This is a genomic window from Brucella sp. NBRC 113783, assembly GCF_040372265.1.
GTDB classification, from domain to species: Bacteria; Pseudomonadota; Alphaproteobacteria; order Rhizobiales; family Rhizobiaceae; genus Brucella; species Brucella teleogrylli.
The window spans coordinates 280,263-337,933 of the sequence record NZ_BAABRX010000004.1; the positions used below are offsets into that span (position 1 = coordinate 280,263).

Below are 57,671 nucleotides of genomic sequence, written 5' to 3' on the forward strand. Positions count from 1 at the left end.
AATTTGCTGCGTGAAATGTTGAGTGTTGTCGCGGAGTGACCGTTGGGTTAATCATGCCGCGAACCAAAATTGTTCAGGGATTATTGTCATGAGTGTCGAAGGCGACAAAAAGCAGCTTCTTCATCTGGTATTCGGCGGCGAGCTGTCCAAGCTTGGAACCGTACAATTCCGCGATCTCGAAAACCTCGATATCGTCGGCATCTATCCCAACTACGAATCCGCAAAAGCCGCCTGGAAGGCCAAGGCTCAAGCGACTGTCGACAACGCTCATATGCGTTATTTCATCGTGCACCTGCATCGGTTGCTCGATCCCGAAGGTGTGACCCTGCAGGCGGACTGAGCAGTTTGCCCGGTCCAGACCAACATATGACGGAAGGCGAAGAGCGGTCCGTTCAGCCCGCGGCCCAGCCCGACAGGCGCAAGAAAAAAGACGGCCTTGCCAAGCGTCTTTGGAAGCGCGTGCGCGGGCCGCTGGCGCAGTCAGCTGTCGTCAAGTCGATATTGGTCTGGCTCATCACGAGCTATTTCAAGCTTGTCTATTATACCAACACGCGGCTGAAGGGCTCGGCTGATCCGCAAGCGCTGGTCGGCAAGGACGATCCTTTCATCGTGACCTTCTGGCATGGCCAGCATCTGATGGGGCCGTTCATCTGCCCCAAGGGGATCGAACTGGTCGCCATGTTTTCGCGCAGCGCCGATGCGGAGCTGAACGCCCGCGTCGCGGAAAAGCTCGGTCTCATGACCGTGCGCGGGTCCGGCGGGCGCAGCTCGCGGGCACAGCCAGAAAAAGGCGGTGCGCGTGCGCTTCTCACCTTGAAGAATGCGCTAAAAAAAGGACAGTCGGCATCGATCATCGCCGACATTCCCCACGGCACGCCGCGTGAGGCCGGCGAGGGGATCATTTTGTTGGCGAAATTGTCCGGGCGACCGATCATTCCGGTTGCTTATGCCTTCTCGAGAAATCATGTTTTGGAGAAGTCATGGGACAAGACGACGATTCCACTGCCTTTTGGACGGTCCGTTGTTGTGCGCGCCGACAATGTCTGGGTAGATGCCGACGCCGATGAAACGCAACTGGAAGAAAAACGCATGGAACTGACGCGCCTGCTGAATGACGCCACGGTGCGCGCCTATGCGGCATTGGAGAAAGCGAAATGAGCGAACGCTGGGCGCGCAATATATTGTCAGCCTATCGCATGTTCGGCTCCGCCGCCTATCCCTTCATGGGGCCTTACATTGCCTATCGCGCGTCGCGCGGCAAGGAAGAGCGGCAGCGCCGTGGTGAGCGTTATGGCAAGTCAGCCGTCGCCCGCCCACAAGGTCCGGTCATCTGGGCCCATGCGGCAAGTGTCGGCGAAAGTGTTGCCATCACGCCGCTGATCGAAAGCATTGCCTCCACCGGCATTCATGTCGTGATGACCACTGGCACGGTGACATCTGCAAAGCTTGTGGCCGATCAGCTGGGCTCCAAGGTCATTCATCAATATGCGCCGCTCGACCTGCAACCGGCGGTCAACAAATTCCTCAATCACTGGAAGCCGGACCTCGCCATCGGCTGCGAATCCGAAATCTGGCCCGCGACGGTGCTGTCGCTCGGCGGTCGTCATATTCCGCAAGTGCTGGTCAATGCCCGCATGTCGGATCGTTCCTTTGCCAGATGGCAAAAGCGGCCCGCGCTGGCAGAAGCCCTGTTCGAAAATTTCGCTCATGTCGTGGCCCAGTCGGAACTCGACGGCGACCGTTTCCGCACGCTTGGCGCCCGCCCGGTCAGCGTGTCGGGCAATCTGAAAGTCGATACCACGCCACCGCCTGCTGATCCACAAGCGCTCTCCATGTTGCAGCGGCAGATCGCCGGACGGCGCAGCTGGGCTGCGATCTCTACCCATGATGGAGAAGAGGCAATCGCCGCAGAAGTGCATCAGATGCTGAAGGTGCGCTATCCGCATCTCGTGACGATCATCGTGCCGCGTCATCCGGATCGCACGCCTGCCATCGAAGCGATGCTGGCGGAAAAGGGGCTGAAAGTCACCAGACGCAGCAGTGGCTTGGCCGTTGAAGCGGATACCGATATTCTGCTCGGCGATACAATTGGCGAAATGGGGCTTTATCTGCAATTGACCGAGATTGCCTTCATCGGCAATTCGCTGACCAAAGAAGGCGGGCACAATCCGCTGGAACCGGCGATGATGGGTACAGCTGTGCTGACTGGCAAGAATGTGCAGAACTTCCGCGAGTCCTTCCAGCGCCTTATCAAGAATGGCGGCGCGCGCATCGTGAAGGACAGGAACATGCTCGCCGGGGCTATCAATTTCCTGTTCAACAATCCGCAGCATCTGCGCGGCATGATCAATGCGGGCGTCAACACCGTGAAGGATATGCGCGGCGCGCTTGATCGCACGCTTGTCGCGCTGGAGCCGTTCATCCAGCCGCTTGTGCTGCAGGCGCAGTTCCCCGGCAATCGCAACGAGGTTGCCTACGTCCACGGCGGCATCTGATATGGCGAGCGAAGCGCCGCCATTCTGGTGGGAAAAGCTCGACTGGCGCGCAAGATCACTGGCCCCTGCCGCCTGGATTTACGGGTCTATCGCCGGGCGACGCCTGATCCGGTCCGAACCACCCAAAATCGCTTTGCCCGTTCTCTGTATCGGCAATTTCACCGTCGGTGGGGCAGGCAAGACGCCCACGGCGATTGCCTTTGCCAAGGGCGCGAAGGCGCGCGGGCTGAAGCCCGGCATCGTCTCGCGCGGCTATGGCGGGAGCTATAAAGGGTTGCATGTCGTTGACCCCGGCCATGACAGCGCCCGCTATGTCGGTGATGAACCGCTTTTGCTGGCGCGCCATGCGCCGGTAACACTTTCGCCCGACCGGGTGAAGGCCGCGCAGCATCTGCAATCGCTTGGCTGCGATTTCATCATCATGGATGACGGGTTCCAGAGCGCGCGGCTCCATGCCGATTTTGCGCTTTTGGTGGTGGATGCGGGGCGGGGCATCGGCAATGGCCGTGTTATCCCGGCGGGTCCATTGCGTGCGCCGCTGACCGACCAGATGCGCAAGACCGACGCGCTGTTGCGGATCGGCAAAGGCGATGCTGCGGATTTCGTGATCCGTCAGGCGGCCCGCGCCGGACGGCCGATCTATGAGGCCGCGCTTTTGCCTTCATCGTCGGCTACTGTTGCGGGGCAGCGCTGGCTGGCCTTTGCCGGTATCGGCAATCCCGACAAGTTTTATGCAAGTCTTGCACAGGCTGGCGGCGTCATCGCGGAAACGCGCTCGTTTCCCGATCATCACAGCTTTGAACCCGATGAAATCCGCGACCTGATCGATACGGCCCGCAGGCAGGGGCTGGGGCTGATCACCACGGCAAAGGACCATGTGCGTCTCGCCACAATGGTCGGTGTGCCGGCTGAATTTTTGTCGAAACTGGCGGTTCTCGATATCGATCTGAAATTCGAGCGCACGGATGCGCTCCATCATATCCTTGATACGGCGATCGAGCGCTTTAAAAGCCGGTCTTTATAAGGAAACTAAGCCTTCGTGCGGCTGCGCATTTCCGGGTTGAACTCAAGCTCACGCTCGAAGGAAATGAGGCCGGTCGCATAGGCTTCCTGCCGCGCAACGCTCCAATATTTCAATTCGTCCAGCGGAATCTGCGCGCCGGTAACGGCACAGAGCACATAGGAACCGTGCTTGACGATTTCATAGTCGCCGTCGAGATAACGCAGGACAGCTTCGGAGGATGAGCGGGGCGATTCAAATCTGTTCATGTGTGTAAAACCTTTGCACTGAACTCTAGCAAGTGCGAACCTTGGCGTCCAGCGGCGCTGAAGGTCCTTATACCAAATCCTGTCAACGTCTGCCGAAAAGCCGCTCGATATCACTCAGCTTCAGCTCGATATAGGTCGGGCGTCCGTGATTGCACGTGCCGGAACCGGGCGTTGCCTCCATTTCGCGCAACAATGCGTTCATTTCCTCGGGCTTCAGACGGCGTCCTGAACGTACCGATCCATGGCAGGCCATGGTGGCCGCAACATGGTTGAGCATGGCCTGCAATCCGTCGGCGGTTTCATGCTCGGCAATCTCGTCGGCCAGATCGCGGATCAACTGTTGCACGTTCATTTCGCCAAGCATGGCGGGTGTCTCGCGCACAGCGATAGCGCCGGGACCAAACTGCTCCACGCCCAGCCCGAACCGGGCCAGCGTTTCCGCATGACTTGCCAGCCGCTCGGCGTCTTCCTCCGCCAGATCGACCACTTCCGGGATCAGCAGCATCTGCCCCGGTATCGGGCGCGAGTGCAGCGCGTTTTTGAGCGCTTCATAGACCAGCCGTTCATGGGCCGCATGCTGGTCCACAATGACGAGGCTGTCTTCGGTTTGCGAGACGATATAATTGGCGTGAATCTGCGCGCGGGCCGCACCGAGCGGCTTTTGCTGCAATTCGACCGGGGCTTCGCTCATGGTCGCGCGCGCATCGGCTGTCGGAATATTCACGACATCGATTGTCGCCTGCTCGCTTTCGTGGAAGGCAGGCGCGTTGCCGAAATCAAGCGGTCTATGCGCCGGATGTGCAGTCTGCGGCGACCACTCGCTGCGCGGGCTTGGGCGCTCAGGCCGCCAGCTTGTCGAGGCATAATTGTTCGAAGACTGCTTTGGTTGAAACCCTTCGGCGCGGAAAGCCTGCAACATGGCTTCTGCGCCGCCGGTTGCCGGACGGATGCCGGATTGGGACAGCGCCTGCTTGATCGCGCCCACGATCAGGCCGCGCACAAGGCCGGGATCGCGAAAACGGACATCGGCTTTGGCCGGGTGCACATTCACATCGACCAGTGCCGGATCGAGCGTCAGAAACAGCACGGCGACCGGATGGCGGTCACGCGCAATGACATCGGCATAAGCGCCGCGCAGCGCGCCGAAAATCTGCTTGTCGCGCACCGGACGGCCATTCACATAAGCAAACTGGTGCTGTGCATTGCCGCGATTATGGGATGGTATGCCGACAAAACCGGCAAGCCGCACACCGTCACGCTCGGCATCGATGGAAAGCGCGTTTTCGCAGAAATCCTGACCGAGAACCTGCCCGATCCGCTCCAGCGTGGCATCGGCGCCCGTGCCAGTCGCGGGCATTTCCAACGGCGTGCGGTCGGTGCCGGACAGCGAAAAGCGCACATGCGGGAAGGCAATGGCAATGCGCTTCAGCACATCGGTGATGGCGGAGGCTTCGGCACGGTCCGTCTTCATGAATTTGAGACGGGCGGGCGTGGCGTAAAAGAGATCGCGCACTTCGGCTATCGTGCCGCGATTGAGCGCCGTGGGGCGCGGGCCTTCGAGATGACCGCCGGAAACGGAAACCTCAAATCCGGCATCCGCATCCTGCGGACGTGATTTCAAAGTCAGTTTGGCGACCGAGCCGATGGAGGGCAGGGCTTCGCCACGAAAACCCAGTGCACGAATATCGTGCACGTCATCCGAGAGCTTGGACGTGCAATGGCGCGAAACCGCGAGCGGCAACTCGTCGACGGGAATGCCGGAGCCGTTGTCGGTGACGCGCAGCAGCGTCTTGCCGCCGCCGCCGGTCACAACCTCGATGCGGGTCGCGCCAGCGTCGATGGCATTCTCGACCAATTCCTTGATCACGCTGGCGGGGCGCTCGATGACCTCGCCTGCTGCGATCTGATTGATGATGGTTTCGCTTAAATGTCGAATGGGCATGAAGCGATTATAGGCAGATTCGCACGCGGCGGTAATAGCGCCGCGCGCCGCGTCCCGGCCCACTGTGGACTGGCTTCAGGCGGCTTGCGCCTCGCCCTTCTTGTCGAGGCCGAGGTGAATGGCGGGCGCGGGCCGCCCAAGCAGGAAGCCCTGCACCTGATTGCAGCCTTCTTCCTGCAAAATATCCATCTGCGTCTGCGTTTCCACACCTTCGGCCAGCACCGGAATATCGAGGCTATGGCCCAGCGCCAGAATCGCCCGCACGAAAGCCTTCGACTGCACGTTCTGGTCCAGATCGGTGACGAAGCTGCGGTCGAGCTTGATCTTGTCGAAGGGGAAGGAACGCAATGTCGCCAGCGACGAATAGCCGGTGCCGAAATCATCAATGGCGATGCTGACGCCAAGCGCCTTGAGTTCACGCAGGATATGCAGCGCGCGCGCCTTGTCGCGGATGATCGCGCCTTCGGTCACTTCAAGCTCCAGCAGTTTTGCCGGTAGGCCGGTTTCGTTCAATATATTTTGAACCGTGTCCACGAGGCCGGTATGGCTGAGCTGTAGCGGGGAAATATTGACCGCTATCCTGCGGGAAACGGGCCAGCTTGCCGCTTCTTTGCAGGCTGCACGCAATACCCATTCGCCGAGCTGCGTGATGACGCCCGATTCTTCGGCTATCGGAATGAACAGGGTTGGCGGCACCAGACCCTGCACGGGGTGACGCCAGCGCAGCAGAACTTCATAGCCCGATATGCCGCCATCCTTGATGCTGCGCTGGACCTGAAAATTCAGGAAGAACTGGTTTTCGTCAATCGCCGTCCAGATGTCGCGTGCCAGCGCCGCACGCTTGCGCGCCGCTTCATCCATGCTGCTTTCATAGTAGCAAATCTTGTTCTCAATGTTCTGTTTGGCGCGATACATGGCCATATCCGCATTGGACAGAAGCTTTTCCACATCCTCGGCGTCGGTTGGATAGATTGCGATGCCGAGGCTTGCGCCGGGGCGCACAACGGCATTGCCAAGGTCCACAAGATCGCTAAGCGCTATGTTAAGTCGGGAGACGAAGCTGCGCAGATCGTCCTCATCCTGAAATGTCTTCAGGGCTGCAAATTCATCGCCGCCGAAGCGACCGATCAGCTCGCCGCTTTCCAGATGTTCGGTCATGCGGGCCGAAATCTCGCAAAGCAGCCTGTCACCCGCGGCGTGGCCATAGAGGTCATTGACCTCCTTGAAGCGATCCAGATCGATGCCGATCAGCGCAATGCGGTGGTCGCCATTATCGGCACTGACCTTTTCGCGGCTGAGGCGTTCAACGAACTGGGTGCGGTTGGGCAATCCGGTCAGCGAGTCGTGACGGGCAATGTGTTGCAACTGCCGCAGGTTGGAAGACTGGACGTGGCTGTCGATCAGGTAACTGGCAAGGGCAGTGCCAAGCACAATCAGGCCGACTCCGCCGACAGAAGTGGCAAGGGTGAACTTGTCGGCAAGCTCCGCTTCTTGCAGATAGTTCATCGGCGTCACGGTCAGCGCCGCCATGCCGGTGAAATGCAGGCTGACGACGGCTGCGGTAAAGGCCAGAACCGCCAGACGGTAGGAGGTCGGGTAGCGACGCCGCATCAAAAACTGGCCGGAGAGCGAGCCAAACAACACGGCAAACACGATGGATGCATAGAAATAATCCATGTTCCATTCGATCAGCCCGTCCACGCGATAGGCGAGCATGCCGATATAGTGCATGGTGGCAATCGATGCGCCCACCATGGCGCCGCCGATGACGGGGGCAAAGCGGGGAAAGCCGCCGGTCATGACCACGAAGCCGATTCCCGTGCCGACAACGGCAATCGCCAGCGACAGGATGGTAAGGTCTGGCAGAAGCACCACGGGCGCGCTCGGCTCATAGGCCAGCATGGCGACGAAATGCGTGCACCAGGCGGCTGAGCCAGATGCGATCGCCACCAGAAAATGCCAGCCATAGCGCACGAAGCCATGACATCTGGCGGCCTTGCGGACGAGATTGAGCGTGATCGCGGAACCCACGAGGCAGATCAGCGCTGCCAACGTTGTCAGCCACGCGTCATGCTGCGTGGCAATGCAATTGAGAACGGTCATCATGGAATGAAATAGCCCCGATAGCCTTTAGAAGCGAGGTCAGGGCACTGGAATGCCCAAAGTGATTGGCTTGGTCTCAATGGCGGTCAGTGGTGATCCGACAGATAAACCTGGCTGTGCAAGGTCGGTCTTTACAAATGCAGAAACTGGACCGGGATCGCGCAGCCGACAGGCGCAGGCCTTGTCACCGCACGGCGGCATGTCATGATCGCGTTACCCATCCTGGCCCCCCAGCCAAATCCGGCTCAATTTCGATGGGCCTTGGTTGCATAGTATTTCCTGATTAGCGGTTAACGCGAATATCAAGATTGTGATTGGGAGATCATTTTCACAAGAATGTTATAAGAAAGCATCTGCTGTTACAGCGTTTTCGAAAATGAACCGGCATTGCCTGGTGGATGAAGTGTCATACTGCCCGGTAATAAGAGTATATGGTCTACATCTTTAAATGATCGCATCTTCAGATGTTGAATAGGGCCTCTTGGTTCTGTGGTTAAATTCCGTTATTGCAGGCGTTGTTAATATGGTGGGGATACCGGGCATGGGCGACGGCGTGGAAACTTTACCATCTTCCAAGCCTCTGGAGGGCACGGCGGCGGCCAGTCCGATTGTCTTTTCCGACACTCTGGGCCTGTTTCAGCGTGCTTATGGTACGGGGCTCGATACGGTCGTCGTCTTCGCCAGCCCATGGGGGCTGGAAGAACTTTGCACGACCCGGAAATTCTGGCGTATCATTGCCGACAGGCTGTCTCAGCATGGGATTGCATCCTTGCGCTTCGACTGGCCGGGCACCGGCGACGGGCGCGATGACATTGATTTTTCTTCCGGTCTGGAACGCTGGCGAAAGGCGCTGATCGAAGCGGCGGACAAGGCGCGGCTTTTGTCGGGCGCGAGCCGTGTTGTCATCATCGGGCAGAGCCTTGGCGCGGCGGTTGCTGCTGAAACGGCTCCACATATTGAAGGTCTGGCGGCGCTGGCGCTGCTGGCACCGGTGATTTCCGGTCGGTTTTACACCCGCGAGCTGGCGGTGTGGTCGAGCATGGTCGATGCCGATCTTGGCCTTCCTGATGCGCAGCGGATCAAGGGGGCGGTTTCCATTGCATCCCTGACAATGACGCCCGAAATTGCCGCAGATGTGAAGAAGATCAATCTCCTGTCGCTCTCTGAAAAGCCTGCGGACACGTGCCTTCTGCTAGCAAGGGCCGACCGCCCGAACGATGCGGAACTGGCCGGGCATCTGGAAAAGCTCGGCGTGGCAGTCACGGTGGAAGCCTTCACCGATTACGACAAGCTGATTTCCAACCCGGTTATTTCGCATCTGCCGTTGAATGTTGCCGACAGACTGGTCGATTGGTCAGTGGCGCTTGCGGATGGTAGACCGGCCCAAAAAAGTGCCGATGAAACCAACCTCGGCGGACAGATCAGGGGCGACGGCTTCGTCGAAACGCCGGTGGCCTTCGGCCCGAACAATCGTCTGTCGGGTGTGCTGTGCAAACCCTTGGGCGACAGCAAGGGGCATACGGTCCTCTTCCTCTCGTCCTCTTATGATCGGCGCGTTGGATGGGGCCGCACCACGGTCGATATGGCGCGCAGATTGGCGCGGGACGGTGTTTCGTCGCTGCGCTTTGATATCGCTAATGCCGGTGACAGCCCGCCCATTCCGGGCATGCCGGAACAGGTGCTTTATACCCATGCGCCGGAAATGGATGTCGCTGACGCGCTGGATTATCTGGATGTCATCGGGCTGGGGCGTCCGGTTGTGGCGGGGCGGTGCAGCGGCGCTTTCCTCGGGCTGCATTGCGCGGTGCTGGACGAGCGGATTTCGGGTGCCGTGCTGGTCAATCCGGTGACATTCTATTGGGCGCCGGAGCTTTCGGTCGAAGATGTGGTACGGGAAGGCAATCGGACGCTGGAAGATTATGGCAGCCGCGCCATGCGACTCGATACGTTCAAGCGCCTGTTTCGCGGAGAACTCGATATTCGCGCTATCCTGCGCAACCTTGCACGCGGCGTCAGCGGACGTATTCGCGGATTGGCGCGCAAGCTTTTGCGCAGCCGCACCGTTGAAGGCCGGGCGATCTATTCGGCTTTCGATGAACTGAAGCTGCGGCAGGTGCCGCTGACGCTGGTCTATGCCGAGAAGGACAGCGGCCGCGAGCATTTCAATTACTATTTCGATCAGGCAGGCGACAAGGTGCAGGGCTTCGACAATGTAAAGGTCGCGGTCATTCCGGACGCCGATCACAATCTGACGCCCGAACATGCGCGCAACGTCTATATCGACGCCATCCGCGCGCTGGCTTTCAAAACGCGTTAAAACCAGACGCTTCGCGACGATCCGGCAATGCGAATTTCGCCGGACGGTTTGCCTTCGCCATCATGGCGGGGAAGAAGCGCGACGCGCTTCGTCTCCCCGGGAGCGAGATGGAACCAGTTTTCCATTGCCCGCCAGCCTTCGGCGTCAATGCTGACCGATTGCGCCAGCACGGCTGTGCTGAGATCAAGAAACCAGTTGCCGCTCTCTTCCACGACACTGCATTCAATTGTCGCATCGTGAAAGGCTTTGGTGCGCCCCTGCGGAAAATGAAAGGCCTCGGCGATAGTGGCTTCGCTGCGTTTCAACCGGGCGACCGTCACGTCATGGGCCGGAGGCCCGAAGCGATAGGCATAAGTCGTATCGAAAAATGCGCCGAACAATTCGGTTGCCGGTATTGTGACACCGGAACGCGCTGTCAGCGAAAGATCGCGGCGACCGCTTACAACCGACTGGGCACCGGCGCGCAGGCAGGTGAGTTCCAGTGTCAAATCGGCGTCATGGGGCTGTTCGTTCAGCACGTGAATGGCAAGCCCGTTGACGCCTTCGTCGGTCAGGCCAACCTGCACCGGGCGAAAAGCGCGTTTCAGCCCATACCACGAGGGTTTGGGTTCACAGGTCGCATCGACCACGCCCCAGCCGGCACTGGGCAACACATCCTGAAACGTCCAGACCAAGGCACCGAAGCAGGTGCTTGCCGGTCGTCGCCATTCGGCGAAAGTCGCCTCCATCACTTCCGCCGTGACGGCGCGGGAAAGGTGTAGATATTGCTCCATATCCTCCCGCCGCAAGCGGGCCGGATCGTAGCCATAGAGCATTTCCAGATAGGTGTCGCGCACGTCCTCGAAATCCCATGACACGCCGCGATCACGCGGAACACGCGCTTTCCAGCGCGGATCATGGACGGCGGGCACGTCGAGATGCGCCTTGAGCGTGCGTGCCTCCGGGACATTGGAAAAAGCAAGGCTTTCGGTCGCAAAGCGCACTTCGGCGCGGCGCGCATCGTCCAGCGGCCTGCAATAGGCGCTGACGCCATAATAATGGCTGACGCCTTCGTTGCTGATGAAGGGCAGAGCGCCATCACAGGGCGAGTTCGGCACATAGGGAATGCCGGGACAGAGTTTGCGCGCAACGGCGGGCAAAATCTCTTCGGTCAGCGCGCCTTTCCAGATTGTCTCGGGCAGGCCCATCATGGCGCCTTGCTGATAAATCTCACTGCCGCCGCACAACACGGTGAGCGAAGGAGCATGGCGAATGGCGGAAAGAAGTTGTTGCGTCTCCGCCTGTACCTTGGCGACGAAGCCTTCGTCTTTCACCGGATAGTCGAAATTGGCGAACATGAAGTCCTGCCAGACCATGATGCCGAGCTCGTCGCAAACGGCATAAAAGTCAGGCGTTTCATAAGCCGTAATGCCGCTGACGCGCAGCATGTTCATGCCAGCGTCCTGCGCAAGCTGCAGCCATGGTTGATAGTCGGCGCGTGCGCCCGGCAGCCGGACTATATCGGCGGAACTCCAGACAGCACCGCGACAAAAGATTGTCTCGCCATTGATCACCAGCGCGAATGATTTTCCGTCTGCGCCGCGATCAACGCCGATGCGGCGAAAGCCGGTTCGGCCAAGCTTCTGCTTTTCGTTGCCGAGCGACAATTCCAGTTCATGGAGCGTCGGCGCGCCATGAGTATGCGGCCACCACGGTTCTACGCCCGGGACGGTCAGCTGTGCCTGCCAGCGGCTATCCGCTTGTCTGTCACAGGCGATCTGCGAACCCGCGCAATGCAGGGTCAGATTTTCAGCCTTGCCGTGATAGGTGAAGCTGACTGCAAGCCCTCCGTCGCCATTTTCATGAAGCGTGGATTGGATGGAAATACTGCTGACCGTTTCCGCGTCGGGTCGGCTGATCGTCACTGGCCGCCAAGGGCCGACGGCATGAACGTCCGGGCACCAGCCCGGCATATGGCCGAGCGCGGTAGTGCGGATCAGGCGCAAGCCTTGCATATTCATCAATTGCGTGCGCCAGCGTGCGCGCGGGCCTTTCTGCTCCAGGCGGGGGCCAAGAGCGCGGAAACAAAGCGCAAGCTCATCCGCGCCGGTCAGCGTGACGGGCAGGTCGTGGTAGAGGAACATGCTGTCGCTGTTGTGAACCAAAGCGCCGTTCAGATAGACTTCGCAGATCGTGGCAAGGCCCGCAAAATGCAACACCGCCTCACCGGCTGTTTCGGTAAGGTCGAGAAAATACCACGCATCCTGATTGTGCAGCGGTGTCGGAGCAGTGCGGCTGAAACGCCCTGCTTTTTCCAGCGCTTCCGCCACCGTGCCCGGAACCGGCGCATCGAGATACGCGCCGTTGCGCGGCACATCAGCGGGCGACGCGGCCTCATTGTCTGCGGTCAGGAAAAGCCGCCAGCCTTCGGCAAGCGGGCGGCTTGATGCAGCTTGTTCAGGCAGCATCGCGGCCAAGTTCTGTTGCAAGCGCCCCCGTCATGCGATCCCATGCTTCGGCGGCAGGTGTCAGCGCGCTTGCCAGTGCGTCGAATTTCTTGCGCATCACGGCACGCGCAAGCTGGAATTGCACGGCCTTGGCCGTTTCGGCGATCTGGATCGCATCGGCGGCAGCAGCGGTGAAACGCTTGCCTTCGCCCAGCCATTGCAGATGGCTTGCAGCCAGTTCGAAATTTGCACCAAGTTGGCGCAGCGTGTTGAACGCATATTTGTGAAAGAAGCCGAAGGGGCGTTCGGCGATGGCTTCTACCTGCGCCGGAAACACAGCGGCGAAAGCGCGGATCGGATTGGCCTTGGGCCTGCGCGCAAAATGGCGTGGCAGCAGAATTTCTGCCACGCGCCGCTGATGCGCTTCACCGGGCATTTCCTTCGGGAACTTCGCAAATTCCGTATAGGGCAGGAAGGGCAGGTCTGCTTCTGTCAGATGGCGCTGAAAGACACCGTTAAAATCCTCGCCCTCCAGATGGTAGAAGCCGCCATTGTGGAAATAATCGAGCGAGCGGTTCGCAACATCCATGCGATTGATCGCGATGGTGGTCTTGCCATGTTCGGTGCGATAGCTCACGCCCTGCGTGTCAGGCATGAAATAGCTGTCCATCTCCACCATGCACAGCCGTCCGCGCCCGATCTGTTCCGCGATATGGCCTTCCACACTGTCGAAGATCGCAAGTTCCGTTGCCCGCACACCATAGAGCGCTTCGAGGTCTTCCAGCGGCACCTTGAAGAAGGTGAACTGGTCGCCCTCGAAATCCTGCGTCAGGGTAAAGCCCAGCATCGCTTCGGGCACGACCCGAAGCGATGCCAGCACTTCGATCCAGAGATCGACATAGCAATTGGTTTCGGGCCAGATGCGTGTCTGCGCATGCAGCGCATGCGGCGCGTAGGTTTCTGGCGAGATATGCGGAAAGACTGCCTGCATAACCTTGATCGATCCTCGTTTCACTCCGGTCGGATTATGCTTTAACCCCACAATTCGTTGCGTACGCTTTCTGGCCAGGCTTTGACGTCGAGGCCGTGATGATGGAACAGCGCCAATGCGATGCGCTCCAGTCCGAAACCGACGCAAGCCGTGTGCGCGACTTCACCGTCATGTTGCGACAGGCCCCATTTCACGCCGAACTGGTCCTGATGATAGTTGAAGCTCATGCAGGCGGTTGGCTTTTCGACGCTGGTGATCGGGATCAGCAATTCGAATTTCAGGTTCTGGTCGCGCTGGTTGTTGACCAGCAAACGACCCGCGCGTCCAAAGAAAGGATCGTTCGCCACGTCGATTTCCACCGGCAGGCCGACTTTCTTCATCATGTCCGTGCCGCGCTCTATCCAGAGCTGGCGGAACTCCATCACATCCGCTTCCGTGCCCATGCGCACATATTCGCGCATGCGGAACAACTGCTGGCGGGCAGGGTCCACCGAAGGTTCATGGCGGAAGCAATAGGATTGCAGGTCATAGAGGCCGCCGCCCTGCGGCAGCGGACCGCGCTTGGCAATGGTCGGGTAAAGCGGGTAGCAGGCGGCGGGCGTCAGGACGATGTCCGTTGCCTTCTGCTCCAGCGTCCAGTCTTGCCCCTCATCCATGCATTTGATGAGGTTGATATGATCCAGCTCGCAACCGCAGAAGCTGTGCACCGTGCCGGCCAGCTGCGGGAAGCTCTTCATATAGCCGCTTTTTTCGAAGTAAGCGCGATTGAGGCCGGGCGGAAAGCGGATCGCTTCGGCACCATCGCCGCCGCCGGTGCGGTCAATAAGGCGCTCGAAGGCCACGATGACATCTTCAAACTGGCCGGAGCGTCCATAGAGGCCGTCCACGCCGGTTTCAATCAGCAGTCCGGCATCGAAAAGCCGGTTGAGAAAAGATCTTTGCGCGTCCATGGCGTTATCCCAAGAGGCTTGTGTTCTGTTTGTGAATGAGCAGCATGGTCGCCGTATTGCCGAGGATGCGCTCGTTGGAAATCATCAATTGCGCCGAATGCGCATCGCGCAAATGGCGGCCAAGGCTGTAGGGCGTGCCGTTCTTGTAGCCCATGATGCCGCACACCAGCATGGCGTGGTTGATGACCTGCAGAATGGTCTGCGATGCGGCAATCTTCAGATTGTTCATCGCTATGGCAAAGCCCATGGAAGCGAGCTTGTCGGCGTCGTGCTTCGCGTCCTTATAAGTCTTGAGGCAGGCGACGATTTCCGATTTCAGCATTTGCAGCATGTTGGAGGCTTCCGCGACACGCAAAGCGCCCGGCTGCGGTGCGCCCGGATTGCGGCGCGCTGCGGCGCGCACAAAAGCCTGCGCGCGGTTCACTGCGTCCACGGCGATGCCGTACCAGAGCGAACTCCACAATGTATGTGACTGGGCCAGCATCGATTGCGCGGCAATCTCGGCAAATGGATGCGGCAGGATCTGCACCTTGTCCGCTTCGCCGCGAAATACAAAGCCTTCCGAACAGGTGCCGCGCATGCCCAGCGTGTCCCATTCATTGGTCTTTTCCAGCGTGTACTGGTCTTTGCGGAAAACTGTCATGACCTGATCGGACGAAGCTGCACCTTCGTGCGAGCGCGACGTGATCAGGATTGCATCGGCATAGACGCCATAGGAAATAACCGTGGCGTTCTTTTCCAGACGGCAGGTGTCGCCGTCGATTTCGATTGCGCAGATGGAATTGCGCAGGTCGCCGCCAATGCCGCCTTCCGTGGTGGCGGACGCAAGCAGCAACTGCTGGTCCGCAACGTCGCGCATGAAGCCGCGATGCCATTCAACCGATTGCCCATGTTCCACAAGGCTCGAAAGCTTGATGTGGTGCATGGCGAAGATCATCGCGCTTGCGGCACAGGATTGCCCCAAAATGCAGCAGAGTTCTGCAATCTGGTCGATTTCGGCGCTTTCGCCGCCCAGATCGCGCGGCACCTGAATGCCCAGCAATCGTTCGGCCTTCATCGCATCGATGGCTTCGCGCGGAAAGCGCCCTTCCTTATCGACTTGATCAGCGAATTTTCCGGCGATGGCTGCTACGCGACCGGCACGCTCGGAAAGGCTGTTCCCCCCGCCTGCATTCATTATGCGGCCTCGTTATCCTTGAGGATGCTGGTGATGGTCTGTTCAATCGCGCTGATGCTCGCAAAGGATTTGCGGTTCAGAAACTGATCCGGAAATTCGATGTCGAATTTGTCTTCAAGGCCCAGCATCAGCTGCACCGAGGCGAAGGACGACAGGCCCGCCGTATAAAGATCGGCATCGTCTGCAATGTCGGTCACGGCTATGGGCAATCCGCCGACCTTTGCCAGAATTTCCCGAATGGATTCATTCATGATTCATTTCCCCGCTCTTGGTGCGCGTCGACGCAAGCGTTTTTATCCGGCGCACCTTTGCCTAAAAGCTCTTGAGGGTCTGCAACCCCTGCTTGAGGCGATATTAGCACCAGCAAGCCTTTATATTATGTTGACAGGACAGGGTGGTTCCCGGTCAAATATGCAAAGCGTCGCATATAGTTAAATATTAATGATCTTCGCGGTTAATGTCGGAACATAAAGGTGGCTTCGAAGCATTAATTGAGCTTATGTGGAAGCTGGATTTAAATTTATCGATATTTATGACGTGGATATTCGTATTCTCTTATTGATCGAATAATATTATTTGATAATAAAAAGAGAATTGCGAAAGTTGAATCTCCATGAAGTCTTGAAATGATCGATATCATTTACGTTATAACGCCGATATTCGCGCTCATGGCATTTGGTTTTATTGCTGTGAAAACGGGGTTCTTTCCCGCTTCTGGTGTCGGCAGTCTCATTTCCTTCGTGAACAATTTTGCGACGCCCTGCCTGCTGTTTTACTCAATTACGACGAGCGACTTTCGTTCCGCCTTCGATCTCAAGATCATCGGCCCGTTTTATGTCGCGGCGATCATCTGCTTTGTGCTTGGCATTACCATCGCCCGCAAAGTCTATGGAAACCGCCCAGGCGAGAGCGTGTCCGTCGGGTTCTCCGGCACATTCACCAACACGGTGCTGATCGGCCTGCCGATCATGACCCGCGCCTATGGCGATCAGGCGCTGCCGGTTACCTTGTCGATCATCGGTTTGCATGGTGCGATCCTGCTGACGGTCGGCATGATGACGATGGAGCTTGTGCGCCGTGATGGTCAGGTCTTGAGCAAGACGATTATCGTCGCCTTGCGCCGCATCGGTTCCAATCCGCTGATCTGGGGTATTGCCACCGGCATCATCGGCTCCAGCCTCGGGATCAAACTCATCGAGCCTGCGGATGCGTTTTTCTCGATGATGGCGCAGGCGGTCGTGCCGGTTTCGCTGTTTGGTATCGGCGGCGCGCTGACTCAATTCAAGCTGTCGGAAAACTGGAAACAGGCTCTGATCGCATCGATCATCAAGCTGATGGTGCATCCAGCACTTGCCTATGCGCTGATGATCGGCGTGCTGAAAGTTCCCATGGAAACTGCGCGTTATGGCGTGCTGCTTGCAGCCATGCCCGCCGGTGTGAATGTCTATATATTCGCAACTTATTATAACCGCGCCTCTGGTGTGGCGGCCAATGCCATTCTCATCGGCACGCTGCTTTCAGCGGTCACCATGTCGTTCTGGCTATATATTCTCGCCGTCTAGCGAACACGCCCGTCTCAGACGGCGCGCCTGCGCTTCGCGGAGATTTCGTAGCGTTCCCACCCGACCAGAACAAAGCTGGAAGCGACGATCAGCAAGGCGCCAACGAAGACGTTTGTTGCCGGAATTTCCGCCCAGATCGCATAGCCATAGACAAAGGCCCAGATGAGGCCAGTATATTCGACCGGAGCAAGTGCCGATGCGGGCGCGTGACGAAACCCTTCGTAGAGAAGATACTGGCCAAGCGTTGCGATCAAGCCGAGGCCGAACATGAGCGCCCAGCCCATACCATCCGGCCATTGCCAGAGCCATGGAAAGGAAACTGCGCAGGCAATGCCGAAGATCAGGCTGGTTGCGAACATCTGCGTCAGCGTTGTTTCACTGCGGCTGACGAGCCGGATCAGGATCGTGCTCCATGCCCAGCAAAAGCCAGCCACTACGCACATGATGGCGGGTATCAGGTTTGGCGAATGGCCCGGATTGGCCGCGATGACAACGCCCACAAAGCCGCCGAAACAGGCAATCCAGCGTCCGGTTCCAATCCGCTCCTTCAAAACGAGAATGGACAGAAACATGACCATGATCGGTGCGGAGAAATAAAGCGTGGTCAATTCGGCAAGGCCAAGAAACTTGGCGGCATTATAGAACAAAAGCCATGCAAACAGCATCAGCCCGGCACGCAGGACAAGCGTGCCGCGATAGGGGCTGTGCATGATCGACGGGTGGCGGTAATAGCGCACCAAAGCGCCGGTAATCACGACAATGACCAGACTGCGCATGAAGAGGATTTGGGGCACGGCATAACTGGCGACGAGCCATTTCACCAGTGCATCCTGCAAGGCGAAGCATGCATAGCCAGCCGATGCCAGCGCAATTCCGACCAGCGGCTTTGTTTCCTGCATGCCCGTCGACATAATAACCCGCCAAACCGTTATTTTAAAACGAGCAGTTACCGCTGCCGCAAGGCAATGTCATGTCAAAAATAATGATTGATTGATCAGCGTTTGTGACAGGACGCGACCACAAACCATCTTCTACTCATGCGCGCAGTGATATTCAGGCATTCCATGCAGTGTTGAAAGTTGTTTTCTAAAGACAATGTAAAATACGACATATGCCGTATTTTAAATGTTTCTGTATGTCTATTCAATGTTCTCTTGTCGCCAATGCATTTTAGTGACAGAAAATAAGCTGTTCGGGGCAAGGGGGACATCGTGCGGTCGGGGACACTAGCGGGGATGCGTGGCGCGCCGGGATGGCGCTATCTTTGTGCGATGATAGTCGGGCTTTTTGCCTTGATATCCGGTTCGTTGGCGGCTCAATCCGCGCCGACGGCGGCCCCGATAGAACATGTTATATTTAGCAATGGGTCTATCGTTGGTTGGATTGGGGCGACTGTTGGCGGAACGCTAACTTATTCACTGGCATCAAACCCGATGCATGGCATCATTACCAATTTCTTTCCTGAAACCGGAATCTTCACGTATACACCTGCACCGAATTTCAGCGGCGTCGATACATTCACATATCAAGTAACGGACGACACTGGCAGTGCTTCAAATACAGTAACAATTACTGTATTGGGACAAAATCCGACCGTCATGTCAGTGACCGTTCCAAGATCCGGCTACTACAAAGCCGGTGATAAGTTGAACTTCGTCGTGAATTTTGATGATTTGTTTTCCGTAATTGGGAATCCGGTTATACCAATCGTTATAGGTACAACCCTAAGAAATGCGATTTATACACCAACACCAGGGAATGTAAGCAGCAACAGCTTAACTTTCTCCTATACTATCCAGCCTGGCGACATTGATGCAAACGGGATTAGCATTGGGCCTGCGATAGTTTTGAACGGCGGGACAATTGAGACCAACGCGGGTCAGCCAGCCGATCTTACACTCAACAATGTTGGTGCTACGAACGGGGTTCTTGTTAATACAGCCAATCCAACAGTGGTGCTTTCAACGTCGTCGCCCGCCTCCAGCGAGGAGAAGATCATTACCATCACTTTCTCGGAAGCGGTATCGGGGCTGGACCAGAACGATTTCGAGATATCCACTACAGGACTCCATGATATTACTTATCGTTTGGATTCATCCGTTAACAATATAGTTTATACGCTTCGAATGCGGGTTCAAAGTAGTGAATCGGTTCAGATACAATTACCAGAAAACGCTGCCGTGAGTTTTTTTGGAAATAAAAATCTTGCGTCCAACATATTGGATATTTCAGTTGTTAAATCATCCGATGCGAATTTGCAGAATCTTATTCCCAGCACAGGTACTTTAACGCCGACCTTTGCTCCCAACACGAGCTCGTACACGTTGAATGTCGCAAACGATGTGGAGAGCATTTCGTTCACACCATCGCTTGCAGATATCAACGCAACGGCTGTCGTCAATGGGGCATCAACGCCCAATGGAACGTCCAGCGCTTCAATCCCATTGGTGGTGGGGAGCAACACGGTTACCACGACTGTTACCGCGCAGGATGGAACCACCACGAAGAGCTATACGGTCAATGTCATTCGCGCGCAGTCCGGCAATGCCGAACTGGTGGGCCTTGTTCCGAGCGCTGGATCTCTTGACCCGGCATTTTCGCCGAGCGCGACGACTTACGCGCTGGCGGTTCCAACCGAAACATCGTCGTTACAACTGACGCCCACTGCCGCTGATCCGACGGCAACCATCACGGTCAACGGAGCAGCCGTTGCGTCCGGTAGCGCGAGCAGTGCGTTCCCGTTGGGCATCGGCAATACGACCCTAACGGTTGTCGTCATTGCGCAAAATGGAACGACACGCAGCTATATGGTGAATGTCACGCGCGCCGTGTCGGCGGATGCAACGCTTGCGAGCCTTGTTCCGAGCGTCGGATCGCTGGACCCGGCATTTGACAAGGAGACGCTCAGCTATTCTGTCAATGTCGAGAATGGTGTCGAGAGCATTTCATTCGTGCCAACCGTTTCCGAGCCTTCCGCCCGGGTAAGTGTTGCAGGAAGCAATGTTGCGTCGGGAAGTTCAAGCGCTCCGGTGGGGTTGGGGGTTGGTGCGAATACGGTTTCGATTGTTGTAACTGCGCCAAGCGGCGCCAATCGCAGCTACACGGTGGTTGTCAGCCGTGCGGTGCCGGTCTTCCCGGACCCGACGCTTGATCCCGAAGTGATCGGCCTGTTGAACGCGCAGACAAGTGCGGCACGACGTTTTGCGCAAGTTCAAACCCGGAATTTTCAAAACCGGCTTGAGCAATTGCATGATGAAGGCGACCGCAGAAAGTCCAGTCTCGGTGTACGGCTCGGCGGGCAGGCGTCCAACGCGGCATCGGTGGACCCGTCCGACCGGTCTTCTTCAGCGTCTGCAACGCCCAATGCGGCCCTTGGCTATGCGCCGGAAAAGCGCAATGCTTTTCCGGGCAAGGTGATCGGCCTGAAGGACCCGGAACAGCCCGCACCAGCTTTGGACCCTGACCTTGGACCATTCGCATTCTGGAGCAGCGGCTTCGTCAATTTTGGTGAGCGCGATAGTGGCAAGCTCGATCTGGACTATACGCTTGTGGGCGTGAGTGGCGGTATCGACTATCGGTTTTCGGAACGGTTCGTGGCCGGTTTTGGCGTAGGCTATGGGCGGGATCGGACCGACATTGGTGACAACGGCACGGAAAGCCGTGCCAATGCTTACAGCGCTGCCTTCTATGGCAGTTTCAAGCCGCTCGACAATTTCTTTATCGATGCGCTGGTGGGCGGCAGCATTCTGGATTTTGATTCCATCCGTTTCATCACGACAGACGGAAGTTTGACCGACGGCAAACGCGACGGCAGCCAGATGTTCGGGTCTCTGACGGCGGCCTACGAATTTCGTCAGGAAACGTGGCTGGTTTCACCCTATGGCCGGTTGGAAATGTCGCGTTCCTGGCTCGATGGCTATGCCGAAAGCGGAGACAGCATCTATCGGCTGACCTATGGCGATCAAACCGTGGACACCGTCACGGGTGTGGTTGGTCTGCGCGCCAATTACGCCATCGACTACACATGGGGCCGTTTGACGCCGGGTGTGCGGGCAGAATACGCGCATGATTTTCAAGGGGCGAGCCGGACCGCAATGGGCTACAGCGCACTCGGTGGGCTTCCTTATGCGCTCGACATCGAAGGCGAGAGCAGCGATAGCGGAAATGTCGGTCTGTCGCTTGATTTCAGTTTCGAAAATGCATGGACCACCGGCGTAGAATATCAGACCGGCTTCGGCGGCTCTGGCGCGCGAGACCACGCATTCGCACTGCGGGTCGGTGCGAAGTTCTGACAAAAGGCGGCTGCAGGGCCGCTTTTATCTTATCTCGCGTCTTGTGGGTTCAATTCACGGAACAAAAACTGGTCATCTCCATTAATAAGGTGACCAATTATTAGCCGGATGCACTATGGACCGTTATGGTGGGGTTCCTAATCGAAATCTGCCGTTGAACTCAGCCAACACCAGGTTGCCGACTTTGGCCGCGATGGCCGGGGTCATTGCCATATTCTATTTCGCCAAAGATGTTTTCCTGCCGCTGGCCATAGCGATTTTGCTCACCTTCATGCTGGCGCCGATTGTGGCCTTCCTCCGCCGGCTGCGGCTGCCGAGGCTGGTGGCGATCATCACCAGTGTTGTCGGGGGTTTCCTGATCATCGCGATTTTCAGCGCGATCCTGGCCTTTCAGGTGACGGAGGTTGGGCAGAACATCGCGACCTACCAGTACAACATCATTGAGAAAATACGGAATTTGAAGAAGGCAGGCACGGAAGGCGGGATCATCGACCGCTTGAACCGCTTCGCCGAACGGGTAGGGGCCGAGATCAACAGTCCGGAAGAAAAGCCGGATGTTCCCGGGATCAATCCGGAGCCGGAGAGAAAACCGGTGCTGGTTGAAGTCTTCTCGCGCCGCAGCCCCATCGAAACGCTGGAAAACGTTCTGGGGCCGCTGATCAGCCCGCTGGCGACAACCGGCCTTGTCATCGTGGTCGTGGTTTTCATGCTGCTTGAAAGGGAAGAACTGCGCGACAGGTTTATCCGGCTTGTCGGTTATGGCGATTTGCATCGAACCACCGAAGCCCTTCAGGAAGCTGGTAGTCGCGTCGGTCAATATCTGCTGACCCAACTCATGGTCAATATTGCCTATGGCGTGCCATTGGGCATCGGCCTGTGGCTGCTTGGCATACCCAATGCGCTGTTGTGGGGCATGCTCGCTATAGTGCTGAGATTTGTGCCCTATATCGGGCCGGTGATTGCTGCGGTCATGCCGATATTTCTGGCATTTGCGGTTTCGCCCGGCTGGACATTGCTCATCTGCACCATCGCGCTCTTCATCATTGTGGAACTCATCAGCAATAACGTCATCGAGCCGTGGCTATACGGCTCGCGAACAGGACTGTCCCCCCTTGCAATCATTGTATCCGCGATCTTCTGGGCATGGCTCTGGGGACCTGTTGGGCTGGTACTCTCAACCCCGCTGACGGTTTGTCTCGTAGTGCTGGGGCGGCATGTGCCGCAGTTTGAGTTCTTCGAGATATTGTTCGGCGACGAGCCGGTCCTAGACCCGGAAGAGAGGCTCTATCAACGCCTGCTTGCGGGAGACCCGATCGAAGCAACGGATAATGCGGAAGAAATCCTCGAAGAGAAGTTTCTGGTTGAATATTATGGCGCTGTTGCCATCCCGGCGCTCCTCCTTGCGGAACAGGACAGGGCGCGCGGGGCGCTGAATGAAAAGCAGCTGAAGGACGTCACCAGCAGCGCAGATATGCTTGTTGCCAATCTTCGCATGATTGCAAATGAAGAACTGGACAACGATGAAGATGTGACGGTCGATGCGGCCACCAAGGAAAAGGCCAAGGTCGAACTTCCGCCCGGTGAGGGGAGAACTGTCGTCTGTATCGGCGGCCATGATGCGCTGGATGACATTACCGCCGAAATGGTGGCTCAGGTGCTGTCCGTACAGGGTGCGCGCGCCACTGTTATCGGCCATGCGGGCTTGTTGCCAAGCCAGTTGAAAAAAGAGGCTGTCGCCGAGGCGTCCGCTATCGTGGTCTGCTATCTCAATGTGGAGTACGCGACACGCGGAAGGTTCTCTATCCGCCGTCTGAAGCGTCTTAATCCAGATGCGTTGATCGGTGTTGCCATATGGTCCCTTGGGCAGACGAGAGACCGCAAGGAAGGCGCAGAACTCCAAAATAGAATTCGGGCGGATTTTGTTGCCTCCGGGATCGTTGACGTTGTGATCAACTGTCTCGCGGATGGAGAACCGCCGAAGCTTCGCTTGTCGGATACATCAAGCGACAAGCAACGCGCGCCAAAGGAATAGTGCGGTCTCGACACACGGTCTGGTTCAGACATGGGGCGCAGTCACCGATCTGACGCGACCCCCACAACTACATACTATGCTGTTCCACATATGTCTGATGGCAGTGAAACTAGGCCACGCCGCTCACGGTTATGCAGCGGATTTCGGCGCTTCATCAATTCCATTACTGTGTCTCATGTGGTCCACATCAATATATTTAATTAAGGATTTGAAAAATGGATACGAATTTTATTGGTTCTGTCATTCACGCTCTGCCCGTCGAAGATATGATCGGCGGGCCGCTGCAGGCCATGATTAAGGCTCAGCTACAGGCGAGCCACAGCTATGCAGAATTTCTGTTAAAGGTATGTATTAAGGACGGCGTCGCTATTGCCGTTCAGTTCGATTACGACGAGACCGTAATCAACGAGCAAGATGGAACTCCATCTACGCTCAAGAAGACTATGCGTATTCCTTTGCTTGCAACTATTGCTCACCCCAATATTTGCATTGAAGAGGGTACTATTGATTTTGAGCTGGAAGTTACGCAGGCAGAAAAATCCCAGAGCACGACTAAGGCTGATGCAACGGCCGAAGGCAGCATCGGCTGGGGGCCTTTCAGCGTTAAACTAGCAGGTCGCGTATCGCATAAGTCCGAACAAACGCGATCAACGGACACCCGGGCGAAGTATAGCATTCATACCCAGGTAAAGCGTCAGCCTGCGCCGGAAGCGCTGCTGCGAGTCATTGACTTCCTGACAGACGCTGCCACCAAGCCTGTGATGCACAAGGATGTCAAAGCCGTGGATTTCCCTAAGACGGATCCAAAGAACCTGATGCTCACTCCTAGCGAAAATAATAATGGAGGCGACACAAATTAAGCCAATAATAAATTAATTAATTACAAATATTAATATTAAATATTATTAATTAATAAAATTGAATCGAGGTGAGAAGATCGCTGGGCGATCTTCTCACCCAAAAGGTAGTATTATGTCTATAAAAGATTGGTTATATAAAAAGACCGGAATTGAAGAATCTGATACTTCTTCAAAAGATCATGGATCTAATTTTTTTCAAAGTAATCGACCGGTATTATCAATAGATGAAATTGCACTCGGTATGCAGCACGCAGCCATGGCAGCAAACCGATTGGTCGCGCGTCAATACTTACAGGCTATGGAGCCTTTCTTTGACGACATTGGCGATGGGCGCCTTAAGCCTAAAGTCGTTGATATCGAGCTGGATGACGACCATCAAATCAAAATCCCTCTAGTGGCGATGTCTACGCCTCGCGGGCTTCTTCTGGAAAAGATGAAAGTATTCTTGACCGTCTGTACAGAAGCCATCGAGCCAATGGACGCCTCTGCTCTTTCCGGGGAAGAAACGACGAACCGCTTTATTGTAAGCCTCTCTCCAACTGCGCATGACAAAAATGGGCGCTGCCCCAGCCATGTAGATATCGAGATGGAGTTTGCATCGTTTGAGCCGCCGGAAAGCGTGATGCGTTTGATCGACGAGTACACACGTCACATACAGCCCGTTCGTCAATCCTGAGGTTATTGTTATGGAGCAACAACGAAGAATAGGTCAATCTGGTCTAAATTTGATTAAAGAGTTTGAAGGTTTGAGGCTCGAGAAATACAAAGATGCTGTAGGAAAATGGACTATCGGCTATGGCCATTTAATACTGCCTTCAGAGCGATTTGACCGGCCTTTAACGGAATTGGAGGCAGAGGATTTACTTCAAAGTGATTTGAGGAAATTCGAAGGGGGCGTCATCCAGTATGTCGCCGTCAGTATGAACCAGAATCAATTCGATGCTCTCGTATCATTCGCATTCAATCTAGGGCTGGCCAATCTGAAAGGCTCGACGCTGCTTCGCCTCCTGAACCACGGTCAATATACAGAAGCTGCAGAACAATTTTTGCGATGGAACAAGGCGGGTGGAATGGCGTTGCCCGGTTTAACGCGCAGACGGGCCGCTGAGCGCGATCTGTTCTTGAGAGCACCTTAGAGCCTGTTCCAAAAGTCGCCCTGTGTGGCTGCAAATGGCAATTTTCTGCGTTCCGGTGCTCACGTACCTTGAATACGCTCCGCTCCGGTACTCGAAAATCACCATTTTCGCACACACATGCCGCTTCTTGATTCAGGCTCTTAAAAATAGGGAAGAAATTAATCGAGATATTTTTATATAATTTAAACTATGGGGAATAAACAATGTTTAATCTATGGGGCGTAATTTTTAGAAATAATTTGGACTTAATGATATTTAATATAAATTACTGCATATATATACTTTATTAATTGATTCGTCTATTTTAAGTGGATAATAAAATGAATTTACTAATTATAGACAGCCATGATATATATTTACGAGGGACAATGCATGGCTTAAAGAACATCGACAAAAATTATTGTATTTACGGGTGTAATTCGATTTCAGATTGGTCTGAAGACATCGAAAACTTGATATTGTCAGCGGTGTTAATTGCCGGTGACTGTTCCCCATCAATCCTGACGGGGTCACTTGAAAAGATTAAAGAAAAACTGCCACTCGTTCCAATAATATTGATGGTTGGCGATGACAGTAGCTTTCGCCGCGGTGGATTTGATAGTTACAATATAAAATCAGTTATCAAGAGGAGTACCTCAATCGACGGTTTGCATGATGTAATATCCGTTATTAATTCCGGGTTCACGTGTTACTCAAATGAGATAAATTCCATGGGGAACCGGCGTAGGAACTCCGGCTTGTTGAGCAATCGGAAAGAAGAGATACTTAGGCTCGTATTGGACGGTTGCACGAATAAGCAAATTGCCAAGATTTTGAATATTAGTCCCGGAACGGTAAAGTCACATATAGAATCTATTCTTGTAAAGTTGAATGTTAATAGCAGAATCAAAGCTGCTACAACCTACTTCATGAACGGCCATGCTGCGGATAATTTATCGGTGGTTAGCGATCGAAATTTTGGAGTTGAATGATCGTGCCCTTGGAGGATTCGCAAAGGTCATTACCTCGCCCAAATAGCGGCTTCAGCAGGCCGCTTGTCCAGAGAAGACGCTGATGGCTGAAACGGGAGGTGAGCGCTAATTGCGCCACGCCCGTTACGGTCGCGAGCAGCCGGAGAGGGGGCATTTCATGCACGGTCCGGCAAGGTCTCGGCGTTCTTTCCTTGTGGTCAAGGCTATCGGAGCTATGATCTGGCTTCGATACAAACCAGCGGGAGAGCGACCATGGCAGATTCACCATCCAATATTGCGAAGCGGAGCGTCGTCGTAGACGGTTTTACCAATAGTGTTCTGGACCCGTCCGAACCGATGTTGGGTCCATTGCAGAATGGCGGCACGATCATCGCCAATACCGCGCCAGGTTGCTGGGGGCCGATGATTACGCCGCGTCTCCGCGGTGGACACGAAGTGACCAAGCCAGTCTATATTGAGGGCGCAGAGGTTGGCGACGGTGTTGTCATCCGCATTCGCGATATTTCCGTAACCTCATTGGCAACAGCGTCCGGTCACGACGCCGTTTCGAACAAATATTGTCTCGGCGATCCGTTTGTTGCGGCGCGCTGCCCTGTCTGTGAAGAAGTTTGGCCCGAAACGCATATTGAAGGCGTGGGACAGGATTCCGTGCGCTGCAACAAATGCGGAACGGCGATCAAGCCATTCGAGATTGTGCATGGTTACACGGTGGTGTTCGACGAAGCGCAGGATGTTGGCCTGACGGTCAACAAGGACGCTGCGGAACGCATCGCCAAGAATGCCAATCACTATGCGTCGCTACCTGATCAATCGGTGCAGCACTCCGTGTTGAACTACGCTCCGGCTGATCTCGTCGGCGCCATTGTGCGCATGCGCCCATTTCTTGGGCAGCTGGGCACAACCCCTTCGAAGGCTATGCCGGATTCCCATAACGCTGGCGACTTCGGCGCGTTCCTTGTCGGTGCGCCGCACCCTTATGCCTTGAGCCAGGAGGAATTGCAGAAGCACAAGACCGATGGGCACATGGACATCGATGCGGTGCGCGCCGGTGCCGTTCTGGTTTGCCCCGTCAAGGTTCCAGGCGCTGGCGTCTATATGGGTGACATGCACGCTGCCCAGGGGGATGGCGAAATCGCAGGGCACACAATGGATGTGGCCGGAAGCGTCACCCTGCAGGTCGAGGTGCTGAAGAGCTACAATAATGACGGTCCCGTGCTGTTTCCGCTGCTTGAGGATCTGCCGCCATTGGCAAGGCCCTTCACGGAGGAAGAAAAGAAACGCGGTGCAAAATTGGCTCAACAGTGGGGCGTCAAAGTCGTTGAGGAAGTGGCGCCGATTTCCGTCATTGGCACGGCGGCCAATATGAACGCGGCTATTGTCAATGGCCTGGAAAGAGCGGCAAAGCTGCTGGATATGACCGTTTCGGAAGTGCGCAACCGGGCTACGATCAACGGCGCTATCGAAATCGGACGCGATCCGGGCGTAATTCAGGTGACTTTTTTAGCGCCTTTGACGAACCTTGATCAAGCCGGTCTCGGGGATATCGCGCGCCAACAATATAATCTTTAACGGCAAGTCCTGCTCGCGCTCGAAGGGTGCGGGCAGGATAAACACATATTCGAAGCCGGTCACTTGCATTCAAGATTCACACAAGCGCGGCAGACATACTATTTGTAATGGGGAAGAAAGTGATTGAAAACACAAGGCTTTCTGGATCGAATGGTGGGCGTAACAGGGATTGAACCTGTGACCCCTACAATGTCAATGTAGTGCTCTCCCGCTGAGCTATACGCCCATTCGATGTGGCGCATACACCATATCGCGTTGCGCCCGTCAATGCCCTTTTATGAAGTTTTTTCGTCTTTTTGTTGAAGACTTTTCAAAAGCCCGGAAAACCGCGCCTTGGCCAGTGATCGCCTCAGGCGGCGATCAACATTTTTTCGATTTCGTTCACCAGGTCACGCAGATGGAACGGCTTGGAAAGCACTTTCGCGTCGCGCGGGGCGTCAGAATCAGGATTCAGGGCGACGGCTGCGAATCCCGTAATGAACATTATTTTCAGGTCTGGATCGATTTCCGTCGCACGGCGCGCCAGTTCAATCCCATCCATTTCCGGCATCACGATGTCGGTCAGCAGCAGTGAGAACGGCTCTTCCTGCAGTCGTTCATAGGCGCTGGCGCCATTATCGAAGTGAGTCACGTGATAGCCGGCCTTTTCCAGTGCCTTCACGAGAAAGCGCCGCATATCGTTGTCGTCTTCAGCAAGAAGAATTCTTTTCATTGGTCCGTCCGAATTTCCCATCGTTCGCTCCAGTGCTTGGACAGCGTGAACGATTCAATTTTCCACTCTAGAAAACGCTTCTTTGGTAAATATGAAATGAATGCTCGCGCGAATGTTAATTGTTATGGCATGCATTTGGCAACAACCTGTCATTTGTGACGGGATTGCCGCAGTTTTCAGTTCGTGATCGAATTCGGCGTTCCCTGTTGGTATTTGCACCGGCGAAGCGGTTGACGTAATTTGTCGAGCCTGCCGGTGCGCTGTGTCCAGCCGCCGCAAACAAGACATGCATAGACGGATCAAAATATGAGTTTGGAGCGTGATTTCAGCCTGATACCGCCTTTCGAGGTGAATGCTCCGGCAGAGCAGCGAATTCCGTTCGTATTCAACTCGCCGCATAGCGGTCGTTATTATCCGCAATCCTTTCTGGAATTATCCCGCCTCGACAGTCTCAGCATCCGCCATTCGGAAGATTGTTATGTGGATGAGCTGTTCGCGTCTGCCGTGCGGCTCGGCGCACCGCTGCTGAAAGCCCATTTCCCGCGCGCATTTCTCGATGTGAATCGCGAAGCCTATGAGCTTGATCCGCGCATGTTCACCGAAACCTTGCCGCCCTTCATCAACAGCCAGTCGGCGCGTGTCGCCGGTGGTCTGGGCACGGTGCCGCGTCTGGTGGGCGAGGGGCAATTGATCTATCCGGGGAGAATCCCCCTTGCCGAAGCCTTTTACCGCATCGAAAGCCTCTACAAGCCCTATCACCGCACGTTGGAAGGTCTGTTGCAGTCGACCCGCGAGCGGTTCGGCTATGCGGTTCTGATCGATTGTCATTCCATGCCGGGGGGTGTGCGTCCGGGGGAGGTGGGCTCCCGCCCGGATTTCATCATTGGCGACCGATTCGGACGCTCCTGCAGCGAGCGCCTCACGCAGGCGGCCATCGAGCTGCTGCGTGAACTGGGCTATTCGGTTGCGCATAACAAACCCTATGCGGGCGGTTTCATCACCGAGCATTATGGTCGGCCAGCCGTTGCGTGCCATGCCTTGCAGATTGAGATCAATCGCAGTCTCTATGTGAACGAGCAGTCGCTGCACAAACTTGCGGGCTTCGAAACGTTATGTGGCGATCTGCATCAGTTTCTGAGCTATCTTACATCGCTTCCGGATGATTTGTTCATCGCGCCGCCGCTGGCTGCCGAATAGGTAAGGCCGCAACCAGTCCGGGTCTCATGCCGATAAAAAGAGCCGCGCTCGAGCAATACGAACGCGGCCAAAGACTAGGGAGGAAATGCCCCGAAAGGCATCGACAGGAAGACCTGTCTAGTCTTTAAGCTACGCGCTAAAGCTGGTTGCGTCAAGAAAATGCGCATCTTTTTTGGGCGAATTTTTTCTTGCTCAATAATTGAGCAAAATTAGCATGGATGCACAAGTTGCAGCCATGTCATGGAAACAGGAGGATGGGGTTGCTCATCGACAAGGCATTTTTTTCCGAAGTGGCAGCGGCAGCGGCGGCTGAAACTTTACCGCGCTTTCGTCAGTTGAACGCGGTGGACAACAAATACAGCGTCGGTTTCGACCCTGTTACCGAAGCGGACCGTGCTGCGGAGAGGGCGATTCGTGCCGTCATCGGCCACCGTTATCCGGAGCACGGCATTCTGGGCGAGGAATATGGCCCCGAAAATACTGACCGCAGCCACGTCTGGGTCATCGACCCTATCGATGGCACGCGCGCCTTCATATCGGGTTTGCCGGTCTGGGGTACGCTGGTCGGGCTGACGGTGGATGGCGATGCGCGCGCCGGGATGATGTCGCAGCCTTTCACGGGCGAGCTTTTTTATAGCGACGGCGAGGGCGCCTATCTGCTGCGTGAAGGCGATGGCGACGCGCCGCGCCGTCTTTCCGTGCGCAAGGGCGCGACACTGGCGGATGCGACGCTGTTCACCACAACGCCTGCCCTGTTCAAAGGCGAAAACCGCAAGGGGTTCGACCGCCTTGAAAGCGCTGTGCGCCTGTCGCGCTATGGTGTCGATTGCTACGCCTTTGCCATGCTTGCGGGCGGCTATGTCGATATCGTTGTCGAGTCCGGCTTGCAGCCTTACGATATCGTGGCGCTGATCCCGATAATCGAACAGGCGGGCGGCGTGGTTACGCGCCGCGATGGCGGCCCGGCGGAAGAGGCTGGCGATATCGTCGCAGCCGCCACGCCGGAACTGCACAGGGCCGCGCTTGAACTGCTGAACGGCTAAATTCTGGTGCGGGGAATCGGCGCGTTGGGCTAATTCCCCAAACCGTCTTGTCAGATGCCGGAAAATTCAGGCTCGATGGTTTCCGGCATGGTTTCTACATCCGACGAACCGGGAATGAAGGCGTCGAACGCGGCCCAGAGCTGTTCGCGATAGAAATCGGCTTCCTGCAACAGTTCGTGACGCCCGCCATCGATGGTGATCAGTGAGACATTGCGCGTGCGCGCAGCAAAGCGCTCCAGCACCGGCGTCGAGACGACGCGGTCATCGCCTGCGGCAATGATCAGCACCGGCACGCTGGGGCTTTCCTCATAGAAGTCCGGCTGATTGATGCGGCGTGCCGTTTCGAGCGCCCCCCAAACCCAGCGCACTGTCGGGCCGCCCAGCGCCAGATCGGGAAAGAGGCGCGTGATTTCCGTGTTGCGCATAAAGCGCGCGGGGTCGCTGGTCAGCGGGTTTCCCGCAAATGGCCGTGCTGTCAGCCTTTTTTTGCCGGACGCATAGAGCGTGCCGAGCCCGATGCGCCGCAGCGTGGCGGCCATGCGGCGCACAACATCATCGCTCAGTTTCTGCGCAGCAAGGCCCATGAAGGGCGCGCACAGCACCATGCGCGTAATGCGGGACGACAGGCTGCCCATCGAGGCCAGGGCCACCATGGCGCCGGAAGAATGGCCGAGAATATAGAAGGGCGGCGGGCAGTCGGGCAAAACGATGTCGATCAGAAAATGATCGAGATCTTCCTGATAATCGTCGAAACTGCGAACATAACCGCGAAGCCTGTCCGGCAGCAGCCGATGCGAGCCGCCCTGTCCGCGCCAGTCGAAGGTGGCGGCGACAAAGCCGCGCGCCGCAAGCTCGGTCATAGTCTCGAAATATTTTTCGATGAATTCGTTTCGGCCTTGGAGCACAATCACCGTGCCGCGCACAGGGCCAGTTTCCGGCTTCAGGATGCTATAACGCAATGTCCTGTCGGGATAGTCGGAATGGCTTGTGAAAAAGCCCGACCGTATTCCATGCGGAATTGGATTCGCATCGGTTTCGAACAGCAGTTCCGACATCCGTTGCGCAGCCTTTCCCGAATGATAATGCCCTGATCGTTTCCGTTATTATGCGCGAAATGATGACAAAAAGTAACCGGAAGTTCGCTTGCGAACTTCCGGCCAAAGGATCGTCAGCGGCAAGGGACGTTGCCGCCAGACGTTCCGTATTTTGAGATGGTTAGTAACGGTCGGGACGGCGTTCGCCGACGATACGTCCAGAGAAGGCGTCGACCATGACGATCACACGACGACCGTTCGGGCGTGTGGCGCGGACAAAATAGGTGTCGCGATCCCTGCGCATGTCACCGACCGCATAGCCGCGGCGTTCCAGCATACGGGTCACTTCACGCGGGCGCATCGTGTCGCGATCACCCCAGTCGGGGCGGCGGTCCGGGCGTCCGTAGCCGGGAGGCGGTGCATCCGGGCGCGGCGGGCGGGGGCGATAACCATCATTGTCGTAATACTGAACCTGGACGCGCAAGCCCGAGCTGTCTGCAAGGGAAGGGGTCGCAAAGCCAGTAGCGACGGTGGCAAGTGCGGCAAAAGCGAGAACAGCTTTTTTCATAACCGTGATCCTTAATAGAACCTGTCGAGTGACAGGCATGACGGGACATTAGCCCCAAGCAAATGAACGCTCGTGGAAGATGATGTTCATTTTGGGTTCAGGTCGTGCGTTGCCCCCAAAAAAGTAGCCCGCTACGGATCAGGAGTTGTTACGCGAAGTGACATGCCGTGTAGGCAATGCCGGAACGGTTCTTGTTTGAAAACGGCCTTGAAAAGCAAAACAGCCATTCCCAAATGAGTTTTGCGGTCGCCACAAAGGGGCCGCCGGCATAAAGGAATTCGCCAATAAGGGAGTTTCGCCGCCATGTATGATCCCGGACACCGCAAAGCGGTTTTTAGACAAGGATCATACCGAACCATGCATCATGTCGCTCTAAAGGAGGGCTAACACATGCGTCACGTAGATTTTTCCCCGCTTTATCGTTCCACGGTTGGTTTCGACCGGCTTTTCACCATGCTTGATTCGCTCGCTTCGCCGGAAGGTAGCCAGTCCTATCCGCCGTATAATATCGAGCGCACCGGTGAGAACACCTATCGTATCACCATGGCCGTCGCGGGCTTTTCCGAAAGCGAACTCGAAATCGAAGCCCATCGCAACCAGCTGACCGTGAAGGGCCAGAAGGCTGACGAAAAGGCGTCCGATATCGGTGAAGTGCTTTATCGCGGTATTGCTTCGCGTGCTTTCGAGCGCCGCTTCCAGCTTGCCGATTTTGTCGAAGTCGCTGGTGCAAGCCTCAAGAATGGCCTTCTGCACATCGACCTCAAGCGCGAGATTCCTGAACAGATGAAACCGCGCAAGATCGAAGTCGCCAAGGCTGGTTCCGACAGCGCTCAGCAGATCGAAGCGAAAACCGCGCACTAATCGCGGATAAGCCTATAGATATGAGAAAGGCGGCGCTGCAAAGCGCCGCCTTTTTTGTTTAAGCGATCATGTCGCCGAACCGATCCACATCTTCTTCCGTATTGGCGAAGCTGGTCACGAAGCGGGCGAAAATCTCGCCCTCGCTGATGCGGTTTTCTTCCGAATGCGGCGGGTTCCAGTCGTAGAAGATCGCTCCGGCATTACGCAGGCGGTCGTAAACCGACTGTTTCATGATGGCGAAGACTTCATTGGCTTCGGGCTTCCAGGCAAGGCGCATCTGGCTTGAGGCGTTGATGTGTCCGGCGAGTCGGGCCGCCAGCGCGTTCGAATGACGCGCCAGTTCCAGCCAGAGGTCGTCCTGCAGATAGGCGTCGAACTGGGCCGCGACGAAACGCGTTTTGGAGAAGAGCTGCGCCGCGCGCTTGCGAATGAACGGTAGGTCCTTGGCGCGTGCCGGGTCCATAAAGACCAGCGCTTCCGCGCACCAGCAGCCATTCTTGGTGCCGCCGAAGGAGACGATATCGACGCCCTGTTTCCAGGTCATTTCAGCCGGGGTCAGGCCCAGTGTAACCAGCGCATTGGCGAAGCGGGCGCCATCCATATGCAGCGGCAGACCGGCATCGCGGCAGATTTTGGAAATGGTGGCGATTTGTTGCGGTTGATAGAGCGTGCCGACTTCCGTAGCCTGCGTGATGCTGACGGCCATCGGCTGTCCGGCATGGACGAAAGCCGGGTTGAAGCGCTTCAGTTCGCGCTTGAGAAGCTCGGGGTCGATACGGCCCAATGCGCCATCGATCGGATGCAGCCGCGCGCCGCCGGTGAAATATTCAGGCGCGCCGCATTCATCCTCGATGACATGCGCTTCGCGGTGCACCAGCGAAACGCCGCCCGGACGGTTGACGCTGGCCAGCGCCAGCGAGTTGGCGGCCGTTCCGGTTCCGACGAAAAAGACGGCCACTTCGCGCTCGAACACCTCGTTGAAACGTTGTTCAACGCGCTTGTCGAGTTCGCTCGCGCCATAGGCGGCGGCAAAACCGGCTGCATGCAGCGAAAGGCTTTCGGCGATTTTCGGATGGGCGCCCGCCCAGTTGTCTGAAGCAAAATGCACGGTTGTCTCCACTCGCAACGATTCCAGTGTGTCAGCGACAGCTGCTGCCGACTGTCTATAACGGGACTTGAGAAAGGCGATAATACTGAAAATGATGAAAAAACGGACGCGGCCTGTCACTTTTCCATGCTTTGTGCGTTCACCTTAAGCCGCGCCAAACTGACGCAATAAGCCGTATGCGCAATTAAAAGTCTCAAAGATATGGGCATGCGACATTTTATTACGGAAGTTGCTGAGAAAAATTGCGTTTCCATCTTGTGAGGCAATTTGAATTCTGTCATACGTAATTAGGACAGCAATGCTGTCCAATTAGAAGCTGAGGCAGACGGAAAACATGGGTTGAACCCCGCGCCGCCGGTTTCAGAAATAAAAGCGCTGTGCTGGCAGGCCAATGGCCTGACGGTAACCGGCGCTCCGACTGTGACAGGGGAGATTCGAGTGCGCCTTTATCTGGCGGGCTGGGTGTCGTCTGTCCGAGCCTGATGAGAATAAGGCGCTAAACATCGTTCCTCGCATCGGCTTTGCCCGCTTGGCTCTGCCATTTGCCCGGAACCTCGTCCAACGCCTTGTCGATAAGGCTTTCCATAGAATGAATACACCAGCGAGATGGTTGTCACCATCTCGGTATATACTGATCGCGCGCCTCATGAAGAGGGCCAAACGGAGGGAATGACGATGACGCATTTGACGCCATCTGTAACGAATGTGGTTTCTCACAACGTGCAGAACGAAAACGTCAAAGCTGCGACGACGGCTTCCACCCGAACGACGCGAAAAACTAAGGCGGCGGGTGTCCCGCCAGCTCAAGGTCTCTACGATCCGCGCAACGAACATGATGCGTGCGGCGTTGGCTTCATTGCCCATATGAAGGGCAAGAAGTCGCATGAGGTCGTGGAAAACGGCCTCAAGATGCTGGAAAACCTCACTCATCGCGGCGCCGTGGGCGCTGATCCGCTGATGGGCGACGGCGCTGGCATTCTCGTACAGATTCCAGATCGCTTTTTCCGCGAGGAAATGGCGCGGCAGGGCATCGACCTGCCGCAGCCGGGCCATTATGGCGTGGGTTACCTATTCATGCCGCGCGACGCCCAGCTGCGCGCCCATGCGGAAGAAATCGTCAAGGAAGTGATCGCTGCCGAAGGCCAGCAGTTCATCGGATTCCGTGAAGTGCCGGTCGATAATTCGTCGCTGTCGAAGGCGCCGGATATTGCCGCGACCGAACCATTCCATGTTCAGGTTTTCATCGGGCGCAACCCGATGCTCGAAACCGACGACGAGTTCGAACGTCGCCTGTTCGTGCTGCGCAAGGTCATTTCCAACCGCATCTATCAGGAAAATGACGGCGACGATAACGGCTTTTATGTCGTGTCCATGTCGGCGCGCACGGTCGTCTATAAGGGCATGTTCCTGGCTTATCAGGTCGGCGCCTATTATAACGATCTGCGCGATCCCCGCTTCGAAAGCGCGGTGGCGCTGGTTCATCAGCGTTTCTCGACCAACACCTTCCCCTCCTGGCGTCTGGCTCACCCTTACCGCATGGTTGCGCATAACGGTGAAATCAACACGCTGCGCGGCAATGTGAACTGGATGGCGGCGCGTCAGGCTTCGGTCGATAGCGAACTGTTCGGCAACGACATTTCCAAGCTCTGGCCGATTTCCTACGAAGGCCAGTCGGATACGGCCTGCTTCGACAATGCGCTCGAATTTCTGCATCAGGGCGGCTACAGCCTCGCCCATGCGATGATGATGCTGATCCCGGAAGCATGGTCCGGCAACAAGCTGATGTCGGATGACCGCCGCGCCTTCTACGAATATCACGCTGCCCTGATGGAGCCATGGGACGGTCCTGCCGCCGTGGCCTTCACCGACGGTCGCCAGATCGGCGCGACGCTGGACCGTAACGGCCTGCGTCCGGCCCGTTACATCGTGACCGACGACGATTTCGTCATTCTGGCTTCGGAAGCTGGCGTTCTGCCGGTGGACGAAAAGAAGGTCGTCAAGAAGTGGCGTCTTCAGCCGGGTCGTATGCTGCTCATCGATATGGAAGAGGGCCGCATCGTTTCCGACGATGAAATCAAGTCGCAGATCGCGCAGAAGCATCCCTACAAGCAGTGGCTTGGCAACACCCAGCTCATTCTGGAAGACCTCAACCCGGTCGAACCGCGTGCGTTGCGCAAGGATGTGAGCCTGCTCGACCGCCAGCAGGCCTTCGGCTACAGCCAGGAAGACACCAAAATCCTGATGTCGCCGATGGCGACCACCGGTCAGGAAGCTATCGGCTCGATGGGCACGGATACGCCGATTTCGGCCATGTCCGACAAGTCGAAGTTGCTGTTCACCTATTTCAAGCAGAACTTCGCGCAGGTCACCAACCCGCCGATTGATCCTATCCGTGAAGAACTGGTGATGAGCCTCGTCTCCTTCATCGGTCCGCGCCCGAACATTTTCGACCTGATCGGCAATTCGCGTCGCAAGCGTCTGGAAGTGCGCCAGCCGATCCTGACCAATGGCGATCTGGAAAAGATCCGCTCCATCGGTCATACGGAAGATCGTTTCGACACCAAGACGCTCGACATCACCTATAATACGGGTGAGGGTGCAGCCGGTATGCATGGCGCCATCGAGCGTCTGTGCGACCGCGCCGAAGCGGCTGTTCATGGCGGCTACAACATCGTCATCCTGTCCGACCGTCAGGTCGGTCCGGACCGCATTCCGATCCCGGCTCTGCTGGCGACGGCTGCCGTGCATCATCATCTGATCCGCAAGGGTCTGCGTACCTCGGTCGGCCTCGTGGTTGAATCGGGCGAACCGCGCGAAGTGCATCACTTCGCCTGCCTTGCCGGTTATGGTGCGGAAGCGATCAACCCGTATCTCGCTTTCGACACGCTGCTCGACATGCATCGCCGTCGCGAATTCCCGCCGGAAGTCGATGAATATGAAGTGGTCAAGCGCTACATCAAGTCGATCGGCAAGGGCATTCTCAAGGTCATGTCCAAGATGGGCATCTCGACTTACCAGTCCTATTGTGGCGCGCAGATTTTCGATGCGGTCGGCTTGCAGTCGAGCTTCGTCGACAAGTTCTTTTTCGGCACGGCCACCAGCATCGAAGGTGTTGGTCTGGACGAAATCGCGGAAGAGACCGTGCGCCGTCACACCGATGCCTTCGGTAACGACCCGGTTCTGTTGACCTCGCTCGAAGTCGGCGGCGAATATGCCTACCGTATGCGCGGCGAGGCGCATTTGTGGTCGCCGGATGCGGTTGCCAAGCTGCAACATGCAGTGCGCACTTCGAACCCGGACACCTTCACCGAATATACCAGCATGCTCGACTCCAAGTCGGCGCAGGCCAAGACCATTCGCGGCCTGTTCGATATTCGCTTCGCCGAGGAACGCGGCCTCAAGCCGGTTTCCATTGATGAAGTTGAACCGGCGGTCGATATCGTCAAGCGCTTCTCGACGGGCGCCATGTCCTTCGGCTCGATCTCCAGAGAGGCGCATACCACGCTGGCGCGCGCGATGAACGCCATTGGCGGCAAGTCGAACACGGGTGAAGGTGGCGAAGAGCCAGATCGTTTCTATCCGCTGCCGGACGGCAAGCCGAACCCGGAACGCTCTGCGATCAAGCAGGTGGCGTCGGGCCGTTTCGGTGTGACGACGGAATATCTGGTCAACTCCGATCTGATCCAGATCAAGGTTGCGCAGGGTGCAAAGCCGGGCGAAGGCGGTCAGCTGCCGGGTCACAAGGTCGATGCGACCATCGCCAAGACCCGTCACTCGACGCCTGGCGTTGGCCTCATTTCGCCGCCGCCCCACCATGACATCTACTCGATCGAAGATCTGGCGCAGCTGATCTACGACCTGAAGAACGTCAATCCGGCTGCCGATATTTCGGTCAAGCTGGTGTCGGAAGTGGGCGTCGGCACGGTTGCCGCCGGTGTTGCCAAGGCGCGCGCCGACCACATCACCGTATCGGGTTATGATGGTGGCACGGGCGCTTCGCCTCTCACCTCGCTGAAGCATGCCGGTAGCCCGTGGGAAATCGGCCTTGCCGAAACCCACCAGACGCTGGTGCTGAACGGGCTTCGCTCCCGCGTGGCCTTGCAGGTCGATGGTGGTTTGCGGACCGGTCGCGACGTGGTCATTGGCGCGCTGCTCGGTGCCGACGAGTTCGGTTTCTCGACAGCTCCGCTGATTGCTGCTGGCTGCATCATGATGCGTAAGTGCCATCTGAACACTTGTCCCGTCGGCGTGGCGACGCAGGACCCGGTTCTGCGCAAGCGCTTCAAGGGCACGCCGGAACATGTCATCAACTTCTTCTTCTATCTGGCGGAAGAAGTGCGTGCGCTGCTGGCCTCGATGGGCTTCACCAAGCTGGAACAGATCATCGGCGAGACCGAGCTTCTGGAAAAGCAGGTGATGATCGACCATTGGAAGGCCAAGGGTCTCGATTTCAGCCGTATCTTCTACAAGCCTGAGGCTGAAAAGCACGAGATCTACTGGACCGAGCGTCAGCATCATCCGATTGAAGACGTTCTCGACCGTAAGCTGATCGAGCAGGCCCTGCCTGCGCTCGAAGAACGCAAGCCCGTCAAGATCGACATTGGCATCAAGAACGTTGACCGTTCTGCCGGTGCCATGCTGTCGGGCGAAGTTGCCAAGCGGTTCCGCCACAAGGGTCTGCCGGACGACACCATCGCCGTCACGCTTCGCGGTACGGCTGGCCAGTCCTTTGGTGCGTTCCTGGCGCGCGGCATCTCGTTCGAGCTGATCGGCGATGGCAACGATTATGTCGGCAAGGGCCTTTCGGGTGGCCGCATCGTCATCCGTCCGCCGGAAGATACGCGTATCGTCGCCGAAGATTCCATCATCGTCGGCAATACGGTGCTTTACGGTGCGCTTGAAGGCGAGTGCTATTTCCGCGGCGTTGCAGGCGAGCGTTTCGCCGTCCGCAACTCCGGCGCGGTCACGGTTGTCGAAGGCGTGGGCGACCACGGCTGCGAATACATGACCGGCGGCGTCGTCGTGGTTATCGGTCAGACGGGTCGCAATTTCGCGGCGGGCATGTCGGGCGGTGTCGCCTATGTGCTCGACGAGGAAGGTGATTTCGCCCAGCGCTGCAATATGGCGATGGTCGAGCTGGAACCGGTGCCGGAAGAAGACGACATCCTCGAAAAGCTGCATCACCATGGCGGTGACCTCATGCATAAGGGCCGTGTGGACGTTTCGGCCAATATGACCCATCATGATGAGGAACGTCTGGTGCAGCTGATCGCCAACCATCTGCATTACACAGGCTCGACGCGGGCGAAGGACATTCTCGACAATTGGGAGAGCTATCGTCCCAAATTCGTGAAGGTCATGCCGGTCGAATACCGTCGCGCTCTGGAAGAGATGGAGCGTGCGCAGATCGGTGTCGCGGCTGAGTGATCCTGACAAGCGGAGCCCGACCTTTGGGTCGGGCGCCCTTCGCCATATGAAGAGATAACAACGTCCTGACATGCCTGCGCGTTAAAGATAACGCGGCGGACAGGGCAACTTCCGGCAAAGCAGACCATGCGCTGGTCTCAGGCCGAGGGGAGTAGAAGAATGGGTAAGGTAACTGGTTTTCTAGAGATCGACCGTCAGGTGGCAAAGTACCAGCCAGCGTCGGATCGTATCCGCCACTTCCGCGAGTTCACCATTCCGATGACGGATGGTGAAGTGCAGAAGCAAGCTGCGCGCTGCATGGATTGCGGCATTCCGTTCTGCCATGGGCCAACGGGCTGCCCGGTGCACAACCAGATCCCGGACTGGAATGATCTGGTCTATAACAACAATTGGGATCAGGCGATCCGCAACCTGCATCTGACCAATAATTTCCCGGAATTCACCGGTCGCGTCTGCCCCGCACCTTGCGAGGAAGCCTGCACGCTGAACCTCGAAGACACGCCGGTTGCGATCAAGACGGTCGAGCAGGCGCTGGGCGACAAGGCCTATGAGCTTGGCTATATCGTGCCGCAGCCTGCCGCCAACAAGACCGGCAAGTCGGTTGCCATCATCGGTTCCGGCCCGGCTGGGCTTGCTGCCGCACAGCAGCTTGCCCGTGCCGGTCACATGGTGGATGTCTATGAGCGCGAAAGCCGCCCCGGCGGTCTGCTGCGTTACGGCATTCCGGATTTCAAGATGGAAAAGCACCACATCGATCGCCGCGTGGCGCAGATGGAAGGTGAGGGCGTCCGCTTCCTGTGCGGCGTGAATATCGGCGTCGACAAGCCGCTGCGCGGTCTTCTTGATACCTATGATGCCGTGCTTTACAGCGGCGGCTCCGAAACCCCGCGCCCCGCAGGCATTCCCGGTGCCGATCTGGAAGGCGTTTTCGACGCCATGCCTTATCTGGTGCAGCAGAACCGCCGCGTCGGTCGCGAGAACATCGAATCCGTTGCATGGGCTTCGGCTCCGATCCTCGCTGGTGGCAAGCATGTCGTCGTGGTCGGCGGTGGCGATACCGCATCGGACTGCGTGGGCACGGCCTTCCGTCAGGGTGCAGTGAACGTTACGCAGCTCGATATTCGTCCGCAGCCGCCGGAAAAGGAAGACAAGCTCAGTGTCTGGCCTTATTGGGCGACCAAGATGCGCACCTCTTCAAGCCAGGCTGAAGGTGCTTCACGCGAATTTCAGGTCGCAACGCTGGAATTCATCGGCGAAGAAGGCCGCCTGACCCATGTGAAGTGCTGCCAGGTGGACGAAAAGCGCAAACCGATTGCCGGTTCGGAATTCTTCATCAAGGCCGATCTTGCATTCATTGCCATCGGCTTTGCCGGTCCGGGCGAAGACAGCGTGGTCAAGGAATTGGGCGACAAGCTCGACATCGTTACCGATCGCCGTGGCTCGAAGTCGGTCAAGGCCAATGAGCAGGACTATCGCACCAATGTCGACAAGCTCTATGCCGCAGGCGATGTGCGCCGGGGTCAGTCGCTGGTCGTCTGGGCAATCCGCGAAGGCCGTCAGGCCGCACACGCCATCGATGCTGATCTGATGGGGAGCTCGGTTTTACCTCGCTAAAGCTACGATATTTCGACCTATAAAGTGCACCGAAAACAAAAAGCCGCATCAAGATGCGGCTTTTCGTTAGAAACGGGAACAGTTTCAGTTCACAAGATCCCGGCCCTTGGTTTCAGGTGTGGTGATCATCACATAGATCGCGGGAATGGCCATCAGTGTTGCATAGACCGCAACCGCGAAGGGCGTCCCGAATATTTCGAGCAGCCATGTGCCGATGATGGGGGCGAGCGCTCCGCCGAGGACTGTGGCGACCGAATAGGATGTCGACATAGCTGTATAGCGAACACGTGCAGGGAAGAGTTCGGTAAAATAGGCCGACATGCCGCCCACGATAATTCCGTGGAAAGAGAGCGTCAGTACCGTTGCCCATGTAAGCGTCGCAGTGTCTGCGCCGGGAGGCAGGCTGAAAAGCCAGAAGCCAGCGCCGATACCGCCGACGAGCCCCACCAGCGTGACTGCCCGGCGTCCGATCCGGTCAGCGGTCGCGCCAGCGGCGAGGATGACCGCGACTTCGGCAATCGAGCCGATGAATAGTGCGCCAAGTGCTGCCTCACGTGGCACCTTGAGAAACACGGTGGCCAATACGATGAAGAATGTGGAGAAGAGGTAGAACAGCGCGCTTTCGCCAGCCTTGACGAACAGGACGCGCAGCATGTTTCCGCCCTGGGTCGAAATTGCTTCGCGCAGCGGGGCTTTGACCGGTTCGGTCTTCTGTTCTCGAAGTTGGACGAAGGCGGGCGATTCTTCGACCTTGCGACGGACCCAAAGGCCAAGACCGATCAGCAGGATGGAAGCAATGAACGGGATACGCCATGCCCATTCGACAAAGGCCTCCGATCCGAAATGGCCGATGACGGCACCGATAACGGCTGTGGCGATCACATTGCCCGCCGGTCCGCCGATCATCGGAAAGCCGGTCCAAAGCCCACGTTGTTTGGCTGGAAGACTTTCCGCAATCAGCACCAGTGCGCCAGTGGATTCACCACCAATGGCAAAGCCTTGCAGCAGGCGCATGAGAAGAAGCAGGAGCGGTGCGAACACACCGATCTGCTGGTAGGTTGGGAGCAGGCCCATTGCGACCGTCGCGCCGCCCATCAGGAATAGGCTGATGACGAGCGCCTGTTTGCGGCCGATCCTGTCACCCAGAACGCCGAAGAACCAGCCACCCGCCGGGCGGGCAATGAAGCCCACGGCCTGGGTGGACAGGGCTGCGATCAATCCGGTGATCGGATCGACAGCCGGAAAAAATGCGGTGTTGAAAACAAGCGCGGCGCAAAAGGCGAAAACCGCGAAATCATACCACTCGATGATCGTGCCGGTGCTGGCCGCGAAAAGAAGTCGTATCGACGATTTTTGCGTCTGCGCGGCGTCCACTGTCCCCGCCGGTGCTGATGTGCTCATGGGTGCTCCTCCGCTGCACAGAATTTTAAAAGCCGGTTCCTCGATACCGGCTCCCTATAATCGTATCATTTGCAACGATGTCAAGTTCATTGCAATAGCAACGTTACATATGCAATGAACTGGAGTGGCATTTTTAGGAGGTATGCAGACCGCAGGAGCGACGGGCAACGCTTAATAGTGGTGTGAACCGCCCGGGGAGCAGACGATGTTTGAGGTCTTCCGTGAACCGCAATCTTTACGATCTTCGGATGGGCCGTGTTTGTGAAAAAGCCTTTGAAATTGTTCGTCCATTCCGTGAAACTGTTTGAAATGCAAAGACTTTGTGAGGGGGTATGTAATGCGTATGGAAACGTTCTTTCCCTATCGGCTTGCGATTGTCGCGGAAGCATTTTCCCGGCAACTCGTTGCAGTCTATGGCCATAAATATGGGCTGATGCGAGAAGAATGGCGTTTCTTGTTTCTGCTTGCGGAGGCAGGGTCCATCGATTCGGTGCAGCTAGCCCAGCGCACATCGCTCGACAAGGTGCAGGTCAGCCGCGCCGCCAGTCGGCTTGAGGCAAAAGGTCTGATTGTCCGCGCCGTATCCGAAGAAGACCGGCGTTTGCGGCACTATGCCATCACGAATGCGGGACAGGCCCTGTTTCAACAAGTCTTTGGCGAGGTCGATGCCAGGGCCAATGCCATATTGGGCGCCATGTCCGAGCCGGACAGGCAGGCGCTGGAAACCGGCATTGCCGCGCTGCACAACGCCGTAAGGCAGGTGACTGCGGCAGAATAAGACGAACCCTATCGCGCGGGGTGCGCGCCGGAGAGGCGCGCAAGCCCGTCGAGAAAATGCCCGGCGTCCGGGCCCAGCTCTTTCAGGATCTCCGCCTGAAATTCGTCGGCGATCTTGCCAAGGCGATGCATCAGCGCTTCCCCCTTGGGGGTGAGGGCGAGTACAATCAATCTGCGGTCGATATTGTTATCCGACTTGTGCAGCAGGCCAGCACTTTCCAAACGCGTTGCAGCCCGGCTGACAATCGACTTGTCGAGATTGACGCGGGTGTTGATGTCGCGAATGCTGACTTCGCCGCTACGATAGAGATGCGCCAGCACGCGCCATTCGGGAATGGTCAGCCCTGCCTCGGCGGCGTAGCGTCTTGAAAACCGCTCGCTGATCCGCTGGGCCACGACACTCAGCTGATAGGGCAGGAAACTGTCGAGTTCGAACGCCATGCACGTCTCCTTTTTGCAGGAAAGGAGCAGAGTTTCATTGCAAATACAACGGAAAAACAAGCTCTGCACAAGAAGCGTTGACTTCGTTGCATTCGCAACGTTATTATCGTTGTTAGTGCAACGAATTTGCCGGGAGGAATAATCATGACCATTCAAGCGATCCCGCAGGGCATGGTCCGCGCATCGGTAACGACCGGAACCGTAGAGGGCTATATGCCCGGTTTCGGCAACGACTTTGAAACCGAAGCGCTGCCGGGCGCATTGCCGCAAGGCCAGAATTCACCGCAGAAATGCAATTACGGGCTTTATGCCGAGCAGCTGTCCGGCACCGCTTTCACCGCGCCCCGCGGTCAGAACGAGCGGACCTGGTGCTATCGCATTCGCCCGTCCGTTCATCATACGGGCCGTTTCAAGCTGATCGACGTGCCGTACTGGAAAACTGCGCCCAATCTGCCGGTCGGCGATCCGCAGCGGCGCAATATCACCAGTCTTGGCCAGTATCGCTGGGACCCCATCCCGTTGCCGGGGCCGGACGAAGACCTGACGTGGATCACCGGTATGCGCACCATGACCACGGCGGGCGATGTGAACATCCAGATCGGCATGGCAAGCCATGTCTATCTGATCACCCGCTCGATGGAGGACGAATATTTTTACTCCGCCGACAGTGAATTGCTGATCGTACCGCAGGAAGGACGTCTGCGTTTCTGCACGGAGCTTGGCATCATCGATCTTGAGCCCAAGGAAATCGCCATTATCCCGCGCGGTCTTGTCTATCGCGTCGAGGTGCTTGAGGGACCATGCCGCGGTTTCGTCTGCGAGAATTACGGTCAGAAATTCGATATGCCGGGTCGTGGTCCTATCGGCGCCAACTGCCTTGCCAACCCGCGCGATTTCAAATCGCCGGTTGCAGCCTATGAGGACAAACAGGCGCGCTCGCGTGTTGTCATCAAATGGTGCGGCCAGTTCCACGAGACATGGATCGACCATTCGCCGCTCGATATCGTGGCGTGGCATGGCAATTACTGCGCCTATAAATATGACCTGCGCACCTATTCTCCGGTCGGGGCGATTCTGTTCGACCATCCCGATCCGTCGATCTTCACAGTACTGACAGCACCGTCGGGTCAGGAAGGCACGGCCAATATCGACTTCGTGCTGTTTCGCGAACGCTGGCTGGTGGCGGAACATTCATTCCGCCCGCCATGGTATCACAAGAACATCATGTCCGAGCTTATGGGCAATATTTATGGCGTCTACGATGCCAAGCCGCAGGGCTTCGCGCCGGGCGGCATCAGCCTGCACAATTGCATGTTGCCGCACGGGCCGGACCGCGACGCATTTGAAGGCGCGTCGAATGCGGAACTGCGCCCGGAAAAGCTCGACAATACGATGAGCTTCATGTTCGAGACCCGCTTCCCGCAGCATCTGACGGAATTCGCCGCGCACGAGGCCCCCATGCAGGAAGAATATATCGAGGTCTGGGACCATCTCGAAAAGAAGTTCGACGGCACGCCCGGCGTGAAGTGATGCGCGATGCATCGGGTGCTTCGGTTTCCAATTCCGGGCACTCGAAGACGATGATTTTGAAATGAGGAGATGGACATTGGCTTTGATCCGGTCCTGGGTGGAGAGCGCCAATCATGCAGATTGCCCCTTTCCCCTGAACAATCTGCCCTATGGTGTGTTTTCGGTCGACGGTGATGCACCGCGTTGCGGCGTTGCCATTGGCGATATGATACTCGATCTCGATAAATGCGAAGCGGCGGGCCTCATCGATGCCGATGGCACTTTCGCCCAGCCGCAGCTCAATGGCTTCATGGCGTTGGGCCGCGCCAGATGGGACGAGGTGCGGGTAGCGCTGACGGAGCTTTTGCGTGAAGGCGGCGACACCAGCCTGCCCTTGATGCCAATGGCCGATGCGCGGTTACATCTGCCGATCCGCGTGACGGAATTTACCGATTTCTACGCATCGAAAAATCATGCCTTCAACGTGGGCGTGCTGTTTCGCGGGCCGGAAAACGCTTTGCCGCCGCAATGGACCCATATGCCGATCGGGTATAATGGCCGCGCCTCCTCTGTGGTGGTGACGGGCACGCCGATCCGCCGCCCCATGGGACAGACCAAAGGCGAACAGGGGCCGGTATGGGACCGCTGTAAAAAGCTCGATCTGGAACTGGAGTTGGGCGCTATCGTCGGCATCGACAGCACGATGGGCGAACGCGTTAGCGTCGAGCAGGCGGAGGACATGATCTTCGGCTATGTGCTGCTCAATGACTGGTCCGCCCGCGATATCCAGGCTTGGGAATATCAGCCGCTGGGGCCTTTCCAGTCAAAGGCTCTGGGGACGACCATTGGTGCATGGGTTGTGACGCAGGCCGCACTTGAGCCGTTCCGCAGCGCAGGCCCGGAGCGCGTCAATCCGCTTCTGCCTTATCTGCAGGAAGACCGGCCGGGATTGTACGATCTCGCCATCGGCTGGACCATGAACGGCCAACGCATGGCAGAGACAAATTACAATGTCATGTATTATTCGAGCGCGCAGCAACTGGCGCACCATACCGAAACCGGCTGCCCGATGCGGGTTGGCGATCTGCTTGGTTCCGGCACGATTTCCGGGCCGAGCCTTGAACAGACCGGCGCGCTTCTGGAAATGACGCAGAACGGCAAGAAACCGGTTACGGTGAATGGCGAAAGCCGCACCTTCATCGAGGACGGCGACGAGATTGCCTTGTTTGCGGAAGCGAGAGGCGATGGTTATCGCATCGGTTTTGGACCCTGCGTCGGCCAGATTCTTCCGGCACAGCCATGACGGTGACTTTATATGATTACTGGCGCTCGTCTTCGGCCTATCGCGTTCGTCTCGCGCTGGCCTTGAAGGGGATTGCCTATGATCGGGTGCCGGTAGACCTCACTGCGGGTGCGCAGTTTTCGCCCGAGCATCTGGCGCTGCATCCGCAGGGTCTTGTGCCCGTTTTGAAAATTGACGGGTTGGTGCTGGTGCAGTCGCTGGCGATCATCGAATATCTGGACGAGACGCGGCCAGACCCGGCCCTGCTGCCGCGCGATGCAGCGGGCAGGGCGCATGTCCGCGCATTGGCTGACGCAATCGCCTGCGAAATCCATCCGGTTTCCAACCTTCGGGTCTTGGCGCAGGTCGAAGCGCTCGCGGGCAAGGAAGCCCGCGCAGCGTGGAACAAGGATAATATTGCTCGTGGTCTGGCTGCTTTCGAAAAGCTGCTCGACCATCGGGGTTTTGAAGGTCGCTTCTGCTATGGCGACACGCCGGGCATGGCCGATTGTGTGCTGGTTCCCCAGCTTTACAATGCAAGCCGTTGGGGCGTCGAATGGGAGAACCTTCCGCGAATTGCGGCAGTGGCAAAGGCTTGCGCGGCGCTACCGGCGTTTGAGGATGCGGCTCCGGACCAGTTTCGGCCAGAATAGGCAATTTGCATAGACAGACAGAAAATCCCGGCACAAGTGCCGGGATTTTTGTTTTCGGCATCAGCTTTTTGCTGCCGTGACATTGATCGTGACGGCAATCGTCTTGGACACCCATTCCGCAGCCGGATCGGAAAACATCCCGAGATTAAGCGCTGCGCGATCAAGCTCGATATTGCCGTCCACGGTGGCGATGTTACCTTCCGGTTTGTAGGTAAAGGGCAGAACGACCGGCACGGCCTTGTTCTTGATCGTCAGGATAGCGTCGGCTTCATAGCGCTCGCCGCCGAGCGAGCGGAAGCTCTTGGTTTCGAAATGCGCTTCTGGAAAGCGCCGGGGATTGAACCATTCCCCATTCTTGAGCGAACTTTCCTGCGTGGCATCGCCGGTTGTGGCCGAGCCGGTATTGACTGTGATCACGGCTTTCGATCCGGCAAGATTGTCGGGATCGAAGCGAATATTGCCGGTCCACTCGCTGAAATGCCCGGCGAAGTCCTTGCCTGCATGGGTGCCGGTGAAGCGGATGGCCGATACAGCCGGATCAATAGCCCAGCTGGTGGCATTGGCGTCTGCCGTTGTGGCTTCTGCGGCTGGGGAGGCCGCCACCGGCGTCGCTTCTGCGACGGTCAGCTGTGCTGGCGGAGGGGTGGTGGGCAGATGCATGGTAAAACCCGCAAGCCCGATCATGACGATGAAGGCGATCCCGAGGCCGCGTGGCAACATCGCCCTTCCGGGAAGCGCCGTGTCCCCATGATCTTTCGCGCGCAGGAAAGGCAGCATCTGGGCCAGCACGCCGTCGCGGTCAATCAGCTGGTGTTTCAGCGCGGCGGCAACATGCAGGACAATGAGAGCGGCACCCCCATAGGCCATATAAGCATGGGCGCCCATGGCACCGAAGGCAACATTGCGCATGCCGTCCATGGCTGGAATTGGTGGAACGTCGAACAGACCGAACCACGAGGTCGATACCATCAGCGGGCGATCCGTGCTGATCGCCCAGCCGGTCGAGACATAGGCCCAGCCGGTCAGTGGAATGGCCAGCAGCAGGGCATAAAAGGCAATGTGGGTTGCGCGCGCCAGCACGCGTTCCCAGTCCTTCATGTCCGATGGCAGTGCCGGAACCGGGTGGGTCAGGCGCCAGATCACGCGAAGCAGGGTCAGGGCCAGAATGGCGAAGCCGATGGATTTATGCAGCTGGAACAGCTGATAGGCGAGCTGCTGCGTGTCCGGTTTGTTGATGGCCCTCACCATCCACCAGCCCATCGGGATCATGGATATGACGAGAATGGCAATCGCCCAATGCAACAGAATGGCAATCGCGCTGTAGCGGGAGGACGTTGAGCGGGGATGAGTGTTCATGGTCATCCTGACGGGTCGGTGCCCAGATGTCGCCATTGCGACACCGGGCAAAAAAACTTCGTGATTGAAATGTCGCAAGCCCACCGGCCCGGCTTGGGAGGAGGCGCAGCCGGTGGGTTTCAGTCAAGCGCGCGTCAGCTCGCTTCCTGAATGAACTCCCCATCGAAACGAATGGTGATTTCCGGGCCGACCGGGCCAAGCGGCTGACCGAATTCGGTGCGGTTGAAAGTGCCTTCAGCGGCAAATCCGACCGCAGGCACGCCTTCATAGGGATGGCTGTCGATTGCGCCTTGGAGCGTCGCCTTCAGTGTGACGGGTTTGGTCACACCCAGAAACGTCAGGTCGCCTGTGACATCAGCCGTTGTTGCGCCGGTCGACGTGACCTTGGTGGACTTGAAGGTGATTGTCGGGTGGGCGTCACTGTTCAGGAAGTTGGGCGAGCGGCTGACATCTTCGTCCCAGGTTGCATAACCGGAAGAGGCATGCGTGGCCTTGTAGTCCGCCGGATAGGCAGTGGCGACGGAAGTGGGATCGATGGTCACTTCGATCGAGGAATTTTCGATTTTGGCCGGGTCGAGCTTCAGCGTAGCCTCAAACTTGTTGAAGCGGGCGGTATAGTTGGAAATCTGGTTATGCTTCAGGGACCACAGCAAGGCTGCATGTGTCGGATCAAGCTTGTAGGTCCCAGCCGGTGCCGTTGCCTCGCTTGCCGCCGATTGGGCGAAGGAAACGCCCGTTGTTGCGCCGAGCATTCCCAGAGCGATGACTGCAGAGAAAATGCGCTGCCCGTTCGTTTTCATAACCAAGAATCCCTTCTGTTTTGATTGACAGGGGGATTATGAAAAATGAGGGCATACACGTTGAAATGAATTAATGTTGAGGAACATCCTCTTGAAATGACTAGCCATCGAAACGGTTCATTTGAATGGTTTCCGGGAGAGCCGATCCGATATTAATATTAGAATATTATTTTATAAAAATCGGCAATACGGTATAATTTTCCGATATTTATAGCCGCCTTTTCTGGGGGAATACGTGCAAAACCACCCTTATCGGATTTAATTTCGCCGACGCGACAGGTCGATTCAGCCGCAGCAAGCGAACCGCATTTAGCCGGCCAATGCGGCGCTCAGCAGCAACGCGCCGGTAAGCGCGATGAAAAGGGCGGCGCAGACCTCGATTGCTGCCTTCAATCGCCCGGACATGGCGTTGCTGCCCGCAAAACGCAGGGCGACATTCTTGGCTGTGACCGCCAGTGTGGCGAGAAAAGCCACGGTGAGAAACGTGCCGAAGGCCATGGCGAAAACGGAGAGTAATCCGCCCAGCATCAGGCCGTTGAGCAGCGCGAAGGTCAGCACGATCAGGGCCCCGGAACAGGGGCGAAGACCGACCGAAAAAATCGCCGACCAGGCCGTTGTCCAGTTGAAGTTGTCGCCAAGTGTCGAGGGATCGGCGATATGGGCATTGCCACAGGCGGCGCAGACATCGCTATCCCCGATGAAGGCGTGGTCCGTCGCAGTCGCCGCCGCTGCGGCTGGCTTGTAGTTGAGCTTGACCGTGCTGCCGCCTGCTGCCGCGCGCGTGGCCTGCGAAATGCTGCCCTGCCATGCCGGGCCGCTTGCCATGGCCGGTTGCGGTGCACTCGCAAAAAGCGGTGCTGCGTTTTTGGGTTTGCGGAACAGAAGCGGCAGCTTGCGGGCCAGAAGCCACAGGCCGAAGAACAGGACCAGCGCGAAGCTGGCAATCTCCATATAGCGCGCCGTCTGGTTCATAGAAATGCCGGTGCCGCGCAGCACGAGCCATGCGAGGCCAACAACGACAATCGCCATAATGGCCTGCAACAGCGACGAGATGAAAGACAGGAAAATGCCGCGCCGCAGCGCTGTTTCATTGGCGATCATATAGGAGGAGATCACCGCCTTGCCGTGGCCGGGACCGGCGGCATGAAATATGCCATAGATGAAGGAAAGAGCGATGAGGATGGACGCCTGCCACGGGTCTTCGCGCATGGCTTTCAGCGCGGTGGTCATGGCCAGATAGAATGCGCGCTGCTGCTCGTTCATCCAGAGAATGATATGCGCGAACGGTCCGGTCGGCGTCATGGCCACTTCATTCGCACCGATGCCAAGCGACGATTGCGCAAGCGCCTGCGCGGCGAGGATCGTCAGACCAAAGGTGAGTATGAGCGTTGCCGTTTTCTTCATCGGCTCGTCTATCCTTTCGCGGCGCAGTCGATTTCAAGGCGGGTGGCGAAAATCTTCGACATGTCGGTGCCCGCCGGATCGTTGAAGAAGGCCTCGGTCAGCGTTGCCTGATTTTGCGCGATGGCCTGATCGGGATCGGGGCGCACGACGGTCGATTTGCAGCCCTGCGGCAAACCCTTCACCACAAGTTCCTTGTCGTCCACATAGTCAATCGCGGTATAGAATGTCGGGTCATAGACGCCGAAACTCACCTTGTGGCCGGGCTGCAGCTTGAGCGGCTTGGCGGGCTTGCTGGTGAAGACGATCAGCAGGCGGTTGTCGGTAAAGGTCGCGGCAAGATCGTTGGGTCTCACCATCGCGACATCCTTGGCATCCTCCTGAACGGTCTGGAAATATTTGAACTCTGCAATGGATTCATTGATGACATGGCCGAGATCGATCAGCTCTTTATGGTCGAGCTTGAGATCGCCATTCTTGTCGAATTCCATCAGCACGGTTGACGAAAACACATCGTCGAAGCGCCAGACATGGGCGAGCTGCTGAACCGTGCCGTCCGGCGCAATGGTGAGTTCCAGACGCGCTTCGGCAAAGACATGCGGGTGGGCAAGCGCCGCCGTCGGCACGAGGCCAGCAGCCAGAAGGGCCGCTGTGGTGGTCCGGGCGAACCGGGCTTTGAACCGCGATGACGAAACCTGCATATAGTCTTTCCGTAAGTACTACCTAATGCTCGAAGCCGAAGACGGCGAAAGTGGGACACATAGCCCAAAACGCCGATAGTTTTATGAAGTCGGGCTTTTCGCGGCTCCGCCTTGCTCCCGTTCCTTGAACCATTGTGTGAGAAAATCCACAAGCGCGCGGATTTTCGCCGGCAGATAGCGCCGATGCGGATAGACCGCATAGATGCCGCCGTCCCGCACGATAAATTCGTCGAGACAGGCGACCAGCCTGCCGCGCTCGATTTCTTCTTCGGCGATGAAGGCGGGCAGCGAACAGAAGCCGAGACCCGCCAGAGCGGCGTTTTTGGTGGCGACCGGGCTGTTGACCTCGATGGGGCCATTGACCGGCACGGTCATCATCGAGCCATCCGTGTTGCGAAAGTGCCAGTTGTTGCGTGAGCGGGCATTGGTGTCGATGATGCAGGGCCTGTCGGTCAGGTCTTCCGGTCGTTCGGGCTTGCCGACGCGGGCGATCAGCGCCGGTGCACCGCACAGGATGGAATGGAAGGGCGAAAGCCTCTTCGCGATGAGGGAAGAATCCTGCAAGCGCGTGATGCGGATCGCGAGGTCGAAACCTTCCTCGACCAGATCGACAAAGCGGTCGTCCAGCCGCACGTCGAGCACGATTTCAGGATGCGCAAGGCAGAAATCGATCAGCGACTGGCCGATCACCGCATCGGCAAAGGTGCGTGGCGCGGACAGTTTTATGCGCCCGCGCGCATCGGAACTGGTTTCACTGACGGCATCCTGAAGCGCGTCGATTTCGCGGATGATTTCCACGGCCCGGTGGTAATAGGTGTGCCCCGCCTCGGTCAGCGAAAACTGGCGCGTGGTGCGGTTGAGAAGGCGCGCACCCAGCTCGTCTTCCAGCTCGCGCACATATTTGGACAAAAGGGCTTTGGAGCGCCCGATTTTTCGCGCTGCGGCAGAAAACCCTTCCGCCTCCACCACGTCGATAAAGGCGCGCATACGTGTCAGCGTGTCCATCTGTTTTAGCCCCGCGTTTCAAGAATGGTTTTGCCAAGCGCGATCAGCGCCCGGTCGCTGCCACGTGGCCCGATGAGAGATATGCCGAAGGGCGCGCCGTGCACTTCGCCCAGCGGCCCAAGTGGTAATGTGATTTGCGGCAGACCCGAAAGCACCGAAAGACAAAGCAAGCGCAATGCCTGTTCACGATAGGCCTGCAAGGCCTCGAAAGGTTCGTTTGCGAGCGGTGCCGCTCCGGGGACCGTGGGCAAAGCAAGCACGGCATGATCGCCGATGATCGCCTCAAGCTCCTGCGTGAAACGCGCGCGCCTCGTCCGCTGTTGGGCCACGATCTCGGGCGTCATCTGCGATCCATAGGTAAAGCGATCAACGACACCCGGGCCGAGCTGGCGTTCGCCGGAGGATATCCATGCGCCGTGGCTTGCCCAAGCTTCGGCGCCCTGTATCTGCCGGAAGGCGAGATAAAGTTCGTCGATGGACAGGGTTGGCTGACTCGCCGCCTTCAGGCCCGAAAAATGCGGGCGAATTGCCCCGAACATGGCGCGATAGGCGTCGGTTTCCGCCTGTCCGAGCAGAAGCTGCTCCAGAACCGGCATATAGAGAAGCTGGGTCAGCTGAAACGACTGTTCGTCTCCACCCAGCAGGACCGCGCCCACCTTTTCATAAAGCGAGACGTCGCGTGCAAACCAGCCGATCGTATCGAGTGACGGTGCGAGCGGCATGATGCCTTCAAGCGGGATGCGGCCGTGGGTGGTGCGCAGGCCAACAAGGCCACAGAAACTGGCAGGCGCGCGGATCGACCCGCCCGTATCGGAGCCGAGCGCAATATCGGCGATCCCGCCTGCGACTGCCGCCGCGGAGCCCGACGACGACCCGCCCGTCACGCGGTCCGGCGCGGCAGGATTGATGGGATGGGGATAATGCGAATTCTGCCCCATCAGCGAAAAGGCAAGCTCGTCCGTCTGGGCCTTGCCGATGACTTCGGCACCAGCGCCAAGCAGCTTTTCGACCACGGGAGCGGATTTTTGAGCGGGGGGTGATTCGACCAGAATCTGCGGATTGCCGCATCCGGTGACCATTCCAGCCAGATCATATATGTCCTTGACCGCCAGCCGCTCGCCGAAAAGCGGTCCATTTTCCGCGTGGGGAAGGGGATTTTCGGGCTTCGCGATGATCGCATTGAAAGGATCGAAGGTGGTCATTGTTCACCATTAGGGGCAGGAATCTGCCTGTATTTTGAATAGAAAGTGAAGATTTCCGATGGAATGTTTCACTCTTGCTGAACAATGGCAAGCGCGCTTTGCCTCCAAAACGGTCGAAAAATAAATTCATTTCGACAAAGATTTGTCATTGAATGGTCACGGCTTTGCGCTTATATCGCCCTTGCCCAAAGTCGCACGTGCCTGTGGGTGTCCGCCGATCCTCGAATGGTGAGGAATTCGGTACGGTACCTGGACCTAACCGCTCCAGTCGATCTGTTGGCCAACCGCCAGATCGAGGACATCTTGAAGCAACGACGGTGCGGGCCTTTCTGGTGTCTTTCGGCTGTCCAAAAGCCGAAATTACTGAAGAGGCACACCTTCATTGCCGGTAGTGCGGATGCGGTTCTCCAATTCCAATCCAAGGCAGACAAAGCGGAATAACGCGGATCTAGCGTTGTTCCAACGCCGCATGCTCTTTCGTGTGATATCAGCGCCTCCAAAGGCTGACTTCGCGGCGAGGGTCTCATGCACCTTTGTCTCTTAGAGAATTTCCTGCCCCTTGGGGGTGGGGCGATGCTCTAAGTATTTGTTTTTATGCGCATTTGTCAGAAAAGGCAGCAACTTTTCGCGATTGCGCACCAAAAACGGCCCGGTTAGGGTCGCCGCAGGAGAACGACCATGGCTACACAGCGCATTATTGATTTCCTCAACACCCGTCGCCCGGACGGTCCCTGCCTCGTCGTCGACACCGATGTTGTCCGCGAGAACTATCAGAGCTTTGAGAAGGCATTGCCCTATTCCCGCATTTTCTATGCGGTGAAGGCCAATCCTGCGCCGGAAATCCTGCGCCTGCTCGCTTCGCTCGGTTCCTGCTTCGATACCGCTTCGGTTGCCGAGATTGAAATGGCGCTGGAAGCCGGCGCAACACCGAACCGTATTTCCTACGGCAACACCATCAAGAAGGAGCGCGATATTGCGCGCGCTTTCGAGCTGGGCATCCGTCTCTACGCGGTCGATTGCGTGGAGGAAGTCGAGAAGGTTGCGCGCGCCGCTCCCGGCAGCCGCGTGTTCTGCCGCGTTCTGACCGACGGTGAAGGCGCCGAATGGCCGCTGTCGCGGAAGTTCGGCTGCGTGCCTGCAATGGCCGTGGACGTGCTGCGTCATGCCAAGGTGTTCGGTCTCGACGCTTATGGCGTGTCGTTCCATGTCGGCTCGCAGCAGACGGACCTTTCCGCCTGGGACCGCGCGCTTGGCGATGCGGCATCGGTGTTCCGCACCCTTGCCGATGAAGGCATCGTGTTGCGCATGGTCAATATGGGCGGCGGTTTCCCGACCCGTTACCTCAAGGACGTGCCGACCGCTCAGGCTTACGGCATGGCGATCTTCGACGCGCTGTCCAAGCATTTCGGCAACCGCATCCCGGAAACCATCATCGAACCGGGCCGCGGCATGGTCGGCAATGCAGGCGTGATCAAGACCGAAGTGGTTCTGGTCTCCCGCAAGGCGGACAACGACAATGTGCGCTGGGTCTATCTCGACATTGGCAAGTTTGGCGGTCTCGCCGAAACCATGGACGAGGCGATCCGCTATCAGATCGTGACCCCGCATGACGGTAGCGAAACCGAGCCTTGCGTACTGGCTGGCCCGACCTGCGACAGTGCGGATGTTCTTTACGAAAAGACGCCGTATCCGCTGCCGGTCTCGCTGACCATCGGTGACGAAATCCTCATCGAAGGCACGGGTGCTTACACCACCACCTATTCGGCGGTGGCGTTCAACGGCTTCGAACCGCTCCGATCCTACGTCATCTGATCTTTCAGGTTTAACCCTGAGGATCCTCTCAATCTGTCTGGTGCCGCAAGGCACTAGACAGGGTGTGCTGCTGCCGCTTTGCGGGGATAGATGTGATGAATGCAATTCACGATTTTCAGGACAATGATGCCGCTGGCTTCGTGCCGGGCTTTGCCCCCGTTGCTGCGCCTGCTTTTGCGATAGCGGGCGAGACGGTAGAGCATGTGCTGGCGCGCGAGGCGCTGCTCGACCGTGCCATGGGCGAAGGTCGCCGCAGAAAGTCTTCGGAAAAGCTGCGTCGCGGTCGTCTTCCCGCCGCAGGGCTGGCCTTTGCTGCCGAGAGCGCCGATGGCGCTCTCGCTGGCACCGTTCGCCTGTGGAATGTGCAGGCTGGCATCGACGCCTTCGGCTTTCCGGTTGCCGCGCTGCTGCTTGGGCCGCTGGCTGTGGATCCGTTGGCTGCCGGTTGCGGCCTGGGTTCGGCCCTGATGCGTCATGCGATTGCCGAAGCAAGCACGCTTGGCCATGGCGCGATCCTGCTGGTGGGGGATCCGGAATATTACGAGCGTTTCGGCTTCACGGCAGAAAAGACCGGCGAACTGGCCATGCCCGGCCCTTATGAAAAGCGTCGTTTTCTGGCGCTTGAACTGAAGCCCGGCCACCTCGACGGTGCCCACGGCGTTCTGCGGGCAAGTGGCCGCAAGGTGCCGCGCGCCGCCTGAGACTATCTTGAAAGCCGCAGCAGCCGTCCGAAATTGCGGACGGCTGTGATGGCAAACCCCGCCAGAAGACCGGCGATCAATCCTGCAATCACCACCAGCTTGCGCGATTTTCCCGAAGGATCGAGCGGCGGACGCGCTTCCGAAAGCACACGGATATTGACCGTGTTGAGGCCTTCCTGTTCGCCGGTTTCGCGCGAGCGCAGGAGGAAGGCTTCATAGACGGAGCGGCGCGCTGCCGCTTCCCGCTCCAGTTCGCGCAGCTTGACCAGATCGCCATTATTGTTGGCCTGTTGGGCTTTCAATTGCGCCAGACGAGCCGACAATTCCTTCTCCTGCTGAACCGAACGTTGCACCTCGACCTGAAGCGAGGAACGCACGCGGCGCAGTTCGGCGTCGATATCGCCGAGGATTGCGCCTGCCTGCGATTGCGCCTGTATCAATTGCGGATGGCGGGGCCCCAATTGCGAGGACATGCCGTTGGCCGCCTGTCTTGCCTGCGCATATTGCGCGCGCAAAGTGGTCAGTGTGTTGGAACGCAACTCTTCCGGCAATGTACCGGCCACCACATTGTCCGATGTGGCGCTGTTCATCACCTGCGTGCGGGCCTGCAACCGCATCGTTTCGGCGCGCTGGTTGGAAAGCTGCTGGTTGAGGTAGCTCAAATCGCTATCGCTGATCAGTTTGCCGTCAACATCCACGAGATCATGCGCGGCGCGGAAATCGGCTGCTGCCGTTTCCGCCTGCTCGACGCTTGCGCGCAGGCTGGCCAGCCGGGTGGATAATTCTTCCGATGTGCGGCGCGTTGCGTCGGATTGCATCGAGGCAAGCTCGTTCTGAAACACCGTGCTGATCGTATTGGCCAGTGAGGCCGATTTTTGCGCATCGCGGGTTTTGACCGAAATCGAATAGATGAAGGTCTTGGCATCGCGAGCGATGGTCATCGCCTTGTAGAGATTGTAGAGAACCCGCGTTTC

Annotated in this window: 47 protein-coding genes, 1 tRNA gene and 1 pseudogene (2 of these 49 cut by a window edge); 26 read left to right on the forward strand and 23 right to left on the reverse strand. The window is 57.3% G+C overall.

The window, feature by feature from the left end; translation table 11 throughout:
- The 5 genes in view from ABWW11_RS15670 to lpxK are tightly spaced (at most 49 nt apart) and all read left to right on the forward strand, a layout consistent with a single transcriptional unit that may run on beyond the window.
- On the forward strand, positions 1-39 hold the final stretch of the coding sequence (locus ABWW11_RS15670; protein ID WP_109367788.1) for a 3'(2'),5'-bisphosphate nucleotidase CysQ. Its footprint begins 759 nt before the window's first position; only the last 39 of its 798 coding nucleotides appear in the window; its start codon lies off the left edge, out of view; it ends in the stop codon at positions 37-39.
- A gap of 49 nt (positions 40-88) precedes the next feature.
- Entirely contained in the window at positions 89-340 is a 252-nt protein-coding gene (locus ABWW11_RS15675; RefSeq protein WP_109367787.1) for a DUF4170 domain-containing protein, read from the forward strand.
- Positions 341-366: 26 nt separating this feature from the next.
- Positions 367-1,158: a lysophospholipid acyltransferase family protein gene (locus ABWW11_RS15680; protein ID WP_109367786.1), complete on the forward strand. Its 792-nt coding sequence runs from the start codon at positions 367-369 to the stop codon at positions 1,156-1,158.
- The gene (gene waaA / locus ABWW11_RS15685; RefSeq protein ID WP_109367785.1) at positions 1,155-2,495 is read left to right on the forward strand and encodes a lipid IV(A) 3-deoxy-D-manno-octulosonic acid transferase; all 1,341 of its coding nucleotides are present in this window, start codon (positions 1,155-1,157) and stop codon (positions 2,493-2,495) included. The genes ABWW11_RS15680 and waaA overlap by 4 nt, the downstream gene beginning before the upstream one ends.
- Position 2,496: 1 nt before the next feature.
- Complete coding sequence (gene lpxK / locus ABWW11_RS15690) at positions 2,497-3,519, forward strand: tetraacyldisaccharide 4'-kinase (protein WP_319080562.1); 1,023 nt, start codon at positions 2,497-2,499, stop codon at positions 3,517-3,519.
- A 5-nt stretch (positions 3,520-3,524) separates the two neighbouring features.
- Here the strand turns inward: lpxK and ABWW11_RS15695 are convergent, their stop codons facing one another.
- The 3 genes from ABWW11_RS15695 to ABWW11_RS15705 all read right to left on the reverse strand — a co-directional run bounded on the left by ABWW11_RS15695 (position 3,525) and on the right by ABWW11_RS15705 (position 7,812).
- A complete protein-coding gene (locus ABWW11_RS15695) occupies positions 3,525-3,764 on the reverse strand; it encodes a DUF2093 domain-containing protein (RefSeq protein ID WP_109367783.1) in 240 nt (79 codons plus the stop codon).
- Positions 3,765-3,846: 82 nt separating this feature from the next.
- Positions 3,847-5,706, reverse strand: coding sequence for a DNA mismatch repair endonuclease MutL (gene mutL, locus ABWW11_RS15700; protein WP_109368031.1), 1,860 nt, complete (start codon positions 5,704-5,706; stop codon positions 3,847-3,849).
- Between the two features lie 75 nt (positions 5,707-5,781).
- Positions 5,782-7,812: a putative bifunctional diguanylate cyclase/phosphodiesterase gene (locus ABWW11_RS15705; protein WP_109367782.1), complete on the reverse strand. Its 2,031-nt coding sequence runs from the start codon at positions 7,810-7,812 to the stop codon at positions 5,782-5,784.
- 520 nt (positions 7,813-8,332) lie between these two features.
- Here ABWW11_RS15705 and ABWW11_RS15710 point away from each other — a divergent pair.
- Positions 8,333-10,126 carry an alpha/beta fold hydrolase gene (locus tag ABWW11_RS15710; RefSeq protein WP_235859003.1) on the forward strand — a complete coding sequence of 598 codons (1,794 nt, stop codon included), beginning with the start codon at positions 8,333-8,335 and terminating at the stop codon, positions 10,124-10,126.
- Here the strand turns inward: ABWW11_RS15710 and ABWW11_RS15715 are convergent.
- Genes ABWW11_RS15715 through ABWW11_RS15735 form a run of 5 tightly spaced genes read right to left on the reverse strand, consistent with a single transcriptional unit; the run spans position 10,123 to position 15,921 of the window.
- Positions 10,123-12,573: a glycoside hydrolase family 2 protein gene (locus tag ABWW11_RS15715; protein ID WP_109368030.1), complete on the reverse strand. Its 2,451-nt coding sequence runs from the start codon at positions 12,571-12,573 to the stop codon at positions 10,123-10,125. The two genes, ABWW11_RS15710 and ABWW11_RS15715, sit on opposite strands and share 4 nt — an antisense overlap.
- Positions 12,563-13,543 carry a DUF1839 family protein gene (locus tag ABWW11_RS15720; protein ID WP_109367780.1) on the reverse strand — a complete coding sequence of 327 codons (981 nt, stop codon included), beginning with the start codon at positions 13,541-13,543 and terminating at the stop codon, positions 12,563-12,565. Before ABWW11_RS15720 ends, ABWW11_RS15715 begins: the two co-directional genes overlap by 11 nt.
- Positions 13,544-13,584: 41 nt before the next feature.
- Positions 13,585-14,493, reverse strand: a complete 909-nt coding sequence (locus ABWW11_RS15725; protein ID WP_109367779.1) for an amino acid--[acyl-carrier-protein] ligase — start codon at positions 14,491-14,493, stop codon at positions 13,585-13,587.
- A 4-nt stretch (positions 14,494-14,497) separates the two neighbouring features.
- Positions 14,498-15,670, reverse strand: coding sequence for an acyl-CoA dehydrogenase family protein (locus ABWW11_RS15730; RefSeq protein WP_109367778.1), 1,173 nt, complete (start codon positions 15,668-15,670; stop codon positions 14,498-14,500).
- Entirely contained in the window at positions 15,670-15,921 is a 252-nt protein-coding gene (locus ABWW11_RS15735) for an acyl carrier protein (protein ID WP_109367777.1), read from the reverse strand. Before ABWW11_RS15735 ends, ABWW11_RS15730 begins: the two co-directional genes overlap by 1 nt.
- Positions 15,922-16,296: 375 nt before the next feature.
- Between ABWW11_RS15735 and ABWW11_RS15740 the strand changes: the two genes are divergently transcribed.
- Positions 16,297-17,232 (forward strand): AEC family transporter, encoded by a 936-nt coding sequence (locus ABWW11_RS15740; RefSeq protein ID WP_109367776.1) that lies wholly within the window; start codon positions 16,297-16,299, stop codon positions 17,230-17,232.
- Positions 17,233-17,246: 14 nt separating this feature from the next.
- Here ABWW11_RS15740 and ABWW11_RS15745 read toward each other — a convergent pair whose 3' ends face one another.
- Positions 17,247-18,143, reverse strand: a complete 897-nt coding sequence (locus tag ABWW11_RS15745; protein WP_109367775.1) for a DMT family transporter — start codon at positions 18,141-18,143, stop codon at positions 17,247-17,249.
- Between the two features lie 324 nt (positions 18,144-18,467).
- Between ABWW11_RS15745 and ABWW11_RS15750 the strand changes: the two genes are divergently transcribed.
- The 8 genes and pseudogenes from ABWW11_RS15750 (at position 18,468) to ABWW11_RS15785 (ending at position 28,092) form a co-directional block, all read left to right on the forward strand.
- A complete protein-coding gene (locus tag ABWW11_RS15750) occupies positions 18,468-21,524 on the forward strand; it encodes a cadherin-like beta sandwich domain-containing protein (RefSeq protein WP_109367774.1) in 3,057 nt (1,018 codons plus the stop codon).
- A gap of 115 nt (positions 21,525-21,639) precedes the next feature.
- Positions 21,640-23,556, forward strand: a complete 1,917-nt coding sequence (locus ABWW11_RS15755) for an AI-2E family transporter (protein ID WP_109367773.1) — start codon at positions 21,640-21,642, stop codon at positions 23,554-23,556.
- A 215-nt stretch (positions 23,557-23,771) separates the two neighbouring features.
- Positions 23,772-24,416, forward strand: a complete 645-nt coding sequence (locus ABWW11_RS15760; RefSeq protein ID WP_109367772.1) for a DUF2589 domain-containing protein — start codon at positions 23,772-23,774, stop codon at positions 24,414-24,416.
- 112 nt (positions 24,417-24,528) lie between these two features.
- Entirely contained in the window at positions 24,529-25,092 is a 564-nt protein-coding gene (locus ABWW11_RS15765) for a DUF2589 domain-containing protein (RefSeq protein ID WP_109367771.1), read from the forward strand.
- A 10-nt stretch (positions 25,093-25,102) separates the two neighbouring features.
- Entirely contained in the window at positions 25,103-25,552 is a 450-nt protein-coding gene (locus ABWW11_RS15770) for a lysozyme (protein WP_109367770.1), read from the forward strand.
- A gap of 34 nt (positions 25,553-25,586) precedes the next feature.
- Positions 25,587-25,697 (forward strand): annotated as a pseudogene (locus ABWW11_RS15775) (flagellar basal body P-ring protein FlgI); the annotation flags it as partial.
- A gap of 175 nt (positions 25,698-25,872) precedes the next feature.
- Positions 25,873-26,523 carry a response regulator transcription factor gene (locus ABWW11_RS15780; protein ID WP_109367769.1) on the forward strand — a complete coding sequence of 217 codons (651 nt, stop codon included), beginning with the start codon at positions 25,873-25,875 and terminating at the stop codon, positions 26,521-26,523.
- A gap of 252 nt (positions 26,524-26,775) precedes the next feature.
- A complete protein-coding gene (locus tag ABWW11_RS15785) occupies positions 26,776-28,092 on the forward strand; it encodes an acetamidase/formamidase family protein (protein WP_109367768.1) in 1,317 nt (438 codons plus the stop codon).
- A 151-nt stretch (positions 28,093-28,243) separates the two neighbouring features.
- Here ABWW11_RS15785 and ABWW11_RS15790 read toward each other — a convergent pair.
- Together ABWW11_RS15790 and cpdR are read right to left on the reverse strand one after the other, a co-directional pair.
- Positions 28,244-28,318, reverse strand: a tRNA-Val gene (locus ABWW11_RS15790).
- A gap of 123 nt (positions 28,319-28,441) precedes the next feature.
- A complete protein-coding gene (gene cpdR / locus ABWW11_RS15795; RefSeq protein ID WP_002966536.1) occupies positions 28,442-28,804 on the reverse strand; it encodes a cell cycle two-component system response regulator CpdR in 363 nt (120 codons plus the stop codon).
- Positions 28,805-29,110: 306 nt separating this feature from the next.
- Here cpdR and ABWW11_RS15800 point away from each other — a divergent pair, with 306 nt between their 5' ends.
- On the forward strand, positions 29,111-30,001 hold the full coding sequence (locus tag ABWW11_RS15800; RefSeq protein ID WP_109367767.1) for an N-formylglutamate amidohydrolase: 891 nt from the start codon (positions 29,111-29,113) through the stop codon (positions 29,999-30,001).
- Positions 30,002-30,261: 260 nt separating this feature from the next.
- A complete protein-coding gene (gene hisN, locus ABWW11_RS15805; RefSeq protein ID WP_109368029.1) occupies positions 30,262-31,044 on the forward strand; it encodes a histidinol-phosphatase in 783 nt (260 codons plus the stop codon).
- A gap of 50 nt (positions 31,045-31,094) precedes the next feature.
- On the opposite strand, the gene ABWW11_RS15810 is transcribed toward hisN, so the two are convergent.
- Positions 31,095-32,099, reverse strand: coding sequence for an alpha/beta fold hydrolase (locus ABWW11_RS15810; protein WP_109367766.1), 1,005 nt, complete (start codon positions 32,097-32,099; stop codon positions 31,095-31,097).
- Between the two features lie 160 nt (positions 32,100-32,259).
- Entirely contained in the window at positions 32,260-32,646 is a 387-nt protein-coding gene (locus ABWW11_RS15815) for a PepSY domain-containing protein (RefSeq protein WP_109367765.1), read from the reverse strand.
- Positions 32,647-33,036: 390 nt separating this feature from the next.
- Between ABWW11_RS15815 and ABWW11_RS15820 the strand changes: the two genes are divergently transcribed.
- Positions 33,037-33,507: an Hsp20 family protein gene (locus tag ABWW11_RS15820; protein WP_109367764.1), complete on the forward strand. Its 471-nt coding sequence runs from the start codon at positions 33,037-33,039 to the stop codon at positions 33,505-33,507.
- Positions 33,508-33,565: 58 nt separating this feature from the next.
- Here ABWW11_RS15820 and ABWW11_RS15825 read toward each other — a convergent pair whose 3' ends face one another.
- Positions 33,566-34,615 carry a threonine aldolase family protein gene (locus tag ABWW11_RS15825; RefSeq protein ID WP_109368028.1) on the reverse strand — a complete coding sequence of 350 codons (1,050 nt, stop codon included), beginning with the start codon at positions 34,613-34,615 and terminating at the stop codon, positions 33,566-33,568.
- Positions 34,616-35,290: 675 nt separating this feature from the next.
- On the opposite strand from ABWW11_RS15825, the gene gltB reads away from it, so the two are divergent.
- Together gltB and ABWW11_RS15835 are read left to right on the forward strand one after the other, a co-directional pair.
- Positions 35,291-40,042, forward strand: a complete 4,752-nt coding sequence (gltB, locus tag ABWW11_RS15830; protein ID WP_109368027.1) for a glutamate synthase large subunit — start codon at positions 35,291-35,293, stop codon at positions 40,040-40,042.
- 159 nt (positions 40,043-40,201) lie between these two features.
- Entirely contained in the window at positions 40,202-41,656 is a 1,455-nt protein-coding gene (locus ABWW11_RS15835) for a glutamate synthase subunit beta (protein WP_109367763.1), read from the forward strand.
- 84 nt (positions 41,657-41,740) lie between these two features.
- Here the strand turns inward: ABWW11_RS15835 and ABWW11_RS15840 are convergent, their stop codons facing one another.
- Complete coding sequence (locus ABWW11_RS15840; protein ID WP_109367762.1) at positions 41,741-43,057, reverse strand: MFS transporter; 1,317 nt, start codon at positions 43,055-43,057, stop codon at positions 41,741-41,743.
- Between the two features lie 337 nt (positions 43,058-43,394).
- On the opposite strand from ABWW11_RS15840, the gene ABWW11_RS15845 reads away from it, so the two are divergent.
- Entirely contained in the window at positions 43,395-43,835 is a 441-nt protein-coding gene (locus ABWW11_RS15845; RefSeq protein ID WP_109367761.1) for a MarR family winged helix-turn-helix transcriptional regulator, read from the forward strand.
- Positions 43,836-43,843: 8 nt separating this feature from the next.
- Here ABWW11_RS15845 and ABWW11_RS15850 read toward each other — a convergent pair whose 3' ends face one another.
- Positions 43,844-44,275 (reverse strand): MarR family winged helix-turn-helix transcriptional regulator, encoded by a 432-nt coding sequence (locus ABWW11_RS15850; protein WP_109367760.1) that lies wholly within the window; start codon positions 44,273-44,275, stop codon positions 43,844-43,846.
- Positions 44,276-44,419: 144 nt separating this feature from the next.
- Between ABWW11_RS15850 and hmgA the strand changes: the two genes are divergently transcribed.
- The 3 genes from hmgA (at position 44,420) to maiA (ending at position 47,719) form a co-directional block, all read left to right on the forward strand.
- Complete coding sequence (gene hmgA / locus ABWW11_RS15855) at positions 44,420-45,805, forward strand: homogentisate 1,2-dioxygenase (protein ID WP_109367759.1); 1,386 nt, start codon at positions 44,420-44,422, stop codon at positions 45,803-45,805.
- Positions 45,806-45,866: 61 nt separating this feature from the next.
- A complete protein-coding gene (gene fahA, locus ABWW11_RS15860; protein WP_109367758.1) occupies positions 45,867-47,087 on the forward strand; it encodes a fumarylacetoacetase in 1,221 nt (406 codons plus the stop codon).
- Positions 47,084-47,719 (forward strand): maleylacetoacetate isomerase, encoded by a 636-nt coding sequence (maiA, locus tag ABWW11_RS15865; RefSeq protein WP_109367757.1) that lies wholly within the window; start codon positions 47,084-47,086, stop codon positions 47,717-47,719. Before fahA ends, maiA begins: the two co-directional genes overlap by 4 nt.
- A 60-nt stretch (positions 47,720-47,779) precedes the next feature.
- Here the strand turns inward: maiA and ABWW11_RS15870 are convergent, their stop codons facing one another.
- The 6 genes from ABWW11_RS15870 to ABWW11_RS15895 form a co-directional block, all read right to left on the reverse strand.
- On the reverse strand, positions 47,780-49,075 hold the full coding sequence (locus ABWW11_RS15870) for a cytochrome b/b6 domain-containing protein (protein WP_235859031.1): 1,296 nt from the start codon (positions 49,073-49,075) through the stop codon (positions 47,780-47,782).
- Positions 49,076-49,209: 134 nt separating this feature from the next.
- Entirely contained in the window at positions 49,210-49,875 is a 666-nt protein-coding gene (locus ABWW11_RS15875) for a YceI family protein (protein ID WP_109367755.1), read from the reverse strand.
- Between the two features lie 309 nt (positions 49,876-50,184).
- On the reverse strand, positions 50,185-51,279 hold the full coding sequence (locus ABWW11_RS15880) for a nickel/cobalt transporter (RefSeq protein ID WP_109367754.1): 1,095 nt from the start codon (positions 51,277-51,279) through the stop codon (positions 50,185-50,187).
- 8 nt (positions 51,280-51,287) lie between these two features.
- Entirely contained in the window at positions 51,288-51,977 is a 690-nt protein-coding gene (locus tag ABWW11_RS15885; protein WP_121539235.1) for a DUF1007 family protein, read from the reverse strand.
- Between the two features lie 81 nt (positions 51,978-52,058).
- Positions 52,059-52,982, reverse strand: a complete 924-nt coding sequence (locus ABWW11_RS15890; protein ID WP_109367752.1) for a LysR family transcriptional regulator — start codon at positions 52,980-52,982, stop codon at positions 52,059-52,061.
- Positions 52,983-52,987: 5 nt separating this feature from the next.
- A complete protein-coding gene (locus ABWW11_RS15895; protein WP_121539236.1) occupies positions 52,988-54,184 on the reverse strand; it encodes an amidase in 1,197 nt (398 codons plus the stop codon).
- Between the two features lie 678 nt (positions 54,185-54,862).
- Between ABWW11_RS15895 and odc2 the strand changes: the two genes are divergently transcribed.
- Positions 54,863-55,996 carry an ornithine/lysine decarboxylase gene (odc2, locus tag ABWW11_RS15900; RefSeq protein WP_109367749.1) on the forward strand — a complete coding sequence of 378 codons (1,134 nt, stop codon included), beginning with the start codon at positions 54,863-54,865 and terminating at the stop codon, positions 55,994-55,996.
- 95 nt (positions 55,997-56,091) lie between these two features.
- Positions 56,092-56,697 (forward strand): GNAT family N-acetyltransferase, encoded by a 606-nt coding sequence (locus ABWW11_RS15905; protein WP_109367748.1) that lies wholly within the window; start codon positions 56,092-56,094, stop codon positions 56,695-56,697.
- Between the two features lie 2 nt (positions 56,698-56,699).
- Here ABWW11_RS15905 and ABWW11_RS15910 read toward each other — a convergent pair whose 3' ends face one another.
- Positions 56,700-57,671, reverse strand: the 3' portion of a protein-coding gene (locus tag ABWW11_RS15910; protein WP_109367747.1) for a GumC family protein. The gene runs 828 nt beyond the window's last position; only the last 972 of its 1,800 coding nucleotides appear in the window; its start codon lies beyond the right edge, outside the window — the gene reads right to left on this strand; it ends in the stop codon at positions 56,700-56,702.

Coding starts and splice junctions, on each gene's coding strand:
- ABWW11_RS15675 (WP_109367787.1), top strand. CDS start 89: ATGAGTGTCGAAGGCGACAAAAAGCAGCTTCTTCATCTGGTATTCGGC.
- ABWW11_RS15680 (WP_109367786.1), top strand. CDS start 367: ATGACGGAAGGCGAAGAGCGGTCCGTTCAGCCCGCGGCCCAGCCCGAC.
- waaA (WP_109367785.1), top strand. CDS start 1,155: ATGAGCGAACGCTGGGCGCGCAATATATTGTCAGCCTATCGCATGTTC.
- lpxK (WP_319080562.1), top strand. CDS start 2,497: ATGGCGAGCGAAGCGCCGCCATTCTGGTGGGAAAAGCTCGACTGGCGC.
- ABWW11_RS15695 (WP_109367783.1), bottom strand. CDS start 3,764: ATGAACAGATTTGAATCGCCCCGCTCATCCTCCGAAGCTGTCCTGCGT.
- mutL (WP_109368031.1), bottom strand. CDS start 5,706: ATGCCCATTCGACATTTAAGCGAAACCATCATCAATCAGATCGCAGCA.
- ABWW11_RS15705 (WP_109367782.1), bottom strand. CDS start 7,812: ATGATGACCGTTCTCAATTGCATTGCCACGCAGCATGACGCGTGGCTG.
- ABWW11_RS15710 (WP_235859003.1), top strand. CDS start 8,333: ATGGTGGGGATACCGGGCATGGGCGACGGCGTGGAAACTTTACCATCT.
- ABWW11_RS15715 (WP_109368030.1), bottom strand. CDS start 12,573: ATGCTGCCTGAACAAGCTGCATCAAGCCGCCCGCTTGCCGAAGGCTGG.
- ABWW11_RS15720 (WP_109367780.1), bottom strand. CDS start 13,543: ATGCAGGCAGTCTTTCCGCATATCTCGCCAGAAACCTACGCGCCGCAT.
- ABWW11_RS15725 (WP_109367779.1), bottom strand. CDS start 14,493: ATGGACGCGCAAAGATCTTTTCTCAACCGGCTTTTCGATGCCGGACTG.
- ABWW11_RS15730 (WP_109367778.1), bottom strand. CDS start 15,670: ATGAATGCAGGCGGGGGGAACAGCCTTTCCGAGCGTGCCGGTCGCGTA.
- ABWW11_RS15735 (WP_109367777.1), bottom strand. CDS start 15,921: ATGAATGAATCCATTCGGGAAATTCTGGCAAAGGTCGGCGGATTGCCC.
- ABWW11_RS15740 (WP_109367776.1), top strand. CDS start 16,297: ATGATCGATATCATTTACGTTATAACGCCGATATTCGCGCTCATGGCA.
- ABWW11_RS15745 (WP_109367775.1), bottom strand. CDS start 18,143: ATGTCGACGGGCATGCAGGAAACAAAGCCGCTGGTCGGAATTGCGCTG.
- ABWW11_RS15750 (WP_109367774.1), top strand. CDS start 18,468: ATGCGTGGCGCGCCGGGATGGCGCTATCTTTGTGCGATGATAGTCGGG.
- ABWW11_RS15755 (WP_109367773.1), top strand. CDS start 21,640: ATGGACCGTTATGGTGGGGTTCCTAATCGAAATCTGCCGTTGAACTCA.
- ABWW11_RS15760 (WP_109367772.1), top strand. CDS start 23,772: ATGGATACGAATTTTATTGGTTCTGTCATTCACGCTCTGCCCGTCGAA.
- ABWW11_RS15765 (WP_109367771.1), top strand. CDS start 24,529: ATGTCTATAAAAGATTGGTTATATAAAAAGACCGGAATTGAAGAATCT.
- ABWW11_RS15770 (WP_109367770.1), top strand. CDS start 25,103: ATGGAGCAACAACGAAGAATAGGTCAATCTGGTCTAAATTTGATTAAA.
- ABWW11_RS15780 (WP_109367769.1), top strand. CDS start 25,873: ATGAATTTACTAATTATAGACAGCCATGATATATATTTACGAGGGACA.
- ABWW11_RS15785 (WP_109367768.1), top strand. CDS start 26,776: ATGGCAGATTCACCATCCAATATTGCGAAGCGGAGCGTCGTCGTAGAC.
- cpdR (WP_002966536.1), bottom strand. CDS start 28,804: ATGAAAAGAATTCTTCTTGCTGAAGACGACAACGATATGCGGCGCTTT.
- ABWW11_RS15800 (WP_109367767.1), top strand. CDS start 29,111: ATGAGTTTGGAGCGTGATTTCAGCCTGATACCGCCTTTCGAGGTGAAT.
- ABWW11_RS15810 (WP_109367766.1), bottom strand. CDS start 32,099: ATGTCGGAACTGCTGTTCGAAACCGATGCGAATCCAATTCCGCATGGA.
- ABWW11_RS15815 (WP_109367765.1), bottom strand. CDS start 32,646: ATGAAAAAAGCTGTTCTCGCTTTTGCCGCACTTGCCACCGTCGCTACT.
- ABWW11_RS15820 (WP_109367764.1), top strand. CDS start 33,037: ATGCGTCACGTAGATTTTTCCCCGCTTTATCGTTCCACGGTTGGTTTC.
- gltB (WP_109368027.1), top strand. CDS start 35,291: ATGACGCATTTGACGCCATCTGTAACGAATGTGGTTTCTCACAACGTG.
- ABWW11_RS15835 (WP_109367763.1), top strand. CDS start 40,202: ATGGGTAAGGTAACTGGTTTTCTAGAGATCGACCGTCAGGTGGCAAAG.
- ABWW11_RS15840 (WP_109367762.1), bottom strand. CDS start 43,057: ATGAGCACATCAGCACCGGCGGGGACAGTGGACGCCGCGCAGACGCAA.
- ABWW11_RS15845 (WP_109367761.1), top strand. CDS start 43,395: ATGCGTATGGAAACGTTCTTTCCCTATCGGCTTGCGATTGTCGCGGAA.
- ABWW11_RS15850 (WP_109367760.1), bottom strand. CDS start 44,275: ATGGCGTTCGAACTCGACAGTTTCCTGCCCTATCAGCTGAGTGTCGTG.
- hmgA (WP_109367759.1), top strand. CDS start 44,420: ATGACCATTCAAGCGATCCCGCAGGGCATGGTCCGCGCATCGGTAACG.
- fahA (WP_109367758.1), top strand. CDS start 45,867: ATGAGGAGATGGACATTGGCTTTGATCCGGTCCTGGGTGGAGAGCGCC.
- maiA (WP_109367757.1), top strand. CDS start 47,084: ATGACGGTGACTTTATATGATTACTGGCGCTCGTCTTCGGCCTATCGC.
- ABWW11_RS15870 (WP_235859031.1), bottom strand. CDS start 49,075: ATGAACACTCATCCCCGCTCAACGTCCTCCCGCTACAGCGCGATTGCC.
- ABWW11_RS15875 (WP_109367755.1), bottom strand. CDS start 49,875: ATGAAAACGAACGGGCAGCGCATTTTCTCTGCAGTCATCGCTCTGGGA.
- ABWW11_RS15880 (WP_109367754.1), bottom strand. CDS start 51,279: ATGAAGAAAACGGCAACGCTCATACTCACCTTTGGTCTGACGATCCTC.
- ABWW11_RS15885 (WP_121539235.1), bottom strand. CDS start 51,977: ATGCAGGTTTCGTCATCGCGGTTCAAAGCCCGGTTCGCCCGGACCACC.
- ABWW11_RS15890 (WP_109367752.1), bottom strand. CDS start 52,982: ATGGACACGCTGACACGTATGCGCGCCTTTATCGACGTGGTGGAGGCG.
- ABWW11_RS15895 (WP_121539236.1), bottom strand. CDS start 54,184: ATGACCACCTTCGATCCTTTCAATGCGATCATCGCGAAGCCCGAAAAT.
- odc2 (WP_109367749.1), top strand. CDS start 54,863: ATGGCTACACAGCGCATTATTGATTTCCTCAACACCCGTCGCCCGGAC.
- ABWW11_RS15905 (WP_109367748.1), top strand. CDS start 56,092: ATGAATGCAATTCACGATTTTCAGGACAATGATGCCGCTGGCTTCGTG.